Source organism: Agaricicola taiwanensis (assembly GCF_014635245.1).
In the GTDB taxonomy this organism is placed as follows: Bacteria; Pseudomonadota; Alphaproteobacteria; order Rhizobiales; family Methylopilaceae; genus Agaricicola; species Agaricicola taiwanensis.
The window spans coordinates 56,196-108,276 of record NZ_BMCP01000007.1; the positions used below are offsets into that span (position 1 = coordinate 56,196).

Below are 52,081 nucleotides of genomic sequence, written 5' to 3' on the forward strand. Positions count from 1 at the left end.
GCGCTCATAAGCAAGGCGCTTGGCGGCAGGCCAAAGCGCTTGCGAAACAGCGTGGCGAAGTGGGCCTGGGTGTAGCCGGTCTCGGCCGCGACCTGCCCAACGCTCAGGTGGCCTGATGCCAGAAGTTTATAGCCTATCTGCAGCCGGTGTTCCTGCAGGAAGGCGTAAGGCGTCGCGCCATAGAGCATCCGGAAGCCGCGATTGAGCTTGATGGTGTTGAGACCGGTTTGCGAGGCCAGGGTCGCGATGTCGGGCGGAGCGCTCGGTGTGGCGATCAGGATATCCCGCGCCGCTTTGATGCGTTCCGCGTCGCTCGGGGTCAGCCGGCTCGGCTTCATGGCGGGACGATCGACATCGAAGCCATCAAGCACCAGCGAGGTCAGCTCCAGCGCCTTGCCCAAGCGGTAGAAGTCGAAGCTCGGTGTTTCCGGACAGGAGAGGATCTGGGCGGCCACCGCCTCGCTGGCCGGATCGGCGCGACGGGCATTGAGGATAACCGGTCCCGCCTGGTGGCTGCCGGCGGAACGGCGCAGGAGATCGACCGGATCGAGCGCGCTCTCGGCTGCCACCAGGCTGCGGTCGATCTGGATCAGGACGCAGCGGTAGCGCAGCTTCTCCCGGATGCGCTGGTCGCGCGGGGCCAGCCCGTCGCTGAAGATGGCGATGTTGGTGGGGCCGGTGAAGGTCTGCCGCTCCAGGTCGCCTGCCTTCAGTGTCATCTCTCCATTGAGGATGGTGAGGATGCGCAGGCCGTCCCCGATGGGCAGGGTGGAGTGGTAGGGCTCGTCATAGATCATGTCTCCGGCGGCGATGAGAACGCGGCCTTCAAGATGCGTGGAGACGGTGTGCGGCAGGATCTTCATGAGGCGGGACTATAGGCGGGCGCGGCGGCATTGTCCGAACCAAACAGCAGGTTCGTCCGTTGAAGGTGCATCCATACCAAGGAGGCACTCATGCCCGCCACATCGAAAGCACAGCAGAAAGCCGCCGGCGCTGCCCTCGCCGCCAAGCGGGGCGACATGCCAAAGAAGGAGCTGAAGGGCGCGTCGAAGAGCATGGAGAAATCCATGACGGAGAAGGAACTGCACGACATGGCGTCCACCAAACGCAAGGGCAAACCCGAGCACAAGACCAAGCACTGATGGAAGGCACCAAGCTGCATGGCGCGGCTGATGGCCTGGATCAGGCCACGACGGCGGCGCCCGAGACTGGGGAGGAGGCAAGGTTGCAGGCTTCACGCGGGCCCCGGCTGGAAGGCCGGGTGGCGCTGGTGACCGGCTCGGATTCCGGCATCGGCCGCGCCATCGCACTGGCCCTGGCCGAAGGGGGTGCCGATGTGGTGGTCACCTATCATTCCGATGAGGATGGTGGGAAAAACACGGTCGCGGATATCGAAACCATGGGCCGAAGGGCCCTGCTGCGGCAGCTCGACGTCAGCGACGAGACGAGCGTTCGCGCGACCTTCGATGCGGCCGAGGAGGGGCTCGGGCCGGTTGATCTTCTCGTCAACAACGCCGGCCTGCAGTCGCAGGAGGTTCCCCTCATCGACATGAGCACGGAGGAATTCGACCGGATCCTGAAGACGGATCTTTACGGCGCGTTCTTCTGCTGCCGCGAATTCCTGCGGCGCCGGCGGGAGGAGACCTCGTGGCCGGGCAAGATCATCAACATCACCTCGGTGCATGAGCGCATCCCCAGCCCCGGCAATTCCGCTTATGGGGCGGCCAAGGGCGGGCTTCTGACGCTGACCCGCAGCCTTGCGCTGGAACTGGCCCCGAAGCGCATCAATGTGAACGCCATCGCGCCGGGCCAGATCCGTACGCCCATGACGGAGCGAACGGACGATCCGGAGGTCTATGAGGAGGAGATGCGCAACATTCCGTGGCGCCGTCCCGGCGAGCCGTGGGAAGTGGCGCGGCTGGCGGCCTATCTCGCCTCCAGCGATGCCGACTATGTCACCGGCCAGAGCTTCACCATCGATGGCGGGTTGCAAATGAACTGGGGGCAGGGAGCCTGAGCCTCAGGCGGCGAGCGCCTGCTTCTGGCTGAACTTGACGGTGTTCCGGCCCATTGCCTTGGCTTCGTAAAGCGCCGCATCGGCCAGCCTCAGGCCCGTGTCCAGCGAGATGCGGCCGTCAGCCCAAAATCCGCCGACGCTTGTCGTCACCGTCAGTTCCGGCAGGTCGGCGGAGAGGCATGCCGCTTCGATTTCCGCCCGGATGCGATCGGCGGCGCTGCGGGCGGCCTCCCGGCTGGTGTCGGCGAGCACCACGACGAACTCCTCCCCTCCCATGCGGGCCACGAGATCGCCCGACCGGACCGTGCGGCGGAGCACCTGGGCCACCATGCGCAGGATCTCGTCGCCGACGGCATGGCCGAAACTGTCATTGATGGCCTTGAAGTGGTCGAGATCGATGACGAGGAGCGCCTTTCCGGAGGATGCCTCGCCTATGGGGATGAAGCGGTCCTGCAGGCTGCGGCGGTTCAACAGACCGGTCAGCGCATCGGTGCCCGCCTCATTGAAGAGCCGTGTCTCACGCTTGGACAGTTGCCGCTCGCGATCGATGACGGCTCCGAAGATCACGGCGCCGATCGCATTGAAGGCGGCAACGAAGACGGCCGGCTCGCTCAAAAGCGCGTTGCGCGCCGGGCCGGGCAGCAGGAACCAGGCCGAGAGGGAGGCGGAGATCATCACGCCAAGCAGGAGCAGGCGGGGCAGGTCGGCGCGGTCGGTGCGCACGACGCGAGCCCAGAGGAAGCCCATGGCCCAGGCGATGAGGATGGTCCCGATACCGGCGTACATGCCCACGCCGCCTTTCATCACGCGGGCGCCGATGGCGAGAAGCGCGGCAATGCAGGCGCCTATGGGACCCAGGAAAGCGCCGGCCGATCCGACGAAAAGGGTTCGCAGATCCACAAACAGGCCGTCGGCCATCATGATGGGCTGCCACATGGAGAAGACCGCCCCGAACCCGAAGAGGCAGCCGGCGAGAGCGCAGGTGATGCGCGGGCCGAGACCCCGGCGGATGAGGATTCCATAGCCGAGCCCCAACAGGGACATGATGCCCAGACTGTTGAGAAAGGAATGGAAAAGTTCCGCGGAGGTCATGCGCCTGTGCTCGCCCCAAGCCCACCGGGCCCGACACGGCGACATTATACGAAAGGAATGATTTTTCCGATTATCGATTAATTCAAATTTTCAACAATTTAAGGAGGGGGCGGTCACGGCCGCCCCCTCGCGCGGTCAATCCGCCTTGCGCAGTGCGGCCGTCAGCTCGCTCACGGGAATGCGGTCGAGCTCCAGCACCGCGTCGCGGATGCGCTCGGCCTGGCTCTGGGAGACCGCCATGGAGGCCGAGGCGAAGAACTTCTTCTCCACGCCGGCGAGATCGAGCGCCCGTTCGCCCGCGCCGGAGTTGACGCGGATGTGGCGGTGGTGGGTCTCGCCGCTCTTCATGGTGATCTTGACGCCGCCGGAGAAATACTTCGGGAAGGCGCTCTCGGTATCGATGGTGCATTTCACGCGCTTGGTGAGATCGAGCACCTTCTCGTCCTTCAAGGCTTCCGGCTGCAGATCCGGCAGGCCGAAGAAGCCCTTGATGAGGCAGGCGGCGACCACGAACTGGGCGCTGAATTTTGCCTCATAGTCGGTGGTCGGATGTTCCTTCGCCTGGCGCGGCTCGGCCACGATGGGCATGGTGTCCTTTGCCAGGAAGCATTCGACCTCGGCGATGTCGTCGGGATTGATGCGCTCGTAGAGTTCGATGGCCGCATCCGCCGCGCCATGGATGAAGTGGCAGACGGGGTAGGGCTTGATGGCAGTGTCGGCGAGATCCCAATATTCGCCGAGGCCGCCGGAGATGCGGTCGAGGTCGACCACCTCCGCATAGCCCTGAAGATGGGTCTCGAAGAAGCCGAAGCGGCCCTCGTAAGGCCGGGTGGGGCCCTTGAAGCCGCTCTCCACAAGGCGCGCGGCGGTGATGCCGGCAACGGCCGCCCAGCCGGGATGCATGCGCTTGGTCCAGGCGCCTTCCTCCAGGAAGACCTGCACACCCGATGCGGTGGAGGCGGCGACGCCTTGGGCCATAGTGATCTTGTCGGCGTCGAGGCCGAGCAGCTTGGACGCGATGACGGCGGAGGAGAAATGGGCAACCACGCCGGTGGCATGGAAGCCAACGTGATGGAAGCCGCCCTTGACGGCCGCGCCGACACGAATGGCCGTCTCCATGCCCGCCGCGTAGGCGGTCAGCATGGCGCGGCCATCGAGCGCCAGATCCTCGGAGAAGGTGAGGGCGCAGGGCAGGCAGGCGGCGGTGGCGTGGATGATGCTGCCGAGATGGGTGTCGTCGAAGTCGAGCCCGTGCACCAGGATGCCGTTGGCCAGCGCCGCGTCGCGCAGTGGCAGGCGCTCGGAGCGGCCGATGAGGCTGCAGGTGCCGGCGCCGCCGAGCGTTTGGATGCCCTTGATGGAGGTCTCGGCGAAGGGATAGGCGTTGGAGGCAAGGCCCACGCCCAGCGCGTCGAGGATCAGCAGCTTGGCGCGCTCCAGGACGGGCTTCGGAATATCGGTGAAGGAAAGGCCAGCCGCGAAGGTGGCGAGATCCTTTGCAGGTTCAGCCTCACTTGCTGGTATCAATATCTTGTGTGCCCCGGCCATGTCTCATTTATCTCCCATAAGGCATCACGATCCGCGTCAGGTTGTGGGGATCAGTGATCGCACGTATCTCACCCGCGGGCGCGCGTCAGACTTTCGCACGGAGGCGCACCCTTGCGTCTTGTATGTTGACAGTTAACATCGTATCGAGGGCTTGCCAAGCGGCTCGATCAGGCGTAGTGAAAACTGTCTACAGTCAGCGAACGACATTGCATTGAGCGCGATCTCGTGGGAAATGCTTTTTTTGCAGCACCGCCTCGTGTCAAGCCGCCGTGCGCATGTAGCCGAATTTTTTGGATTGGCCCATGGGCGGCCGATTGGGATGAGCAGATCTATTTGGGAGGCTCGAAGTGGAAGAAGTTGATGTGATCGTCGTTGGCGCGGGCAATGCGGCTCTGGCAGCCGCCGTCTCGGCCAAGGAAAATGGCGCCAAGAACGTGGTGGTGCTGGAAAAGGCCCCCCGCGAGATGCGCGGCGGCAACACCCACTGGAGCGGCGCCGTGCTGCGCTTCGCCTTCGATGATCCGCGCGAGATCGCGCCGCTCGTGCCGGAAGCCGAAAAGGAATACGAGAACTTCTACGAGGGCATCAGCCCCTACACTAAGGACGACTATCACGGCGATCTGATGCGCGTGACCTCGGGCCGCACCGATCCTGTTCTCTCCAAGGTGCTGGTCAACAATTCCAAGGACACCGTGTTCTGGATGAACCAGGTCGGCAAAGTGAAGATGGAGCCGGCCGTCACGCTGTCCGCCGTCAAGAAGGACAACGTCATGGTTTGGGCGCGCGGCCTCGTGATCCGCGCCGAGCATGAGGGCGTCGGCCTCTCGCGCTCCTGGTTCGCCACCGCCGAACGCATGGGCATCGACATCCGCTACGGCAGCGCCGCCACCGAGCTCATCGTCGACGACAAAGGCAAGGTCTGCGGCGTCAAGGTTCGTGACGACGACGGCATCCACACGCTCAAGGCAAAGGCCGTGGTCCTCGGCTGCGGCGGCTTTGAGGCCAACGTCCAGATGCGCACGCAGCACATCGGCCCGCTCGTCGGCGCCGCCAAGGTCCGCGGCACGCCGCACAACCAGGGTGACGGGTTGCGTATGGCCATGGCCATCGGCGCCATGCCGTGGGGCCAGTGGTCCGGCTGCCATGCAACACCGATCAGCGCCGACTGGGGCGAATTTGCACCCCGTGAGCTGACCGACCGCTCGAACCGCCTCAGCTACCCCTACGCGGTCATGATCAACCGCAAGGGCAAGCGCTTCGTGGACGAGGGCGAGGACGGCGCGCTCTTCACCTACGCCAAATTCGGCCGCGCGATCCTGGCCGAGCCGGGCGCCAAGGCCTATCAGATCTTCGATTCCAAGGTGGTCCACCTCCTGGAGCCGCGCTACCAGACCTCCGAGCCCATCAAGGCCGACACGCTGGAAGCCCTGATCGAGCAGCTCGACATCGATGACAAGGCGCAGGCCCTGAAGACGCTTCAGGAGTTCAACGCCCACGCCAACGAGGCCGACGGACGCTACGACCCCTCCAAGAAGGACGGTCTTTCCACCAAGGGCCTTGCCCTCGAGAAGACCAACTGGGCCGTCAAGATCGACAAGGCGCCGTTCTATGCCTACAGCGCCACGGGCGGCATCACCTTCACCTTCGGCGGCCTGAAGACCACCGAGAATGCTGAAGTGGTGGGCACCGACTGGCGTCCGATCCCCGGTCTCTTCGTCTGCGGCGAGATGGTCGGCGGCCTGTTCTACGACAACTATCCGGCGGGCACCGGCCTTGTTTCCGGCGCCACCTTCGGCCGCATCGCCGGCCGCAACGCCGCGGCCATGGCCGTAGCATAAGAAAACCGCTTCCCCGCCCTCTCCGTCACGGGAGAGGGCGGGGCCAACACACACGGCTCGAAGCCGCATGAGGGAGTGACGCCATGACCACCGAGGCACAAAGGCCCCTGACGGAACGTCTTGCTGAGAAGATCGTCGGTTTCGACAAGTCGCAGGCAACCAAGCCCGCGCTGAAGGCCGCACGCACCGCCATCATCGACACCGTCGGTGTCACGCTTGCCGGCATGCCCGAGCCCTGCTCGCAGATCCTGCTCAAGACGCCCGGTGTCGCCACCGCGCCCGGCTCCTCCCTGATCTTCGGCACCGACCGCCGCACCAGCGCGCTCGACGCCACCTTCATCAACGGCACCGCCTCGCACGCCCTCGACTATGACGATTTCTCCGGCGCGCTCGGTGGCCATCAGTCGGTGCCGCTGGTGCCGGCACTCTTCGCTCTTGCCGAGGAGCGCAAGCTCGGCGGGCAGAAGCTGCTTCTGGCCTATATCATCGGCGTTGAGGTGGAGATCCGCCTTGCCCGCGCCGTGCACAACCATCATTACGACAAGGGCTGGCACCCCACCGCGACGCTCGGCGTCTTCGGTGCCGCGGCCGCCGTGTCGCATCTCCTCGGCTTCGACAAGGAGAAGACGGCAACCGCGCTGGCCATCGCCGCCTCCCATGCCGCCGGCCTCAAAGCCAACTTCGGCACCATGGTGAAGCCGCTGCACATCGGCACCTGCGGCCGCGCCGGCCTGCTCTCCGCTCTCCTCGCCGAGCAGGGCTTCACCGCCAACCGCGGCGTGTTCGAGCACCACCAGGGCTTCCTGAAGGTCTACAACGGCGATGGCACCTATGATGTGGAGCGCGCCTTCGCCAATTGGGCGGACCCGCTCGAAATCGCCAATGAGACCATCGGCCTGAAGCAGTTCCCCTGCTGCGGCAGCACCCATGCCGCCATCATCATGATGCAGGCGGTCCGCAACGAAGAAGGCGTCAAGGCCGAGGACGTGGCCAAGATCGAGCTCTTGCCGCATGGCCGCCGGTTGCGCCACACCAACACGCCGGATCCGCAGACGAACCTGCAGGCCAAGTTCTCGGTGCAATATGCCTGCGCCCGCATGCTGCTCGATGGCGCGGTGCGGCTGAAGGACTTCGAGGGCGACGCGCATCTGGAGCCGGAAATCCAGCGCCTGCTCAAGATCACCGAAGCCCGCCCGCATCCCGACATGGCCGATGATGCCGAACTGCAATGGGGCGCGGAGGTCATCGTGACACTGAAGGACGGCCGCAAGGTCTCGCGCCGTGTGGAAAACATGGTCGGACGCGGCGGCGCCAACCCTATGAGCACGGATGAGTTGTGGGAGAAGTTCGACGACTGCGCCCGGCGCATCCTGCCGCGCGATCAGATCGCTCCGCTGTTCGAACGTCTTGAAACCATCGATTCCGTCACCGAGATGGGACAGGTCACCCGGCTGCTTTCCGTGAGCCCGCTGCACGACGCAAAACGTTCGGCGGCGCCCATCAAATTCGCTCCTCGCAATGAGCAGGAGCCGGAAGAAACCACCTGGGTACCGTAGCATTTCTGTTGCATTCGATCTCTCTGGCTTCCGCTGAATACTGTTGTGTACAACCGTGACGCTTCTGTTTTCAGCGGAAGTCTGCTAGCAAGATTCGAACAGAACAAAGCGTGGCACGGGCATGGCGCAGGTATTGAACAATCGCATTAGGGCGCAATCTCTGGTTGATGTGGTGACCGAGCGCCTTGAATCGGCAATCATCAGCGGCGAACTCGTGCCCGGCAGCCGTATCAGCGAGTTGGCGCTCGCCAATTCACTCGGTGTCAGCCGCGGCCCGCTTCGGGAGGCCATTCGCCGCCTGGAGGGCCGCAAGCTGGTGGAGCGCACGCCCAATATTGGCGTGCGGATCGCGGAGCTTTCGGCAAAGGACCTCGGCGAGCTTCTCTACATCCGCGAGGCGCTGGAAGGCATGGCCTGCGCCCAGGCGGCGGAAAAGATCACCGATTCGGAGATCGACGCCCTCGAAAAGCTGCTTGATGAGCACGGCAAGCAGAAGGAGCTGCAGTCGGGCAAGGGCTACTACCAGGAATCGAAGGACTTCGACTTCCACTTCCGCATCGCCCGCGCCAGCGGCAACGAGCGGCTGATCAATATGATCACCGGCGACCTCTATCACCTGCTGCGCGTCTATCGCTACAAGTCCTCCACCTTCTCCGGCCGCGCCGCCATCGCGCTGGACGAGCACCGCAACATCATCGCCGCCCTGCGCAAGCGCGATCCGGCCCTGGCGGAAGCCGCCATGCGCGAGCACATTCGCAACGCGCGGCTCCACGTGCAGGCTGCAATGCAGTCCAACCCACCGGGTGCGGCGATCGCCTGACATTCCTCATGCATGTCCGGTATGCGCCGGGCATGCACGCCTTCGTGGCTGGCGATGCCGCGTGAAAGGCCTTAAGCATCGCGTCACGGAATCAAGGTGACGCCACGTGACACTTCTCCCGCGCATTCTTCTGTCGCTCGCCGCCGTAGCCTTCGGCGTTGCCGTCTATGTCGGCATCATGATGGCGGGCATCTTCACCATCACCAAGCCCGAGGATCAGGCGCCGGCCTTCCTCTTCGGCCTGTCCGGTGTGGCGGCTCCCATCTGCCTGATGATCTGGCGCAACCTCGGTTCCTTGAAGGCACGCGTCGAGGCCGTGGCGCTGGCATCAGGCGCGGGCTTCCTCATCCTTGTGCTGCGCATGCATGTGCCGCCGCTGGCGCTGGCCTATTTCGAGCACGCTTCGCTTGCCAGCTACTTCGGCGGCTCGCTGACACTCGCCATCCTGCTGGCGCCCACGACCATCGCCTTCAAGCTGCAAACGCGCTTTGCCGAACGGGCTGCCTTCGCCTGAGAGCTTATTCAGCCGCGCTCTTCACCCGGCGTCATGAAAGGCACGATCAATGGCGGCGGCGATGCGATTCCTGTCGAAGGGTTTGTCCACGTGGATCGCGTCGGGCTCTCGCCTGAGCACCTCCTCGCCGCTGGCCGAGACGTAGACGACGCGCGCCGCCTGCTGCAGGCGGATGCGCTCGACAGCGCTCGCGCCATCTCCCTGGGCCAGCCGATAGTCCACCAGGAGCAGATCCGGCTTTTGTGAGAACGCGCCCGCGACGGCGTCGTTTTCCGTAACGAAGGTGCCGCCCACAGTGAAATCGAGCTCGTGCAGGATATCCTCCAGCTCGAAAGCGATCAGCAGATCGTCCTCGATGATGATGGCGGTTCGTCTCATCGCCGTACTTCGGGAAACTCGATGCTCAACTGCGATCCTTTGTCGTAGGTAACGGCGAGCTCGCCCCCCAACTGATTGGCGAAGACGCGCATCAGGCGCAGGCCGGAAGATCCGGGCCGGGGTTTTCCGAAACCCGATCCATTGTCGCAGACACTAAAGCCGAGAAGGCCGGAAGAGTTCCGCCGAAGCGCAATGCGAATCAAAGGGTTTGGCTGATCGTCAAAGGCATATTTGAAGGCGTTGAGCAGCGCCTCGTTGAGAAGAAGCCCCAGCGGAACCATCTGATCGGCCGACAGGGACACAGGATCGGCGGCGATCTCGAGGCCCACGTGGGCCATGGCATAGGCCGTGCGACTCTCCTCCGCCAAAGCACGCAGGAAAGCCACGGCGTCGATTGGCGTCTCCCCCACGCCATAGAGCAGATTGTGCATGAGGCCGAGATTGAGCACCCGGCCCTTCAGGTCCTCCAGCCGCTGCACCGCCTCCGGATCGGCGAGATCCTTGATGGTGAGCGCGATGAGGCTGGACAGGAACTGGAGGTTGTTCTTCACCCGATGGTGGATTTCCGCGAGCATGGAATCCTTCAGAGCAAGCTCGCGATGCGCCAGATCCACATCGGCCTGGATGCGGGCCTCGCGCTCGGCGGCCTCGGCACGCTGCTGGGCGAGCCGGATCGCCCCTTCCACGCGGGCCACCAGCTCCCGGGAGACGAAGGGTTTGACGAGATAGTCGTCAGCGCCGGCCCTGAGGCCTTCAACCCGCGCCTCCTCGCCCGCCCGTGCCGAGAGCAGGATGACGGGCAGTTGCGCGCCGGAGGGAGCGGAGCGGATGATGGAGAGAACCTCGAAGCCGTTCTTCACCGGCATCATCACATCGAGCAACACGAGATCCGGCCGCCGCTCCTCGATCACGTCAAGGGCAGCGGCGCCATCGGCGACCGCCGTCACCTCAAAGCGGGCGCGCAGCAGGCGCGAGACATAGGCGCGCATATCGACGTTGTCGTCGGCCAGCAGGATATGGGGCCGCATGCCGTCGAGTTCGGCCGGCAGCGGGTCGGCATCGGCCTCCTCGTGCGGACCCCGGTCCGAAGACCAGATCCGTGCCTCCTCCATAAAGGTTTCGGCGCGGGTCGGCGTTGCATCCAGATCCGTGGGCCCGGCCGGAGGGGCCGTCGCCCGCGAGGACATGGGGATGCGGATGGTGAAGCGCGTGCCCTCATCGACCACGCTGTCAACCTCGATGGTACCGCCGTGCAGCTCAACCAGTTCCTTGACGAGCGCCAGGCCTATTCCGGTGCCCTCGTGGCTGCGGCCACGTTGTTTTTCCACGCGGTGGAAGCGCTCGAAGATCCGCGGCAGTTCCTTCCTGGGGATGCCGACACCGGTGTCGCGCACCGTCAGCACCGCATCGTCGCCGTCGCGGTTGAGCGTCAGCGCGATTTCACCGGTGAAGGTGAACTTGTAGGCGTTGGAGAGAAGATTGAGGACGATCTTCTCCCACATGTCGGGATCGACATCGACCGGGGTGCCGAGATCCTGGCAGGCGATGGTCAAGGTGAGGCCGGCCTGTTCGGCCGCCGAGCGGAAGTTGGAGGCAAGATCGACGGTGAGGGTGGTGAGGTTGACGGGCTGCACCGCCGCCCGCGCGCGGCCGGCCTCGATGCGCGAGAAATCCAACAGGGTGTTGACGAGACGGGTCAGGCGCAGGGCGTTGCGCCGCGCCACCGTCAGGCGCTTGCGCTGTTCCGGCTGGCCCTTGGCTGTGGCAAGGGCCTCCTCCAGCGGGCCGATGAGCAGCGTCAGCGGCGTGCGGAACTCGTGGCTGACGTTGGAGAAGAAGGCGGTCTTGGCCTGATCGAGCGCTGCCAGGGCATCGGCCCGCTCGCGCTCCTCCTCATAGGCGCGGGCATTGCGCAGCGCCATTGACACCTGCTGGGCCAGGAGTTCGCAAAAGGAGCGGTAAGCCTCGTCGAAGGCGCAGTTGGGATTGATGCCGAGCACCAGTGCGCCAAGCGCAGTGTCACCGGCGCCCCGGAGCGGCAGCACCAGAGCCCGCGTGACAGGTGCTTGGAAGGGGCCTCCCGCGACCGCAAGCCGCTCCTCGATGCCATCGAGCTCGATGGTTTCACCTTGCAGCGCGCGATCCAGCGGCCAGCGTCCCGGTGCCTCACCGCCCGCCTCGACACCGATGGCGGCGCCGAGCAGGGGAGCATCATCCCTGCTGTCGTTGAGGTAGATCAAAGCGAAGGGCACGTCCCAGGGATAATCGGATATGGCGGCGGCGATGTCTCCGCAGACCTTCTCCTGCGGGCGCACTTCGCCGGCCTTGGCGGCAAGGTCGCGCTGCAGCTTGAGACGTCGCTCGCCCAGCACCTGCTGGGTGACTTCCGAGCAGACGCAAAGCATCCCGCGGATGACTGCTTCGTCATCTTCCACGGCGCTGTAGGAGAGGGAGAAATAGGCCTCTTCGGTGAAACCGGCGCGGTTGAGCGCCAGGCGCTGGGCCGGAACCCAGTTGGGCGTTCCCGTCGAAATCACCTCATGGATCATGGGCCCGATCACTTCCCAGGATTCGGCCTGGGTGTCGCGGATCGAATGGCCGAGCGCATAGGGGTGTTTGTCGCCGATGAGATTGATGTAGGCGTCGTTGTAGATCTGGATCAGATCCTCGCTCCACAGGAGGATCATGGGATAGCGCGAGCCGAGCAGCGTCTTGACGGTGGCCTTCAGCGACTGCGGCCAGCCCTCCACCGGGCCGAGCGGCGTCGCCGACCAGTCGAACCGATGGATCAGGTCGCTCATGACGCCCGGGGCGCTGAACGGAAGACCGGACCTGTCCGTCATGCTGACAGACGAGAGCGGACCAGGCTGTTCGGCATGGCAATCATGTGCGTGCTCCAGCCATGAAACCTCAACTCCTGCGCAAGATGTAACAGTATCGGCGGCGGTGTTGAAGCTTGGGTGTTTCCGACATTACGTCTTCGCTCCCGGTCCCTGCAGGCCTGGCGGCGGTACGCTCGGTGCGTCGGGATCGCGTCCCTCGGCCCGGTCGAGGTGGCGCATGACCGGCGTGACGGTGAGGCCGTGGAGCAGGATCGACAGGAGCACCACGAGGCCGACGACCGCCCAGAGGCGTTCGCCGGCCACGCCCTCCATGTGATTGAGGCCATAGGCGAGATAGTAGAAGGAGCCGACGCCGCGAATGCCGAAGAAGGCGAGTGTCAGCTTTTCCCGAGCGTCGGCGGGAAAGCCGATCAGCCCGATCAATCCCGTCAGCGGCCGCACGATCAACAGGATGATCACGGCCGCGATCACATCGGCCCACTGGATCGCCATCAGGAGACCATCCACCAGCGAACCGCCGAACAGGAGCAGGACCACCATCATGGCGAGGCGCTCGATCTGCTCGGTCACGTCGTGCATCTCGCGTTGGAACTCATGATCGCGATGGGAATGGCGCAGCGTCAGCGCGGTGATGAAAACGGCAAGGAAGCCGTAGCAGTGGATGAGTTCGGTGAGACCGTAGGAGACGAAGGTGGCGGCGAGGGCGATGAGACCATCGCCGGTGGCGGCGAGCTTGGTGTCGGCCGGCACGCGGAAGGTGAGCCAGCCGAAGATGCGGCCGATGAGCCAGCCAAAACCGACGCCGGCGCCGATCTCCCAAATGACATTGAGGGTGAGCCACTCAAAGAACCAGGGCTCGCCCGTGGCCGAGGCGGCGGCGAGCGCGATGGCAAGGTGGACGAAGGGGAACGCAAGGCCGTCGTTGAGGCCGGCTTCCGAGGTCAGGCCGAAGCGGACCTCGTCCTCGTCGCCGGTCTTGGGCGGGCCCACCTGCACATCGGAGGCCAGCACCGGATCGGTCGGGGCGAGACTTGCGCCGAGAAGCAGCGCCACCGCCAGCGGCAGGCCGAGCAATCCCATGCCGAGGGCGGTGATGGCGAGGATGCCGAGCGGCATGGTAACGGCGAGAAGCCGCCATGTGATGGTCCAGCGCCGGATGTCGAACGGCCGGTCGATCTTCAGCCCCGCGCCCATCAGCGCGATGATGACGACAAATTCGGAAAGCCGTTCGGTGATCTGAGGGTAGGTCAGGGGCAGGGGCCGCAATGTCATCTGCGGCGTGGCGAAGATGACGGCGCCCAGCGCGATGCAGACGATGGGCAGCGACAGCGGCAGGCGCTTCAGGGCGAGCGGCAGCCAGGCAACGAGGGCAATGAGGAAACCGAGCCCGGTAAGGGCCAGGATATAGGGATCAGGTGACCAGGACAGCGCATCGGGCATGAGGCCTGAACGTGCGGGGAGGGGTTTTCGATCCTTCCCCTGACGATGCGGTGTTGCCAGCCGGCAGAGCTTTCATGCGCGGCGTGTCTCTTCAGCCTTTGGACGGCCGTTCGCGCGCGGCGCGTGTCTTCGGATCCATGTTCTCGAAGCTCTCGATGACGCCTTCGGTCCTGGTCGATGCCTCCGGCATGGCCGGGCGCTCATTGCGAACGCTCGCCTGATCGTTGCCTTCGAGGCGATTGCTGCCCATGCGGGCATTGGCGAGATCGGTCTCCGTGGTTTCGGCGCCGAAATTGCGGTCGGATGGTTCCGGTTTGTTCGTCGGTTTCTGGGTCATGTCATCCTCCCATGTGCGGGTTTCCATGTGGGGGTTTCATGGGGCAACGTGCCGGACCGAGGGTCGTTCCTCCCTTTTCTTGGAAGATTCATCGTTCGGGGAGCTCTTGCGCCATTCGGAAAAGCCCCCAATATGAGCCCTGTCTTCAACAACGTGAAAGGAGGTGATCCAATGTCGAGTGATTTCCAAGCGCCGGTTGGGTCTCAGTATCTCGGTGTCTCGATGGAGCAGTCTCCTCGTTTCGCGTGAGGTGCCAAGCCCGGAAGGTCTTGTGACCCCCCGGCTGGTTTGAGAATTCACGGGGCCGTCCTCATCCGAGGGCGGCCTTTTGATTTTCATCGCTGGCTACGGCCCGCCCGCCAGCGAGCCCATGACGACCATGACGAGGGCGTCCACATCCACCTGTCCGTCCAGGGTGAGTTTGTCGCCGGCCGTCCCCACCTTCAGCCTGTCCGGCGCGATCTCGGCCTGTCGCTTCAGTTCATCGATCAAAGCCTGGCGGATCTCATTTTCGGCGGTCATGGCGGCTTTCCTCCTGCCTGTTCCCTCGAAAGACCAAACGGGACAGCGCGGAAAAGGTTCGAACCCGCGATTTTCACCGCGCCGCGGGAGCTCAGCAATTTACACGCGGCTCGGCAAGTCCGCAGACGAGGCCGATGTTAGGCGCCTCGGGCGGCGATGGGCCAGATCGCCTCCAGCTTTTCCCCCCGCATGACGTGGAGCGCATCGTAGAGATTGACGGTGGGATCGCAGTGAGGAACTTGAACTTCCACAAGGCTGCCCGCCGGCAATGATGTGCCCTCCGGCAGGAGAATGGTTCCATGCTCATCGCTCGACGGCTGATACGTCGCTCCGTCAGGTGCGCCGCGGCGCAGGACGGGTAAGGTGCCGAGCTTTGCTGCGAAACGCTTTTCCCCGCCATCGGTCGTGACCCGGCCTGGGACGTTGGAGCTGATGACCGCGGTTGAGACAAACAGGGCTGTCGGGAAAGCGGGTGTTCCGGTCCCGTCGGGATCGACCCTGTCGTATTCGGCATCCATGAGGGCGTAGCTTCCGCATTGCAGCTCGGTGTAAAGCTCCAAAGCCAGCTCCTGGCGAAAGGCGCCCGTCGAGCCGCCTGTCACGACCGGGTTCTGCGGAAGGTGTGGCCTCAGGCCTTCAAGCATCTTTTCCAGCACCTGGCCGACGGCTTGCGCCTGATCGGTGCGGCTTGCCAGATCCTCCCAATGCGAGAGGTGGCCGGCATAAGCTTGGATTCCAGCGAGTTCCAGGTTGCCCGTCTTCAGGATCGCGTCCGCCAACTCTCGAGCAGCTTCGACGCTTCGAGCGCCGGACCGATGCCGGCCGGTGTCGATGTCGATCAGAATGCGGGCGTTCGCCTTCCGATGAGCCAGCGCAGCCGCGATCAGGTTCACCGATACCAGACTGTCTGCCACGAGGGACAGGCGGGTCCCCGATGCGGCGATGTCCGCAAGCCGCTCGGCTGCAGCGCGTGTGGCAAAGGTCGAGGTCATCAAGATGTCCGAAATTCCCGCCCGCGCGAACACCTCTGCTTCTCCCGGCGTGGCGGCGCAGATACCCACCGCGCCTGCCGCGATCTGCCGATGCGCCATCTCCGGGCACTTGTGAGCCTTTCCGTGGGGCCGCAGAGTCACTCCAGCCAGATTGGCGATATGCTGCATGGCCTGCAGATTGGCCAGAAACTGGTCATGGTCCAGGATCAGTGCCGGCGTCAGCAGCTGGCTCCTCGCGTTGCCATGCCCGATCAGTCTGGCGTTTGGAAAGCCGGTAGAGACGCTGCACAAGCCGCTCATTCTGTTGTTTCCTCATCACGTGCCGCAGCAAGATTTGCCGCACAGCGGATCAATTCTTATCATGACGAGTGCTTGCCGCGACTTCGCATTGTCATCCTGCTGAGGCGACAACGCATGTCTGAGGCCGACTTTCGGTCATTGCTGGCCTGAACATTATGCGTTCTGGGAATGCCGGGCGCAGGCCTACTCTCGGATTGTCGCGGCACCGGCCCTTGCCGGCCGCGGCGGGAACCCTCAACATCCGGGAGATCATCATGTCCGATCACACTGGGAATGCCGGCTCCGAAAAGCGGCTCATCAATCGACGCAACCTCCTTGCGGGCGCGGCGGCGACCTCCGCCATAATCGCTACGGCGGGCGGCGCCAGCGCGCAGGCCTATCAGACAAGCGATAAGGTCGCGATCGTCACCGGCTCGTCGCGTGGCATCGGAGCGGCGACGGCCAGGCGCCTCGCGCGCGACGGTTTCAAGGTAATGTTGAACTGCGTGGTCAACCGCGACCTGGCCGCGAAGGTCGTTCAAGACATCGAGGCGGCCGGCGGGGAGGCCGTCTGGGAGCAGGCGGACATCAGCGATCCCGCGGCCGTGCGGCGCCTGTTCGACGTTGCCGAACGGGCCTTCGGCGGCATTGACGTGGTGGTCGCCAATGCGGGGATCATGCGGCTTGCGCCGTTCGGCGAAATGGCGGACGAGGATTTCATCCGCATGTCCGACGTCAACGTGAAGGGCAGCTTCAATACCCTGCGGGAGGCGGCGCGCCGCGTGCGGAACGGTGGACGCATCATCAGCACCTCGTCCAGCATCACGCAGCTGCGTTCACCCACCTATGGCCCCTATGCCGCCACCAAGGCCTCCATGGAGATCTTCGCCAATGTTCTGGCAAAGGAACTCAAGGGGCGGAACATCTCGGTGAATGCCATCGCGCCGGGGCTGGTGACGACCTCGCTTTTCCTGGACGGGAAGACCGATGAGCAGGTGGCCGGTTTTGCCGAGCGCACACCGCACGGCCGTATCGGCGAGCCGGAAGATATCGCCGCCACCGTCGCCTTTCTCTGCAGCGAGGATGGCTGGTGGGTCAACGGGCAGACCGTTTTCGCCAACGGCGGCGTGGTTTAGCGGCATGCCGCTTGCCCGATGCATTCCTCACGTGCATAGCTGTTGTTCCACCCATGACGAAGAGTATGCCTTGAGGCCATGGTTTTCGACAGCCGGTTGCTCAGCGGGATAGGCGTCCTGTCCGCCGTGGTCGAGGCGGGCAGTTTCGTCCGCGCGGGTGAAGCGCTGGGATTGACGCAATCGGCCGTCAGCCGGGCTGTTGGCCGGCTGGAGCAGCGGGTCGGCATCCGCATCTTCAATCGCACCGCGCGCTCCATCTCCCTGACCGAGGAGGGGCGGCGGTTCTACGAGGCCGTAGCCCCTCATCTTGCCGGCATGGAAGATGCGGCGATCGACGCCGCCGGGTCTTCCGCGCGGGTGCGCGGCAAGCTGCGGGTGAATGTCGACGGCGCCTTCGGCCACCATGTGCTGACGCCGCGAATGCAGCCCTTCCTCGATCGTTACCCAGAGCTCTCGGTCGAGGTCTTCGTGCGCGACCGCATGGGCGATCTTGTCGCTGAAGGCTTCGATGTCGGCATCCACTTCGGTCCACCGGAGCCTTCGTCGCTGATTTGCCGGCTGTTGCTGGAGACGCCGGTCCTGACCTGCGCCTCGCCCGACTACCTCAAGACGCACGGCACCCCGAAGCATCCGAAGGATCTGGAGGATGGCCATCACTGCATCCTGATGCGCGATCCCTCGACCGGGAAGCATTATGGCTGGGATTTCCTGGGGGCCGACGAGACGGTGTCGGTCACCGTTCAGGGACGGTTGATGGTGACGGATACGGGGGCGCTGCTGGGGGCATGCCTAGGCGGTCTGGGCATCGCCCAGCCGCTCGCCATCTATAGCCGCGATCTCCTGCGTGAAGGCCGGCTCGTGCAGCTCCTCCCCGAATGGGCGCGGGAGACCTTTCCGCTCTATGTCTATCACCACAGCCCGAACATGATGTCGGCCAAGGTGCGGGCCTTTCTCGACTATGTCGCCGAGATCGTGAGCCGGTGAGGCCCAGGCGAGCGGGCACAGCCCGCCAGATCCATCGACCACCCGACCGTGGCGGGTATCTGCCGGAGGTCGCGCCTCAGCTTTCGATCATCGTGCGGATGCGGTTGGCGAGGCCCTCCACGGTGAAGGGCTTTGTCAGAACCTCCATGCCGGGGTCCAGATGGCCGTTGCCGATCACGGCGTTCTCCGCATAGCCGGTGATGAAGAGCACCTTGAGGCTCGCACGATACTGGCGCGCCGCATCGGCAACCTGGCGGCCGTTCATGCCGCCGGGCAGGCCCACATCGGTGATCAGGAGATCGACGCGCGCGTCGGACTGCAGGATGCGCAGGCCGGCGGGGCCGTCGGCGGCCTCGATGGCGCGATAGCCGAGATCCCGGAGCACTTCCGTCACCAGCAGGCGCACGCCCGGCTCGTCATCCACCACCAGCACCGTCTCGCCGTCATCGGAGCGGGGCAGATCGTGCGAGGTCTCGGTTTCGTCCTGCACGGCATCCTCGCCGAAGTGGCGCGGCAGGTAGATGCAGACCATGCTGCCCTGGCCTTCCTCCGAATAGATCCTCACCTGGCCGCCGGACTGGCGGGCAAAGCCGTAGATCATGGACAGGCCAAGGCCGGTGCCCTGGCCCATGGGCTTGGTGGTGAAGAAGGGATCGAAGGCGCGGTTCATGACCTCCGGCGTCATGCCGGTGCCGGTGTCGCTGACGCAGATGGAGATATATTGGCCAGGCTTCAGGTCACGGTCGCCGGCCGACATATGGTCCATCCAGCGGTTGGCGGTCTCGATGGTGAGACGGCCGCCATGGGGCATGGCATCGCGGGCGTTGATGCAGAGATTGAGGATGGCGTTGTCGAGCTGGTTGCGGTCGGTTCGCGTTGTCCAGAGGCCGGCGGCGCCGGCGACTTCCACCTCGATCTGTGGCCCCACGGTGCGGCGGATCAGCTCCTCCAGGTCTCCTATCAGCCGGTTGGCGTCGGTGGGCTTTGGATCCAGCGTCTGCCGCCGCGAGAAGGCGAGCAGCCGGTGAGTGAGCGAGGCTGCCCGCCTGGTCGCGGTCTGGGCGCCTTCGATGTAACGCTCGATGCCCTGCAGCCGCCCCTGGGCGATGCGCTGTTGCAAGAGCTCCAGATTGCCGCCGATGCCGGTGAGGAGATTGTTGAAGTCATGGGCGATGCCCCCGGTGAGCTGGCCCACAGCCTCCATCTTCTGGCTCTGTCGCAGCGCGTCCTCGGCCGACTTCAGGGCCCCGGCGGCTTCCTTCTCGGCCTGGATGTCGCGGCCGGCGGCATGGATGAAATTCTCATCAGGCACGGCGGACCAGGACAGCCAGCGCCAGGAGCCATCCTTGTGCCGATAGCGGTTCTCGAACTTCAGCGTGGTCACGCCGCGCGACAGGCTCTGGACCTCCGCCCGCGTGCCGTCCATATCGTCGGGGTGAACGAAAGACACCAGATCGGCGCCGATCAGCTCCCGCTCAGCCCAGCCGAGTTGGCTGGTCCAGGCGGGATTGACGGCGACGATGCGGCCGGAGAAATCGGCCACCACCATCACGTCGGTGGAGAGACGCCACATGCGGTCGCGCTCGCGGGTGCGCTCTTCCACGCGGCTTTCCAGCGTGGCGTTGAGCTGCGCCAGCGCCCGTTCCGCCCGCACCTTCTCGGTGGTTTCAACCACGATCGCCATGACGCCGATCGGCAATCCGCGCTCGTTCACGACGGGGGAATAATCGAGGTTCATCCACACCGGCTCGGGTATGCCGCGCCTGGTCAATGTGAGTTCCTGGTCACGATAGGCCAGCGTGCGGCCGGAAAGGCCGACACGCATGACGTTGTCGTTGAAATCGGCGATCTCGGCCCAGCCCTCGCGCACCTTGGAGCCGAAGAGCTGCGGGTGGCGGCCGCCGGCGAAGATCGAATAGGCATCATTGTAGATCATGATGCCGTCCTCGCCCCAGAGCGTGACGATGGGGACAGGGGATTGCAGGATGAGGGCAACGGTGGCGCGCAGGACCTCGGGCCAGGTTCCGACCGACCCGATGGAAGTTGCGGCCCAGTTGAAGCCCGCAACCAGTTCAGCGGCTTCACCCGTCGCGGGCAGGAAGGCATGGAGGGGATTCGGCTTCTGCATCAGCACTCAGTTCCGGCGTCGCCTGGCATAGATAACGCGTTTTTCCCGCAGGGGGAGAGAGAAGTCTGCGGTTAAGGTCGGAGTTGGTTCGGGAGGGCTAGCCGGTGACGCTTGTTCGGAGACATTCCTGACACTCAGATGGTGGTGTTTGGCTCTGTTGGAGGTTGCGGCCTTATGCTTCGACCCTTCGAGACGATCGCGTTGCGATCCCTCAGGGTGAGGCCGCTTCGCGGCCCTCAGCATGAGGACAAGGGGCTTGGCCGCTTCAGAAGAGGACCAGCCCAATGACCTCATCCTGAGGTTCGCCGAAGGCGAAGTCTCGAAGGATGGGTGGCGGGCTCCAGAGGCAGTGAGCTTCCTCCCGCCAATCCATTATGTCTCAAGAACGTACAACAAGGACGAGCACTACGTGTGGAGGGCCGTGCTTCAGAATTGTACGGCCACCGCTGCGCGAACTCAGCGCCGGTCGTTGGGCGTGCGCGTGTCGCTTTCCCGTGTCAGCCGCCCCGCCTCGCGCGAGCGCGTATCGCCCACCGACGGATCGCTCTCCGGGCCGCCGGGGATGATGTTGCCCGAGGCCGGACCGTCGCTGTCCCTGGCGCCGCCGAGGTCGAACCCCGGCCGATCCTGAGCCTTGCCCTTCGGCTTGGCGTCAGCCGCCGCGGCATCGGGATATTCCGTCGTCACATGGGGTTTGGTGTCGGACGCCATGTCTCGTTTCCTCTCGCTGGTTGCCTGGTTGGTGAAACAACAGCGCAGGGCGCGAGCAGTTCCTCCGTTCGCGCGGCCGTGAAGACGGCGCGCCGCCGGTCACGCGCTTGTGTCCTTTCCTTTCCCGGAAGCCTTCTTATAACCGTTGAGGAATGAGCCGATGCGGCATGCGGGATCACCGCTCGCCCGCGTCCTTATTCCCGCTGTTCTGATCCATCGATCGCCATTTCGGGAGAGACCGAATGACCAGACTTCCCTCGCTTGTGCTTGCCGGCGCGCTGTCGGCCCTGACACTCCAGGTCGCGCTGGCCCAGCAGGAGCAGCCCGCCGCCACAACGGAAAGCTACAACCCCGTCTCCGGCCAGGCGGGCAAGGATGTGGTCTGGGTGCCGACCCAGCAGAACCTCGTCGACCGCATGCTCGACATGGCGAAGGTGACCAAGGACGACAAGGTGGTGGACCTCGGCTCCGGCGACGGGCGCACGGTGATCACGGCGGCCAAGCGCGGCGCGCGCGCTCATGGCATCGAATACAACCCCGACATGGTGGGGCTGGCGCGCCGCAACGCCGAGCAGGAAGGCGTCAGCGACCGCGCCACCTTCGAACAGGGCGACATCTTCGAGAAGGATTTCTCCGACGCCGACGTGGTGACGCTGTTCCTCCTGACGCAGCTCAACGTGAAGCTGCGCCCGACGCTCCTGGAGATGGAGCCGGGCACGCGCGTGGTCTCCAACACCTTCACCATGGAAGACTGGGTGCCCGACGAGACGGTGGACGCGGGCGCCGACTGCACCAGCTTCTGCCGCGCCTACAAATGGATCATCCCGGCCAAGGTGGAGGGCAGCTGGCGCCTCGACGGCGGCGAGCTGAAGCTGGCGCAGACCTATCAGATGCTGAGCGGAACGCTCAGCCGCGACGGCACCGCCCATGAGATCTCGGACGCCAAGATGAACGGCCGCGAGATCAGCTTCATGGCAAACGGCCAGCGCTATGTGGGCGAGGTGCAGGAGAACCGCATCAGCGGGACGATCGAGGGCGGATCAGCTTGGGAGGCTGAGCGGGCGATTTGAGGGAGTGAGGCGGCCGGCGCTCGCGGTGGTGGGTGCCGGCTGTTTTTGTGAGCGACGTCAGGCGCGCCAGACGAGGTCGATGGCGTCGCGGAAGAAGGTTTCCGCGCGGTCCTGCCTGAGGGAATCAAGCGGCTGCGATTGGGCGGGGAAGGCGGCGGTCGCGGCCTCGAACTCGTCATCGATGAAGCGGGCGATGGGTTTGGGCAGTGGCGCCTTGCCAAGTTCGCGCGTTACCGCCTTCTTGGCGGTCAGTTCCGCGACCACGGCTTGGCCATCCGACGGTGGCTCGCATTGCTCCAGAAGCGTCTGGAAATGCATGGGCGCGACACTTGCCTCAGGGTGATGGCGCAGCCAACGCAGCGCCGCCGCTGGTCTGAGGGCATAGAAGACCTTCTTCAGGGAAACCGCTTTCTGGTCCGCAAAATAGGTGTTCCTCTGGCCTATGCCGAGGTGGAGGTAATGCCGCGCGATCATTTCGCGGTCGGCAATTTCCTGCGCCAGATCGAGAAAAACGTCGCGAAAGGTTTCGTTCACCCCATAGGCGATGGGCGAGGTGAGCCACTCGATGATGACAGCATTGCCCTTGAACAGGAGCTTCACCGCCTTGCCGAGATCCCAGCCGTTGACGTCAAGTTCGCCCTCCAGCGGTGTTTCGATCACATCGCGCCGCGGCCATGGCGTGAGGTATTGCGCCATCGGCCGCACGAAGACGAAGCGGCAGTCATAGTCGCTGTCCGGCGAGGGAAAGCCCCAGGCCCGGCTGCCGCTCTCGATGGCCAGCGGAATGGCAACGCCTTCGGAGGAGCGGATGGCATCGAGCCGCGCGTCGATCTCGGCGACGATGGCGGAGTCCATGGAGGAGGGGATGTTGCGATGGAGCATGGAAAGAGTGTGACTGGCGTCTGAGGTGCCTAATGCACGGTGCGACTGGTTGGAACGGGAGGAGCGAGGTCGGCCGATGGCCAGCCGGCGCCGTGCAACTCGACGTCGAGATAGCGCAACCCATCCTCTTCGTAGAAGTCCAACACCATTTTGTCCCGGGCATCACTGGTCGTCACAACCATTATTCCCTCAGGAAGTGCCTCGAAGGGGAAGCTGAAGTCGATTGCCGTGAGAGAGGGTACTTCAAGGGCTCCGCAGATCCTCGCCTTATCGACCCATAAGATCACCGGTGACGGATTCAGAGTTGCAAGCGTACGGATCAACAAATCGAAGGCACTGGTCGAGAGCCAGTCGAAAGGGACTCTGAAATTTTTCGCATTCGCCGCCGGCTGTTGTTTCGCTCGTTCCTCAGTTTCCGAAAGCGAGAGCAGCTCGACAGCATTCACCTCGCGGCGCAACAAGAGCCTGAGCTTCGCCAGATAGCTCCGCCTGTTGGCAAGCTGCTGAATCCGGTCCGTCATGATCGCTTGGTCCCCTGAGACTTTCTTCGCTGGTAGCGTTATTGATCGGCTTCAGAGACTATCTCCTCCGGCTCAAATGCCGGCACACCATCATTGCCCTCCGTCCGGTCCCGATAAAGCGCGGCCCGTCCCAGCAGCATCAGCGTCACTGGCGTCGTAAGCGTGATGAAGATGAAGATCAGTACTTCATGCACCACCAGGCGCTGCTGCAGCACCGTGAAGCAGAGCATGGAGGCGATGAGGACCAGGAGGACGCCGCCGCTGGTGCCCAGCGTCGGGGCGTGGAGGCGCTCGTAGAAGCTCCTGAGGCGCAACAGGCCGACCGCGCCGAGAAGGGTAAGGGTGGAGCCGGCGACGAGGAGGAGGGCGATGAGGATGGCGGCCCAGAGGGGCAGGGCGCTGAGATCGTTCATTCGATCACCTCGCCGCGCATGAGGAATTTGGCGAGCGCCGCCGTGGAGACGAAGCCCATGAGGGCGATGACGAGGGCCGCCTCGAAATAAAGCACCGATCCGGTGCGGATGCCGAAGGTGACGAGGAAGATCATGGAGGCGACGTAGAGCGCATCCATGGCCAGCACCCGGTCCTGCGCCCGGGGGCCGCGCAGCATGCGCCAGGCGCAGATGAACATGGCGACAACAAGCATGCCCTGCGAGATGGCGATGGCGCCAAGGAGGATGGTGCCGCTCATTCGAAGATCTCCATGAGCAGGGGCTCGTAGCGGTTCTTGATGATCTCGGCCCAGTCCTGATCGTCCTTCAGGTCAAGCACATGGACCAGAAGCCGGCCCGTGGCGGCGCGATATTCCACCCAGGCCGTGCCGGGCGCGTTGTTGATGATCCAGGCGAGAAGCGCGAGCGCCGTCGGGTCCTGCAGATCGAGCGTGACGGCGACGAAGCCGGAGGTGCGGGGCAGGCGCGCCCCGGAGAACATGATGCGGGCAACGGAGATGTTGGAGACGGCGATGTCGTGGATCACCACGCCGGCGAGCCTGGCGATGGCGCGCCAGTTGTGCAGGCGCGGCTTTGCGGGATGGAGCTGGGCCATGGCCAGCGAGGCCGGGACGGCGAGGAGCGTGCCGAGGATGAGGTGGCCCGGCGTGAAGGCGTTGAGCAGCAGCCACATGAGGATGAGGCCGGCCGTCAGCAGCGGATAGGGCAGGACGCGGCTCATGGCACATAACCTCCGCCTGTGGAGGAGGGCACCGGCGGGGTCGACAGCACATCGCGGATGTAGCCGGAGGGCCGGTGCAGCGAGATGGAAGCGGCTTCCGTGTAGCGCATCACCCGCTCGCCGAAGATGGTCATGCCAAGGCACAGCGCCAGGAGGAAGCCGACGGGCAGGATCTCCGTGACCGTGACGCGCGGCACCACGCCCTCGATGGGCGCCCAGAAGGTGCGGATGCCGGCACGCACGATGGAGATCATGGCGGCGAGGCCGGAGATGATGAGAAGGGTGATGATGATCCAGGAGGTGGTGGAGACATCGGTGACGCCGCCCATGTCGCCACGGCCCAGCACGGCGGAGAGCAGGATGAACTTGGCGATGAAGCCGGAGAGCGGCGGCAGGCCTGCGATCAGGAGGCCGCAGGCGGCGAATGAGATGCCGAGAACGGCGAGCGTCGCGGGGATGGCGACGCCCACCTCCTTCACGTCGTCATCCTTCTCGTCGTCGTCCTCGAAGCGCTGGCCATAGGCTTCCATGGTGACGGCGAGAACGTCGGCCACCGGGTCCTGCGAGCGTTCCACCAGCTCCACCAGAAGGAAGAAGGCGCTGAGCGCGAGGGTGGAACTGACCATGTAGAACAGCGCGCCGGAGGTCGCCTCGATGTCCGCGAGGCCGATGACCGCCAGGAGCGTGCCTGTCGAGACGAGGACGCTGTAGGAGGCAAGCCGGCCCATGGCCTGCGAGGCGAGGACGCCGACGGTGCCGAAGATGATGGTGGCGATGCCGCCGGTGACGAGCCAGTTGGTGCCGAAGCCGGCGGAGACCCCTGCCTCGGTGCCGAACAGGAGCAGCGAGAGGCGCAGCAGCACATAGACGCCCACCTTGGAGAGGATGGCGAAGATGGCGGCCACGGGCGCGGCGGCGGCGGCATAGGCATTAGGCAGCCAGAAGCTGAGGGGCCACATGCCGGCCTTGATGAGGAAGGCAATGCCGAGAATGGCGCCGCCGGCGTGCAGGAGCGCCCGGTCCTCGGGCTCAACCGCAGGGATCTTCACGGCCATATCGGCAAGGTTCAGCGTACCCGTGACGTTGAAGACGAGGGCGATGCCGATGAGGAACAGGAAGGAGGCGACGAGATTGATGGCGATGTAATGCAGGCCCGCCTTGACACGGACGGCGCCCGAGCCATGCAGCATGAGCCCATAGGAGGCCGCCAGCAACACTTCGAAGAAGACGAAGAGGTTGAAAAGATCGCCCGTGAGGAAGGCGCCGTTGAGGCCCATCAGCAGCAGCTGGAACAGGGTGTGGAAATGGGGTCCCGCCCGGTCCCAGCGCGCCAGCGAGAAGACCAGCGAGGCAAGCGCCAGGAGCGCGGTCAGCACCAGCATCAGCGCCGAGAGCCGATCGAGCACCAGCACGATGGAGAAGGGCGGCGGCCAGTTGCCGAGGAGATAGGCGCTGGTGATGGCGCCGCCGCCGCTGCCGAGATCGGCGATGTTGAGCAGGGCGAAGGCGGTGAGGGCGACCAGCACCGTGGCGATGATGCTGAGACTTGCCTTCAGCGCGCGGCGGCGCTCGTCGATGAGCAGCAGCACCGCGCCCGCCACCAGCGGCAGGATGATCGGCAGGATGACGAGGTGGCCGGCCGAGCCCATCAGTTGCTCTCCCTGCCGTCGACGTGATCGGAGCCGGTGAGACCGCGCGCCACGAGAAGCACCACGAGGAAGAGCGCGGTGGTGGCGAAGCCGATGACGATGGCGGTGAGCACCAGCGCCTGGGGCGTCGGGTCGGCGTAATCGGCGGGATTGATGGGCCCTTCGGCAAGGACGGGGGCGGCGTTCATCCTGAGACGGCCGATGGAGAAGATGAAGAGGTTGACCCCATAGGCGATGAGGGAAAGCCCGATGATGACCTGATAGGTGCGCGGGCGCAGGATGAGCCAGACGCCGGAGCCGACCAGCGCGCCGATGCCGATGGCGAGGATAAGGTCCATCAGGCGCTCTCCTCGGCGGTCTTGGCGGCGCGCAGCCGCCGGGTGGACTGGTGGGCGAGCGCGATCAGCATCAGCACCATGGCACCGACGACGAGGGCATAGACGCCGAGATCGAACAGGAGCGCGGTGGCGGCCGGCACCTTCCCGATGACGGGCAGCTCCACATATTGGAAATGCGAGGTGAGGAAGGGATAGCCCAGGATCCAGGAGCCGCAGCCGACGGCAGCAGCGGTGAGGAGGCCGAGGCCGATCCAGTTCACCGGCAGCACCTTCAGCCGATCCTCCACATAGCGTGTGCCGGCTGCCAGATATTGCAGCAGGAAGGCGGTTGCCATGGTGATGCCGGCGACGAAGCCGCCGCCCGGCAGATCATGCCCCCGCAGGAAGAGGTAGGCCGCGAACAGGATGAAGAACGGGAACAGCCACTGCATGGTGACCGAGGGCACGAAGAGATAGTCGCTGACGGTGTCGGTCTCGCTGCGGTCGGCCCGCGCCTCGTCGAAGGCGAGCTGGTCGCGCTGCTGCTCCGGCCTTTCGATGGTGTCGGCCGCCGGGCGGAAACGCCTCAGAAGGGCGAAGACCGTGATGCCGACGATGCCGAGCACCGTGATTTCGCCGAAGGTGTCGAAGCCGCGGAAATCCACCAGGATGACATTGACCACATTGCGGCCGCCGCCCTGGCTGTAAGCGTTGGAGAGGAAGAAATCACCGATGCTGCCGGGCGCCTCGCGGACGATCACCGCATAGGCGATGAAGGTGGTGCCGAGGCCGGCAGCGATGGCGATCAGCGCGTCGCGGGCCCGCGACAGGCGCGCGCCGAGGACCGTGCCCTCCTCGAAGTTGACCCGCTTGGGCAGCCAGCGCAGGCCGAGCAGCAGCAGGACCGTGGTGACGATCTCCACCAGAAGCTGGGTGAGGCCGAGATCCGGCGCGGAAAACCAGATGAAGGTGAGGGAGGTGACGAGACCCGCGCCGCCGACCAGGATCAGCGCGACGAGGCGGTGGTATTTGGCCTGCCAGGCGGCGCCCACGGCGCAGAGGATGCCCACCGCCCAGAGCGCGGCGAAGACCGGGTCGATGGCGGCAAGGTCGGGCAGGGGCGAGGCGAGGCCCAGCCGCAGCACCGGCCAGGCCGCCGCCACCAGCGTGATAAGGACCACGAGGCGAAGCTGCGGCTGGAGCTTGCGCGTGCCGAGAAAACGTTCCAGCGCGCGGGCCCAGCGCCAGGACAGCGTGACGAGCACCTGATCGAAGATGCGCTGGCCGTTCAGCCGCCGGAACAGGGGTGGGCCTTCCTCGGAGGTGGCGAGATAGGGCCGCCAGATCATATAGAAGGCGAGGCCCGCCACGATGGCAATGCCGCTCATGAGCAGCGGCAGGGTTAAGCCGTGCCAGATGGCGAGGCTGTATTCAGGTGTGCCCTCGCCCAGCACGGCCTGAACGGCGGTGTGGAGATAGGGGCCGATGGTGGCGCCGGGAAAGATGCCGACGACAAGGCAGATCGCCACCAGGAAGAGGATGGGAAAGCGCATGAGGAACGGTGGTTCATGCGGCTCGTGCGGAAGCTCTTCCGCCGGCTTGCCGAAGAAGACCCCGGCAATGAAGCGTACCGAATAGGACACCGCGAAGGCGCTGCCCAGCACGGCGGCATAGGGCGCGGCGGTGTCGAGCCAGGAGACGGCGTGGGTCTCGATGGCCTCGGCGAAGAACATCTCCTTGGACAGGAAGCCGTTGAGGAGCGGCACGCCGGCCATGGCGGCGCTGGCGACCATGGCGAGCGACGCTGTGATGGGCATGGCGTGGAAGAGGCCGCCGAGCTTCCGGAGGTCACGCGTGCCGGTCTCATGGTCGATGATGCCCGCCGCCATGAAGAGCGAGGCCTTGAAGGTGGCGTGGTTCATCATATGGAAGATGGCGGCTACCGCGCCCAGCGGACTGCCGAGGCTGAGCAGCAGGGTGATGAGCCCGAGATGGCTGATGGTGGAATAGGCCAGCAGCCCCTTGATGTCCTGCTGGTAGATGGCAAAGAAGGCGCCCAGCACCATGGAGGCCATGCCGGCGGATCCCACCAGCCAGAACCATTCCGGCGTGCCCGCGAAAACCGGCCAGAAGCGCGCCAGGAGGAAGACGCCCGCCTTCACCATGGTGGCGGAATGCAAAAAGGCCGACACCGGCGTGGGCGCGGCCATGGCGTTGGGCAGCCAGAAGTGGAAGGGAAACTGCGCGCTCTTGGTGAAGGCGGCCAGAAGGACCAGCACCAGGATGGGCACATAGAGCTCATGGTCGCGGATGATCTCGCCCGCCGCCAGCACGGTGTCGAGATCGTAGGAGCCGACGATATGGCCGATCAGAAGCACGGCCACCACCAGTGCCAGGCCGCCCAGGCCGGTGGTGGTGAGCGCCATGCGCGCGCCGTTGCGCGCCTCTGCGTTGTGATGCCAGTAGCCGATCAGGAGGAAGGAGAAGATGCTGGTTGCTTCCCAGAACACCACCAGGAGGATGAGGTTGCCTGACAGCACCACGCCCATCATGGCGCCCATGAAGGCCAGGAGGAAGGAATAGAAGCGCGGGACCGGATCCTTCGGCGACATGTAATAGCGTGCGTAGACGACCACGAGGAAGCCGATGCCGCTGATGAGCAGGGCGAACATCCAGGCGAAACCGTCCATGCGGAGCTGGAAGTCGAGCCCCAGCGACGGAAGCCATTCGATGTGGCTGCGCAGGGCGCCCGAGGCGACGATCCGCGGATAGGACGCCAGGGTGAGGGCGAGGACGCCGAGAGTGACGAAGGCGGCAAGCCAGGCCTCGGAATTGCGGGCATTGGACGGCAGAAAGGCCGCAATAAAACTGCCGACGAAGGGCAGCGCGATCATCAATGCCAGCAATGTGCCTTCCGGCATGCCTGTTTCCTGTCCCTCATGAGTGATTGGTGACGCGAATGCGTCCACTACCATATGTTCGGCTAAACCGCCGGACCGCAAGGCTTTTCATGCCGATTTCAGACAGGAATCGTCGGCTGAGGGGATTTTTTTGTTCACGTCCTGGTCAGAAGGCGCGCCGCGTGGCGATGGCGCGGCGGCCTCACAGGCGCTCGGGCAGCGTATCGGGATTGATGGGCGCCGTGAGGATGATCCTCAGGCCCGGTTGGTTGTCGCTTTCCTCGAAGGTACCGTGCAGGCGCTCCACCAGGGCATGCATCATCCTGGAGCCAAATCCGGTCTTCTTGCCGGATTTACCCTTTCCGCGATCCGCAACGATCAGTCGCAACTGGTCGCGGTGCTGCTCGAGCCGGATGGCCATGGGGCCGGAGCGGCCATCATAGGCATATTTATGGGCGTTGATGACGAGCTCGGTGGCGATGAGGCCGACGTTCACGGCCCGATCGGTGGAAATCAGGATGGGCGCGAGATCGAGGTCGAGCTGCTCCCACCAGTCGGCATCCATGGTGGTGCGCATCTCCGACAGGAGATCTTCCAGATAGCGCGAGAGATCTATGATCTCGACGCTGTCGTCCTGATAGAGCCGGCGGTGGACGAGCGCGACCGCCGTCAGCCGCTTCTGGGCCTCCTGAAGCTGGATCTTCACCGCCTCGTCATTGGAGCTGCGGGCCTGAAGGTGCAGGAAGCCGGAGACCAGCTGCAGGCTGTTCTGCACCCTGTGGTTCACCTCCTTCAGGAGGTAGTCCTTCTGCAGAAGCAGGCTTTCGTTTTCCTTCAGCGTCGTCGTCAGCTCGCGGTTGAGCTCGCGCAGCCGCTGATTGTTGCGGTGCTCCAGCATCAGCCTGACGATCCGGGCGGCGGCCTCGATCTCCGCATGGCTCCAGGCCCGCGCCCGCCCTCGCACGTTCTCGGTCCAGGCCTCGAAGGACGCCCGGGGTGTCAGGATGGCCTCGGGATCTGCGGGACCGTCCTTATGGGGATTGCCGGCCCATTTGATGACTTCAAGATGCTCGGCCCTGAACCACAGCAGGATCGTGGGCACTTCGGTGGACATGGTGACGGCGAGAAGGCCGCTGGCGAGGTTCTGGAAGGGCTCGGCCGCGGGGTAATGCCGCGCCAGGGAACTGGTGGCCAGCGGGTGCATGGCCGCCGGCTTCTTCGCCCATCCCGCCAGGGCGCGCACATCGATCTTGTCGGGGCATTTGCCGAAGAGAAACGTGTCCTTGCCCTGCACGGCGGCAAAGCCATCGGCGTTGAGAAGTTTTGCCAGTTCCGGGCCGCTGCGCTCGAAGAACTCATTCAGCGTTCTGTCGGAGCCGAGGCGGCTGACCACCGCATCCTCCTGGGTGCGCAGCCGGATGCGCTCCTTGTAGCGTTCCGCATCCTCCTTGGAGCGGATCTGCTGCGACAGCACGCTGGCGAGCGTCTGGCAGGCAAGGCGTACGCTGAGCGGCAGTTCGCGTGGCTCGTGGTGATGGCAGGCAATCAGGCCCCAGAGAAGGCCGTCCTTGATGATCGATATGGAGGCGGAGGCCGCCACCTCCATGTTCTTGAGGTACTGGATGTGGATCGGCGAGACGCTGCGCAGGATGGAATCGCTGAGGTCCAGCTTCGACAGGTCGACACCGCCCGAGCGCAGCGGAGCGGGCTGATAGTGCACATCGGGGATGACGCGGACCTTGTTGCGCACGTAAAGCGCGCGGGCCTGCCTGGGAATGTCGGAGGCGGGAAAGTGGTGCCTGAGGAAGCTGGAGGATGAGGCGTCGCGGCTCTCGGCGATGACGACTCCAGCGTCGTCGTCGAGGAACTGATAGATCATGACGCGGCCGTAGCCGGTGAGATCGCGGAAAACCTCGGCTCCCGTCTGGCACAGGTCCTCAAGGTTCGTGGTCCGCTCGAAAAGCCCGCCCGCCACCTCAAGGCTGGCGAAGAAGGGCGAGCTCAGCACCACATCGTCCTCGGCCTGATCAAGCTCCACCACCAGATGTTCGCCGGAACGGAAGCAGATGGCGTTGAGGTCGTTGATCCGCCCATGCACCCGTTTCAGGACATGGACCTCCCCTGGCTTCTGCGGCCTGGGGGTGATCTCCTGCAGGAGAAGCTCCGGAAGCGGGCGGCCGAGCCAGTCCTTTACCAGTTCACCCTCGATATCGCCCGCGCCGCCGACGACCTGCAGCGTCTCCGCGTCAGCCACCAGCATGATGCCGTGCGGTTGAATGGAGCCTGGAATGTGAATGGGCTCCTGGTCGCAGGATGTGATGATGTTCGGATCACCGAAGATATTGCCCCCCAGCACAGCCCCCTCCTGCAGTGCGTCTCCACCGATCGTCATGGAATTCAATGACGTCGAGCCTCCGTGGCAGGCGTGACCCTAGCGGGCATGAACCACCGATAGCAACGGGCAATAAGCGGAACGGGAACAAAAGGTTGCAATTGCCGGTGCGCCCTGCCGGAACGACTGTCGCGAGCCGGCGTTGACCCGCAGTCCCTGCATATAATCCGAAAGGGAGAGGACATGAGCAGTTCGAACACGACGACCGACCACGACGAGATCCGCAAATGGGCGGAAAAGCGCAAGGGCCGGCCGGCGCGGGTGAAGACCAAGGGCGAGGGCGGCATCCTGCGGTTCGACTTCGGTGAACCGGAGGAGAACCTGGAGAAGATCTCCTGGGAGGACTTCTTCCAGATCTTCGACGAGAACGATCTCGCCTTCCTCTATCAGGACGAGACCAAGGATGGCGGCACCAGCCGTTTCAACAAATTCGTCAGCCGGCACTGACCAGACAGCAGAAAAGCGGCGCGAGAGCCGAGGCCCTCGCGCCGCTTTTCGCTTTTTCGATGGTGGTGAATTGGAGAGTCCCATCAACGGTTTGTCGCTCTCGCCTGCCGCGCCGATTCACCTCCTGTTAAGATTCAGATTCATGTCCCGTTAAGGTTTTGAATGAGGCGGGTCAGGACAGCTTCAGTTCGCCCTCGTCGCGGCCATCCCAATAGTGGATCCGGTTGGCGTGCACCTTGATCATGACGACGCCGGGCGTATCGATGCCGTCCTCGAACCAATAGTCGAGATCGGAGGTCCAGTGCTGCTGGAAGGCGGCCTTGTCGCGGATCAGTTCCGCGTGACCCTCCACCGCGATGAAAATCGGCGGCTTGCCGAGCAGGCCCTTCTTGCCCTGAAAGGTGAGGCCGACCCGCGGATCGCGCTCGATGTCGGAAATGGTGGTGGCATCCTCATAGGAGAAGAAGTAGCTGTCCCCCTTGTATTCGACGTCGCCATTGTTGCTCATGGGCCTGGCGCCGAGCTCGCCGCCCGGAGCCTTGGTGGAGAGCATGCAGAAGTCGATGTCGCTCATCTCCTTCGACAGATCGGACAGGGTCATCTCACTCATCGTTTCCTCCGTGTTGTGCTGTCGGAGGTGCAACGCCTCACCGCGACGTTTGCTCCCGATGATCAGGATTTTCGGCATGGGCCGAGTCATTTGAAGGGTTTAGCGGTGGGCGTGAAGCTGAGGTCAAAGGTTAATGGATCTTCATGTTTTGAATCCGGAAAGCGGCGCTAGCCGAGGCTTGGGAGGGCGCAGATCGATTCCGGAAATTCCGCTATGTGCCTGGCCAGGAATTGGAATTAACGCACTCTTAATGTTCTGAATCCGGCAGAACACGCTCAGCAGGGCTCATGATGCGGGCGCTCATCGGTTGCAACCTGCTGCTTTGGTGCCAATATACGAAGCAAGAATGTTGTTATTTTTGAACACCAGAAAGAATATGAAAAATATGCGTGGAAGGAGTTGACGCGGGGGCTGGGGTCGTTATGTGAAACGCGAGCCAGTTTCACTGCCGTATGCGCGGCGCCTGTACGCGAGTTGCCGATGTCAGCCTTTCTCAATGAGACCGTGACCCATGTCCATCGCTGGACGGACAGCCAGTTCAGCTTCCGCACCACGCGCGATCCCGGCTTCCGCTTCGAGAACGGCCAGTTCACCATGATCGGCCTGCCGATCAACGGGAAGCCGCTGCTCAGGGCCTACAGCATCGTCTCCACCAAGTACGACGAGTACCTGGAGTTCCTTTCCATCATCGTGCCCACGGGCGCGCTGACCTCCACCCTGTCGAAGATCGGCGTGGGGGACAGCATCCTGGTCGGCCGCAAGCCCACGGGCACGCTGCTGCTCGATAATCTGAAGCCCGGCAAGAACCTCTATCTCCTCTCCACGGGCACCGGCCTCGCACCATTCCTTTCGGTGGTGCGGGACTTCGAGACCTATGAGCGCTTCGAGAAAGTGATCCTGGTGCATGGCTGCCGCACGGTGGCGGAGCTTGCCTATCACGACTATCTCACGGGTGAGCTGCTGCAGGACGAGGTGGTGGGCGGGATGGTCAAGAACCAGCTCATCTACTATCCGACCGTCACCCGCGAGGAGTTCCGCACCAAGGGCCGCATCACCGATCTCATGACCTCGGGCAAGATCTATCAGGACATCGGCCTGCCCCCGCTGAACGCGGAGACCGACCGCGTGATGATGTGCGGCAGCCCGGACATGCTGCGCGATTGCCGCACGATCCTGGAAGAGGCCGGCCTGAAGGAGGGAAGCCAGCACGAGGAAGGCGAATATGTGCTGGAGAAGGCTTTCGTCGGCTGACCTGGGCTAGCGGACCCGCGCCGGGTTGCCCACGGCCGTGGCGCCTGATGGCACATCGCGGGTGACAACGGCGCCGGCGCCGATGATGACATCGTCGCCGATGGTGATGCCGGGCATGATCAGCGCGCCGCCGCCGATCCAGCAGTTGGCGCCGATGGAGATGGCGCGGCCGAACTCCAGGCCCTCGCGGCGCGGTGCCGGATCGCGCGGATGGTCCGCCGTCAGGATCTGCACGCCGGGGCCGACCTGGGTGCCATCTCCGATCGATATGGGCATGATGTCCAGCAGCACGCAGTTGAAGTTGAGGAAGGCGCCGCAGCCGATGCTGATGTTGAAGCCGTAGTCGCAGAAGAAGGGCGGGCGCACGACCGCACCTTCGCCGACATGGGCGAAGAGCTCCACCAGCATGGCACGGCGCTCATCGTTGGAGGCGGCCAGCATGGTGTTGTAGCGGCTGATCCAGGCATGGGCCCGGGCAGCATCGGCGGCAAGCTCCGCGTCATTGGCGTTGTAGAGTTCGCCCGCCAGCATCTTCTGCTTCTGGGTACGTTCCGTCACGTTTGCTCCGCCCTGTTGCGCTCCGATCAGGCGCAGGTCCGCAACGTCATCGCAAGGCCTTTAGTTCGCCGCGCAACTCGTCCAGCTGGCGTTGAAGGCTGCCGCGTTCTCGCTCCGCCTCCGCTGCCGTGACTGCGGTTGATCGCAACGCCTTCAGATCCTCTTCCAGGCGTTTGAGGCGCGCGTCATTGTCCTGCCTCAGCAGCATCCGGTCGTTTTCATAGGTCGCGCGAAAATCCTGAAACGTGGCAATGGACACGGCATCCGCGCGTAACCCCGCTATGTCGCGGTCGGAGCGTTCCTGCGCCTGCTTGATGGGGAGCCAGGCCATGCCGCCGATGGTGACGAGGATCGCCAGCAGCACCCCCATGGCGGAGAAGATGGTGGGCCATTGGGTGCGGCCGCGCTCGTCCCATTTGGAGGCGAGGCCGGTGATCTGGGCGGAGATGCCCTGCAGCGTCTGCTCTACGCCGTAGACGCGCTGCTCGAGCGCGGCGTAGCGCGGGTCGGCCGAGGCATTGATAAGGCTGGTGCGCCGGGTCATGGTAGTGGTCCTTGTCATGGTTTGCCGCCGTAAATGTTCTGCATGTCGGTCCAGGCGGCGCGGCAGCCCGACAGGCGCATGTTGAGCATGGCGGCGGTGCTGCGCTGTTCGGCGGCGACCACCAGCGCGCTCATGCCTGATCGCACCGGCGGCAGGGGCCCGGGTGCGCAATCGGCCGGTGGATCCGGCAGACGACGCTCAACGCCGCGGGGGCTGGCCGAACTCGCGCAGGCGGCGAGCGTCGGCATCATCAAGCAGGCAAGCAGCATCCGGGCGCCGGGCAAGATCGTCGGCAAGCTCATTGCTTCTCTCCAGGTCGAGGGCGGCCAGGCTTTCCGCCTCGGCCATGCGTTTAAGGGTTTCGGCGCTGAGGCGGCGTGCGGCCTCAAAATCTGCCCGAGCGGCCGCGAGCTCGGCCTTGAGGCTTTCGGCGGCACAGGCGCCACGTTCATGCAAGGAGCCGAAGCCGAAGGCGGCATAGGCAAACAGCAGAAGGGCGCCGAGTGTTGCCACAAGGCGGAAGGGCGCTGCCAGCGTTCGGCCGTAGATGAAAAGCGCCAGCGCCCCGGCAAGCGCCAGGAGCGATGGCAGCAGCGCGAAGCTGGCGAAGAGGGCGGACAGCATCTAGAGCCCCTTCATGCAAAGGTCGTATTCGGCGGCGCGGCGCCGGACGAGGCCCTTCCAGACCACACCGCCGGCCTTGTTAAAGCGCTGAATGGCGGCGCAGGCGCCCTTGAGGTCGCCGGCATTGGCCAGCCGCGCCGCGGTGGATTTGCAGAAAGCGCCGACGCCGATGTTGTAGGTGAGGGAGAGGAAGGCGCCGTGCACCTCGTCGGGCAGCGGCCGGGTCAGGCAGCGCAGCATCCCTCTCTCGTGTGTCTTCAGGCTGTCGATCAGCCTGGCGTCGCATTCGGCCTTTGAGAAGCGCTGGCCGGGGCGAATGCCATGAGTTTCGCCGTAGCAGGCGGTCCAGACGCCGACGACATCGGGATAGGAGGTGAGCCTGAGACCTTCCCAGGCGCCGACGAAGGACACCATGAGCGCGGCAAAGCCCGCGGCGCCCAGCCTGGAGCGCCGCGTTGCAAGGAGTGGCATGAGCTATTCTCCGGAGAGTGAGGATTGAGCGAGCAGCCGGGCGACGAAAGCCCCGGCGGTGACGAGAAAGAAGAGCAGCGGCAGCGCCCAGGGCGGGCTGAGCTCGATGTCGAGAAGCGGGAGGATGACCTCAAGGCCGGACAGCAGCGCCGCAACGACGATCAGCCGAATGCTCCAGGCGCGCCGAAGCACCGCCTGCCAGTTGGGGATGAGAGGCATGGTTGCGAACGATGATATAAGTATATAATTCATATTTAATTCTAGTAATAACTTATAGTATCCTGTGGATTATTATATCACTGAAAACTTCATTGTCTCCAAAATTTGCAGCCATTCCAAATCCGTAGGTATTCCTTGTAATAGAACATCTGTGATGTATCTCAATAAAGCTTTGCTCTTGCAAGGAAAATACACCTCTCGCTTCGGCTGGATTGCTGTCACCTACGATCTGGCTGTCTGACTCGAATCCTGTTGCATCACTATAATGGGGCGTTCCCGTAATTATATAAATCCCAGAGGTTGCATTATATACTTTTAATCTATGGAGGCGCACCCGGAAGGCGGTGCATCTGGCATCTATTTCATATATACCTGGCGGTAGTGCTATCCTATTGTTAGATAGGTGAGCTTCGTCGATCGTGTTTGTGATTACCGTATTCAATTCTCTTATTCTTTCCCCTCCTTGGATGAAGCTCCCACCGTGAGCACCTGCGGATTTTTGATCTTGTATATGCATTATCTGGAGAGATGTTGTCAGGGCGAGGTCAATAGCATCCACACGATTAGCGACTTCGGATACGTCAACAAATCCAGAGTTCGTCACGCCGTCTCCTGCCTTGATGCAGGGAAGTTGTGAAATATTTTTTGGACGGGTTTCCTCCTCACCGATCAAACTGGTCGCAGTGGGCGTCGTTCCGGTGGGGCCGCTGCTGCTGCTGTCACCAGCGCTTGGATATGTTTTTGATCCGGCAAAGCGATCATAGTTGTGCACGTGGGCTTTAAGCGCATCCGCCTGATAAGATCCAAAAACCCGCGCACCTGCGGCGTCATGCCCGCGGACGAAGCGTCCGCCGTCGCTCACAAAATCCGGCAGGCGGGGATTGCCGTTCCCGTCGGTGCCATAGGGTGAGCCGGCGTCCAGATAAAGCTGCCGTAGCTGCGGGTAGACCGGCGTGACGCCGTTGCCGTTGGCGAGGAGGTAGCCGGCGGGTGGAGTCGGGGCCGAGAACCAGATCAATGTGCCCACCGGCACCGATCCCAGCATGGCGGTGTCGACAACACCCTGGGCGGCGGCAGCGGCTTCGGCGGCCGCTTCGGCCGCGGCGGGGGCGGCCTCGATCTCCGGCAGTTTTGAGGCGGCAAGCGTCACCGCCGGCATGGCGCTCGCTATGGCGGCGAGGTCAGGCAAGGCATCGGCGACTGCTGCCACTTCGGTTCCATTGGCCGCAACGGTCGTGATAGCATTCATGTTAGCGGCCGCCGCCGAGACTTCGCTGACGTGGTCGGCAACAATGGAAACTTCGCCGATGCCACCTGCCACCGCATCAACCTCATCGGCCATGGCCGCGATGGTGCGGACGTTGGCCATGAGTTCATCGACCTCGATGATATCGCCGGAAACCGGCACCTTCACAGAGCGATCTAACTCCTCGCGTAGCTGCTGCACGCCCATGGTGAGGGCGTCGAGGCCGCGCTCCACCGTCTCGGCGTAATATTCGCCCTGGTTCTCCAGATCGATGCCCTGCGTCAACGGCATGTTGCGGATGATGGTCAGCGTCTCGCCTTCGCCGACCGGCGCCACGAGGCTCACGGTGCCGCCTGCATCGTCGCCGACGCCCGAGACGGTATAGTCGGTATCAAGCGTTAGCGTCGTCTCCGTGCCGTCGACGGCGCGGCGCACCACGCGCAGATGCGCGGCATCCAGGATGCGGAATTCGTAAGGGAAATCCGTGGCGACGCCGTTGCCGAGATAGGGGCCGGAACGGCGGATGTTGTTGGACACCGTCATGGGTCACTCCAAAAGAAGAAAGCCACCCGAAGGTGGCCGAAAGGGCGGATCGAAGTCGGCTGGATCAGGAGGCGAGCGTCGCCGCATCCATGATGGTGGCCAGCGGCGGTGGCGTGCCCGGCGCAGCCTCGGACAGGACGGATGCCGTGATCGACTCCATGAGGTCCGGTGGAAGGCCGATCAGCGGGAAGCCGGTCAGTGTGGCTGTGCCGCGTGTGCCATGAACGCTGCCGGCCAAGGCCCGCAGGGCGGCGGGCAGAGCCGGTGTGTCGTCGCGCATGGCGGGCAGCGGCAGCGGCAGCGACGCGGTGGCGTTACAGACCTGCGCTAAGGCGGCGAACAGACCCATGTCGGCAGCCCAGGCGAGGGCGTCATCTTCCTGAAGGCTTTCATACCGGGCGCGAACGAAGGAGGCCAGCGCCACCAGGAGGGCCATGACGTCTTCACGCGGCTTCTCATCGGGCAAAACATTCTTTTGAGCGGCAGTGCCAGCTCCTGCGAGCCAGAGCGGCAGGTCTCTCAGGATGTAGCGCGCGCGATCAATCAGAAGGCGCGCCCGCTCCTCGCTATCGGTGAGAGGCTTGCGCCGCTCGGCCATGGCCGCGCCGGCAGCCTCCGCCTCGGCGGCGATGTCTGCGATGCCTCCCACGCCACGGCTGAGGAGGAGGTGCAGGCCGCGCGCCAGAGCGGCGTCCTGTTGGACACGTGCCTCAGCCAATCCGCTCGCCTTCACCAGCGCGGTGCCGAGACCGGCGATCATGCGTGCGGCCGTGCCGCCGCTCGTCAGCACGGGCGCGAGAGCGATTACGAGTTCATTTGCCCGAAGCTCGCTTCCCCTGAGCTGGTCAAGCCAGCGATGCAGCGCCTTAAGATCATCGGTTCGGCCGGTCTCCGCAAAACTGGCCATCACATCTTGATGGCGAAGGATGCGTCGAGCGTTCACCAGCGGCTCTGACAGGGCCAGATCCTGGATCAGGCCCATGAGGTGGTGGTGGAGCGCGGCGAGGTCGAAGAGGGGCGTCTGCGCCATGGCCGCCGCGGCCTGGGCCATGCCATCGCGGGTGTGGGCGCGGGCGAAAGCGCCGCGCTCGATGGCAGAGACAAACGATGGATCACGTCGCTCCGTGACGGCAGAGACAGGTCGCGCCGGCACGAGCGGGAAGAACCCGCCGCTGACGACACCGTAGGGTGTCACCATCGGTTGCGGTTCCACCGGCGCCGGCGCATGGCCGGTGACGCGCTGCTCCCGCGTTTCGATCGTCGGCCAGAAGCCATCGAACAAGTGCCAGATGCCTTGGACGAAGGCCCAGTCGCGAGGCTCCAGCCGCGCCGCGATGGCCTGGATCTCCGGCTGGGCGGGGCCGCCGCCGCTGGGGTTCGAGAGTCGCGAGAGGCTTTCGCTGTGTCCCAGCGCCAAGGCGTAGGCGATCATCTGCCATTTGGTCATGCTGCGGCCGGTCTCCGGCACCAGCACGGCGATGCTCATGCTCTGTTGTTCCTCCGGCGAATAGAGCGCGTAGAGGCGGTTCAGCTTTTCGGCCGCTTCTCCAAGCATGCGGTCGCGTGCGGCGAGGCCGCGCTCGATGGGCGCCAGGATGTGGCGCTGCGCCGGGCCGTTCTCGGCGCCATCGATCTCGGCAAGGATCGCTGCTGCGGGTGAGTAGGGGTCGCGATGATCGCGCGACGCACCGCTGCCGGGCTGCGCGGCGAGGGCGGCGAGGAGCTCGTCCACCGCCTCCTCCAGATCACGGCTTTCCTCCGCGTCCACCAGCATCTGCGGCTGCGCACCCAGATGGATCACGTTGCCGATGGCACGGATCAGCTCGCGCACATGGGCCACCGGAAGATCGGTATAGGCCCGCTCTTCCCGATCCTGCCGCACGATATCGGAGAAGAGGGCGCGGTTGCTGCGTCCCTGCGCCTCCAGCTGCGCGGCCCAGGCGTTCAGCACCGCGGGCCGCCCGCGCCCTTCGCTGCCCTCAGTCAGCAGCGCGTGGCGCGTGACCAGTTCCTCCAGCACGGTTGCGGCCTCTTCATCAAGCGCGGCTGGCCCATCCTGCAGCGCCGCCGCAGCGCGCCGTTTCACCTCATCCAGCTCGCGAGCGAGGCCGGCGCTTTCGGCGATCAGCAGATGGTTGATGAGGCGGCGCCAGAGGGCATCGGCCAAGGCTTTCTCGTCTGGTGCCTCTTCCGCCAGCAGCTTCTCGGCGTCATCACGTGCGGATCGCGCGGCCGCGAGAAAGCGGGCATGGTCGAGCGCATCATCAAGCTTCAGCTCGGCGAGCTGCGCCGTGGCGGCGCCGTGGGCGCCGGCTAGCAAAAGCGGCGCGGCGGCGATGTCCTCGCCCGTCAGCACCGCCATCTCAGCGGCCAGCAGCAGGGCGCGCGCCGGATTGTGGAAGGCCGCGATAGCCGCCTCGCGCATCCTTCCCTCGACGAGCACGTCGCCATGGCGCCGTGCCAGTTCCTGCTCCGTCATGGCGGAGACGAGCTGCCCGAAGGTGGCGCCTGGACAAGGTCGACCAACATGGCATCGCCCGAGCCATAGCCGAACCAGCCGGCGATGAGATCGGGATCGAGCCCGTCTGCCGCGCTGATGCCGCGGGGCAGACGGCGCAGGATGTCTTTGCCGTAGCGCTCGACTAGCACGCCGCGCGACAGCTTCACGCCGGGCAGCACCCGCGCTTCGCCATCATCACCCAGCCAGCGCCCCTGCCGCAGCGTCTCACGGAGGCGGAAAACCGGGAGAGCACGGATGCGGCCCGCCATCTGCCGGCGCACCTCCGCCTTCTCGGCACGGAAGCCCGCATCATCGCGTTCGCGGCGCAGCGGCGCCATGACCTCGCGCAGCATGGCGGCCCCGGCCGCGGCGCGTGCTTCGGCAAGGAGCGTTTCGAGCCCCCCGTCAGCTTCCGCATCGATCTCGTCTGCCACCAGCAGTTCGTCTGTTTGGGCAACACGAGCGGCATCAAGTTCCGCTTCCGCCGCTGCCATGCGATCGAAGAAGACTGCGATCGCATGTGAAGCATTCCGTGATCTCAGGTATCTCGTCAGCAGCATGCGCCGGAAATGTTCGAATGCGGCCAGCAACTCCGGCTCAGGCACCTCACCGCTGTGCAGGTAATCCTCGAATGCTTTTGTCCAACGGTTTGTCGAGTCGATGCCGGCTTCAAGCCAGGTTTCGGCCTTCCTGGAAGAGCGGGATAGAGGATGATGTTCCCGCTGTATCGCTGTTTCCGCGGCCAGAACGGATTTGAACCTTGGGTAAGTGGCGGCGATCATTTTCCTCAGACCGATGATCGCGAAGAGGTCGTCGGCCGGATCGGCGGCACTGGGCTGAGATCCTGAATCCTCATTCTGCGGCTGATTGGACTTCCGCGCGCCATGTTCTCTCCATTCCTGCAGGTCCACACCAAAAAGCGTTGGAGCTGTCGGCGAGCCAGCTGCGGTATGCGGGTCCGAGGATGTATCGGCCATGAGGAAACCTGTCGGGCAAAGAAAAAGGCCCACGCCTAACGGCGGGGCCTGTCGTGAAGATCTGGCGTCAGTGCATCAGCGCCGTCGCCTATGGCGCGGCTGATGTGGAGGCAGCCTCACCATGGTGAGGCTGCAATAGTTACTTGGTCAGCTGGCTCAGGAAGGCTTCCGTCTCATCGTTCCGCGGATAACGCTCCGACAGAGCATCGACGCTGGCGAGTTGCAGGCGGTGGTTGGTCACGCGGAAGGCTACGTCTCGCTCGAACCGCCCGTTCAGGCGGGAAATGGTGAAGCGGCCGGTCATGGTGCCGCCCTCGATGGAATGCGTGAGAGACTGCGCCTTGCCGTCGTCGCCTGCCGCCTCCTGCGCCAGTTGGTTTGCCGTGGTGGCGTCCGCACGGTAGCCTTCATCGCTCGTGCAGCTCAGGTCGAACGAGTGGCGCCCCTCTTGCGCCCATGTGCTCACGCTTTTGCCGGTTTCCTTGGCCGGACCCGGCGAGATCGGGAAGATCATCGGAACGAGGCAGTTGTCGTGACGGAAGGTCAGGATCTCCGCGCTTGGCTCTGTCGGGCTTGCAAGACCCAGGTAATCCGCCGCACGGTATCGGCCCTCGTCATTTTGATCGTAGAGCACCGAGAGCGCGATCAGGCCGTCATTCACGTGATAGACCCGCGCTTCGAAGCGGAACTTCACGTCGGAAGTTGGTACATAACCCTGGATGTGCAAATCCGCTTTGTCGCCTTTTCCAAGCGACGTGATCGCGGCGTCGTGAACCTCGTATTCCTTGATCAGCTTCTCCGCGAACAACGGCACCCCAGCGCGGCCCCGGGATGGCGGGACCGTCGTGCATAGGAGGGCAAGAAGACCAGTGCGACGTTGCACATGGGCGACGAGGGCCACGCCGTTGCGCTCTATTTCCGGCTTTGAGGGAAAGGCCACAGTGCCAGCGCACAGAGGATCGGACAGTACCCAAGGCCTGGCCTTCTCCCGAAAGGCCTCGGCACGTCCGGTGCTGTCGAGGTCCTCGGTGAAGGTCGTAAGGATCAGGGCCGATCCCTCGTCCACGATCATGCGATATATCACCTGCAGCCGGGGGTTCTCGGCGCCCCGTCCTCCACCGAAGAATTCCAGTCGCCCCGCGCGCGCCTCGTCCACTCTGCCGTAAGCACTTTTTGGCGCGATATCCGCCGCTACATGCGCGGCGAGCCTTTGGGCGCTGGCTTCGTCGGGTTTGATCGCAGCATCACGCAGGCAAGTGGCGCGCATGATGAGCGAGCCGTCGCGCACCTCCGCTTGCACGGCATCAATGCCGCTGATCTTGACCGCTCTAACCTGCGGCGCGGCATCGAAGCCTGTCGGCTGCAGGCAGGCCTCGTGCTGAAATATCGCGGCGGGCCGCAACAGAGGCGATTGCGCCCGGCCGGTCGTGGCGCAGCATATATTGGCAATGAAGGCGGCAAGGGCGGTGAAGAGCGCGCAACTTCTGTTCATGATGGCACCCGCTCAGTCGAACTGGTGGAGGAAATTTTGCAGGACGGGAGTGAGGGGCTTGCCTAGCTGGGTGACCACAGAAAGGCTGATGATCCCACCGTCGCCGACTATTGTCGTAATGTGGGGCGTGAAAGTCTGTTGCTGAAGCCCCGCCATATCTGATCCCCTTTTGTTCCCCTTCAGAATCACTAGCGCCGACGGCGAAGGCTGGCAATGAAATTCTGCCTAAATTCGAAGTTCCTGCCGCCTATGATGAATGGTTGCGGGCGCTTTGCCGACCAAACATTCCGGCGATGCCGCGAGCAAAACCGGTAAGAAGATAGCCGATAGGGACGAGCACGACGGCTGAGGTCGAGATGGCGGACAGCAGCATCACAAGGGTTGCTACGAGCCGCAGCTCACCGGTCGCCTCGTCGAAGAACTCGTCGCGCATGACGTCGTCGCCGGCCAGCAGAATGATGAAGCAGGTGCCAAGAACCACCGCGACGCCGAGTGCCACCAGTTCGGCATGCCACAGATGGGGCTGACGCTTTGCGCGCCAATGCCAGGCCGGCTTCAGCCGGCCGGCGGCTGCCACGGTGGCGCGTATGAGAATATGGAAGACGAGTACCAGAAGGCCCAGGGCCGGAAGGGCTGCAAGGGAGAACTCTGCCATCTCGAGCCGCCACCAGCCAATATCGCTGAGCCGGCCGGCGGCCACTGTCTGGCTCAGGTAGAGCGCTCGCCAGGCATAGAAGCCAAGAGTGACGAGGAGGGCAGCGCTCCAGGCCCATAGGCGCGGGTTGTAGGTTCGGTTGGTTGAAGCGATCACCGCCCTGCCTTTTCAGTCGCTTCCGGCAAGACGCCGGGCCCCTTCGAAAATCCTGCGCGAACGAGGTTGAACAGCAGCGCGAGACCAACCGACAACGTTGGAAACAGCAGGAGCCAGAGGTTTACCACCTCGTCTGTCATCCTCCCTTCGCTGTCACGGAATTCGGTATTTCCTTCGGCGGCGACAGCGAACATGAAGAGGGTTGTGCAGATGAGCGAAATGAGGAGCCCCAGGGCTTCTGGTCTCCAGTCATCATTCGTCGCGATCCTGGCGTACCATGATGAGCGTCGGCCTTTGATGAAGAGAGCCGCCAGCCGGATCACGACATAGCTTACGGGCATGGCGACAGAAGCGATGAGCAGCGTGCTAAACAGGCATGTGAAGAAGGCGCCGAGAAACGAAGAAAAGGGAGCAGGCGTTCCCTCAATGAAGGTTCGAATCATGAAGTATAGAGTTGCGATACCGGAAATCAGGAGTCCGACAAACCAACCCAACATTTTTCCACTTGAGATCCAGTTGTGATTGGAGGTCATAAATCTTCATCCGTTATCTTGGATTTTAGTTTTCGCCAAATTTGCCAGGGTCGACTATGGTAGACATCCCTAACTTGGCGGCCATATACACTCACGGTGTCCAACCCCAGCCCATTATAGAGGGTGGCAACTTTTTCGATAGAGGGGTCTTCCATTCGCTCCATGATGCGAGCTAGCAACTTCACGCTGGCCTCAACGTTCGCGTCTAAATCATGCCTGAGATCGCGGCCGGGGAGGATATCCTGCCAAAGCTCAGGATTTATATTGCTGGGCAATGATGTAGAAGGAGGATTCGTTAACCCGGCCCAATTTGTTATCTTCTTGCCAATTTCATAGTATCCTTGTGAATTTTCGATGTAGAAGACTGATCTTATAAGTTCCTCGTCGACCGAATATTTTTCAGCGTATTTTTTTATGTATTGGTCCGCTTGAAGGATTGCTTGCACACCAAGTGGATCAATCCGGAACACTTGACGATGGATAGGAGGCCTTTCGTCGCCATCTTCTCCGCTCGAAACGACCAACGGATAAGGTTTGTCTTCGAGAATCGCCCTACGCCGGGAAGCTTCTATCCGGCGGCCTTCTTCTCTGGCGATGTATGCCGCATTGGCGTGCCGCAGCCGCGTTTTGGATTCATCATGATCTGGTGGAGAAAATGAACGTAGCGATGCAGCAATATCTAAGGCCTCTTCTGAGAGACGAGACCCAAACTTTTTATTTTCTGCTACGAGTTGGGCATACAGCGCGGTGAAAGCTTCATCCGTCATGGACGGAACGGACGAAACCATATTTGGGGTTAAAGAGAAATCTGTCGGGCTGTCGCGGCACTCGGCTTCATCGCCGCCATCACCACGGGCCCGATCTCCCGCAGCGCCAGCTGGCGCAACTCGCGCGGGTCCGTTGCTTCGCCGCGCGCCTGGCGCTGCTGAATGAGCTCCAGAAAGCGCCCGTTGAGCCGAGCGATCTCGCCGGAACGCGTACGCCCCGCTTCCACGGAGGCCGCATGCTCCGGCATCAAACCCATGCGGCCAAGCTGCTCTTCCGCCGTTTCCGCCATGACGGACCAGCCCGCCAGAAGATCGCGCGCCTCGGGATCATTGGCGATCACCGCCTGCTGCAGGCGCTCCAGCCGCTCGCGGTCGCGGCGGCTGAGATGGGCGAAATGGTCGGGCAGGCTAAGGCCGGAGAAGGCATCGGGCCTGCGGGCGGCGAGGCCGATGAGGCTGGAGAGAAGGAAGGCATCGCTTTCCGCCTCGCGGCGTCCTGCACGGGTGCCGCTGCCGCCAAAGGGGATGCGGCTCGCGGCCCCGCTGCCCTCAAGGGCCAATGCATCGGCCACCTGCCGCGGCGTTGCGCCCTCGTCCAGCCGGCGGAAGCCGTCGCGGGCGGCGGCTTCCTCGCGTTCCTGCGCATTGCGTGTTTCCGCCTCGATGCTCTGCAGCACCAGATCACGCGCGCGGTCGCGCAAGGCAGGGTCATCGATGTCGGCGAGGCGCGCCTCGATCTCGGCGGTGGAGGGAAGAGTGGCGCGCTGCGACAGCCCGGAGCCGCGCGCCACAAGGCGCGTTCCAAACTCGACGGGGCGCAGCGCGCCGGGCCCCGCGGCATCCGGCCATTCACGGCCGGGCGCGGGGAACGAAAGGTTGTATCGGGAAGCGGTAGCGATCACATAGTCACGCACCGGCTGAGGCGCAAGGTCCAGCGGACGGCCGTCCCAGGACAGATCCACGGTTGCCGGCGAGCCGCCGCTGCCGCTGTTGATCGCGAAGATGCCCAAACCGGCCCCTATCTCTTCAGGCACATCCTCGATGAAGGCGGCGATATTGCCGGTGAAGCTGTCGTCCAGCCTTGCCACCAGGTCGCGCCGCCCCGGCCGCGCCACGAGTTGGCGCACAAAATCCTGCGGTGGGCTGGCTGCCGGTGATGGCGTGCCGTCTGCGGGCATGGGCTGACCCTGCAGCATGCTGCGGCGCTGGCTCATGATCTCGCGGCTGCTGGCTTCGGCACGGGCGTTCAGCACCGGGCCGGCAAGCTGCGCCGCCACATGCTCGCGGTCTTCCGGCGTCAGGTGATCGGACAGCGCCTCCACCTGCTGCTGGGCTGCCAGCGGATCGGTCCTGGCCTGAGCCATGACGGCTTGGGTGTTGAGCTGGCTGACGCGCGCCGCCGTCTCCTGCGCGATGTCCGCCTCGCTCCGCCCATTGAGGCGGCCGTTCTCCATGATCTCGCGGCTGATCATTCCGGCAAGGCGCGGCAGAGCGCCCGGGCTGGCGAAAGCCGATGCGCCCTCGGCAACAAGGCTCAAGACCTTGCTGGCGCTGGTTTCGTTGACGAAAGTCTTGATCTGCCGGATCTCGTGCGGGATCAGCTCCTGCAGCGAGTTGGCCATGGTGTCGAGCGCCTGCGGCTCGAAGAACGGCCGGGCTGCGGAACTGAGGTTCTTGGCGATGCGGTCCCGATCCGCCGTGATCTTCTTTTCGTAGGCCGCGCGGCTGCCGATCGCCTTCTCGCCCCTCTGCTTCAGGAGGCCGGTTTCGTTGTCGTACATCGCCTCCTGGTTCGACTGACGGAGCTGGATCATGGCCCGGTCAGCTTCGGCCTTTGCGACGATCCCATCATGCAGGGCCTTGCCGAAGTCCTTCATGCCGCCGGCAAGGGCCGTCATGCCGCGGCCGATCCCGGCGCCCATCTGGTCGGGCGTGGCGGATACGGAAAAGCCCTGCTGGTGGATCGGGCGCAGCTTCTCGCTGCGTTCATAGACGGGAACACGGGGCATCGGCGGACTCTTTCGTGATGGGAGAGGTGCGGCAGCGGGCTTATCGGGCTTTGAAGTAGCCGGCCTTGCGGCCCTCGGTGTAGACACCGCCAAAGCCGCTCAGCAGCGTGCCGGCGGCGCCGAACATGCCTGACGTGCGGGCGGATTTGGCTTCCATCTCATAGAGATTGGCCTGCGCGGTCTGGTTCATGCCGGCAATTCGGGCGTCATAGGCTTCACGCTCGGCATTGGTGCGGATGGTCAGTGCGTCCAGCTCGCCCTGGATCGTGGTGTCCACCAGCATGTCGAGCGCCGAGCCATAGCCGGTGTCCACATTGCCGGCCGCTGCCATGACAAGCTGCTGGCCGCGCAGGGCCGCGGTGTGAAGCCGCTTCTGCTGTTCTTCGTCCATGCCCCGCACGATGGCGTCCTGCGCCCGGCGCTCGGCAAGGATCGCGTTGTTACGGGCGATCTGCGCATTGTATTGCGCCGCCGCCGCGGTCGCCCGCGCCTGCTGGATCTGCCCGGCGCCGCCGATCACAGCGGAGGCGCCCATCAGCGCCAGTCCGAAATCGCACATGGTCAACTCTCAGTTCAAAGGGAGAGAAAAGCGCGCCATCGGCCCCATAGGGCTCCGGCGGAAAAAGCGTGAAGCCGAGCCAGCGCAGCCAGCGCTTCGACACGCTGTTGCGGTCGTCCACCAGGTTGCGCAGCACGGGGTAGGTTTGGAGCATGCGGGCAAGCTCGGCCTGCGCCTCGCGCAGGAAGTGCATCTGGTGCCGCACCACCGCATCGGTGCCCAGCAGCCAGGGCACGCCGTGGCCGGTGGCAAGGCAGAGTGCGCCGACGCCGAACATCATCTCCGGCCGCCCGTCGAGCGTGACCGTGGAGGCATGGGTGGCGTGCTCCAGCGACAGCGCGAGCGCCTCATGCGGCGAGCGCCGGCCGGCGGCCCAGACTTCTGCCACGTCGGCGGCGCGCATGCGCGGGGCGATGATGGCGATGTGAGCCTCATCCGCCGGGATGATCTGGATGCGGTGTGTCATGGTGGCTCGGTGGGTGTGACTTATCCTTCGAGACGGCCCTTCGGGCCTCCTCAGGATGAGGCCGAGGGTGCGGCTCACCCTTGAAAATGAGCATCCAAGACCGCCGGCCTCACCCTGAGGAGCCCTCGCAGAGGGCGTCTCGAAGGGTCCAGCCACACCCTCCACACCCATCACCCGCCCAGCGTCACATCGCTCATCACGCCCAGGATCGTCATGGGCAAGGGGTCGGACTGGCGGATGAAGATCGAGCCCGCCGTGTTCCAGTCGGGCTCCAGCGTCACGCTCATGTCACCGGTGAAGAGCTGGATGGCCTCGCCCCAGGTCTCGCCGGCGCGCTGCTTGTATTCCACGAGGCGGGAGGCGTCCGGCCCCACCCAGAGCCCGCGCGTGCGCTCCACCCTCAGCGTCACCGAAGAGACCGATTTCAGCCGCCCCTGCACCGAGCCAAGCCCCTGCACATTGCCGAGGTCGAGGTTCAGCGTCTCAACGTCGCTTTCATAGGGCAGCCCGATGTGCACGCGTGTCGCGGGGTTTGCCAGCGTCACCATGCCGTCGGTCACGGTCAGCCCGCGCGCCACATGGCCATCGGCCAGCGCCACCACCTCCTTTCCTTCCAGATGGTCGAGCCCGGAGAAGATGGCGGTGGCCTCGCCTGCATAGGAGAGCCCGCTGTCGACGAAGAAGCAGTCCTCGGCACGGGTGAAAAGACGCGTGCTCAACCGCTCGATGTAGCGCTTCTCCTCGCCCATCACCTCGCGGCGCACCACCACATAGACGGCATCCTCCGCGCCTTCGGCGATCACGGCCACATCCTCGAAGGCACCGTCGGTGTCGTGCCGCGTCCAGGCCCAGACCTCCTGCTCGCGCAGATAGGTGAGGCTGATGAGGGAGCCGTCATCAAGCACCACCCAGACCAGCGCCAGCGGCGATTGCGCATAGGCCTGCGCCACCACGCGCCGTCCCTCGAAGAGGTGAGCGGAGAAGATGCCGAGATCGACGCCGATGTAGCCGTCCTGCGCGAACTCATAGGCAAAGTCGCGCAGGCCGCCGCGGTCGACGGCAAAGAGCACCACATTGCCGATGACTAGCGGTGGCACGGTGGAGGAGGTCCAGTAGCTGCGTGGCCGCGCCCGGATGTTGCCGGGGGTCAGCGGCTCGTCGTTGCCGCCGGAGACCTCCCATTCCGCGCCTGACGTGAACAGCATCAGATTGCGCACCGGCACCATGGCGCGGATCTCGTTCACCTGCTTTGCCCGCACGCGGAAGGTGATGGCATCGGAGGCCTTGGCGGGAGAGGAAACGCCGAAGTTCTCGTAGTTGGCGCTCTGCGACAGCCAGACCGCCTGCGGGTCGTTGCGGGTGCCGGCAAAGGCGAGGCGCTGTTCGTAGAAGGTGGCGCAGCGCGGATAATTGCCTTCGCCCTCAAAAGGGTTGCGGGTGGACTGGGTGGTGTCGGAAAGATCGGGCGTGATGTTCTCGTCCTCGAACTGCAGCCCGTCGGTGGAGCCCACATAGCCGAAGACGCCGGCATCATAGCGATAGACCACATAGCGCGCCGCGCCCGTCACCGCCGGCCATTGCACCCGGTTCTTATAGCCCGCCACCAACAGGTTGTTGGTGACCGTCGCCTCGGCAGAGGGCAGGCTTTCCTCGCCTGTGGCTTCGGACACGGCCGAGACCTTGTAGCGATAGGTGACGCTGCCGCTGCCAGCGGCGCGCGCGGCGGTGACGCCGGTCGGCGCGGTCATGATGGGGGTGAAGGTCGGCTGGGTGATCGTCCAGGCGGCATGGCCGGTGCGCGACAGCTTCTGCGGGGCGTGGTTGACCTGCGTAAGGTAGGCCACATCCGCCTCCTGCACATAGCTCACCTCGGCAAGTTCATCCTCGGCATAGGGCGAGGCGATCTCATAGATGGCGCGAATCTCGCCACCGCCTTCCCATGCCGGCAGCGTGCTGCCATCCACCTCCTGGCCGAAGCGGTCCTGCAGCGTGAAGCTGTCGGTCGCGGCATCGGCCACGATGAAGCTGCGGCCGTTCAGCGCCTCCATGCCCTGAAGGCCCGACAGTGCGATTTCATCGCCATCGGTCAGCCCGTGGCTCGGTGCCGTGACCATCACGGGGTCGTCCTGGCTCACGCCGGTGATTGCGATCACGGTGTCAGCTGCCACCTGCGCGCCATCCATCACGACGCGCATATATTCATGGCCGAGTTCGAGGATGTAGGTCTGCTCGGTGTTGAACTGGAAGGGGATGATGCGCACGCGGCGGGCGCTGTCCCTCACCTCGGCAACGAACTGGAGCCCCGCCCGGTTGGTGACGCCGCCGAACTTCTCGACCACGACGTTGCGCGCGGTCTTGAGGCCGGTGGGATATTTCGCCGTGTCCGTGCGGGCCCAGAGCGCGGGCGCCAGCTCGCCGCCGGAAAAGGAGGGCTGGATGGTGCGAAGATCGGCCATTCACATGCTCCGCGCGGTCAGGGCTTCGGCTTCAAGATCAAGGAAGCCCGTATCCTCATTGGCGTCATGGGCCATGGCGGTCGCGGCGCTGCTGGCGGCCATGGTGAGCGCGTTCTGCACGGCCTTGGCCTCGCGCGTCAGCGGCATGGCGAGCCGTGCCGCCAGCGCCCAGGAAAGGGCGTCCACGAACAGCGGCGGGAAGAGTGAGGCATCGTCGGTGCGCGCCACGTAATCCAGCGTGGCCTTGGGCGTGTTGCAGAAGATCACGCGGCCGCGCAGCTGATGCGGGGCGGAAAAATCTTCCGGCAGCGGGTCCACATCGGGCACCAGGCGGATGATCCGCAGGCAATCGGCCGGCCGCTGATAGGCAAAGGCCCAGCGCTGCGCCCAGGCGTTGGGCTTGGGCGCGAGGCTTTCCACCCGGCGGGCGAAGGCCCAGGGGTAGGAGGCGAGCAGCGCATCGCGCGCCACGGGGTAGTGCAACGCGCACTGCCGCGCCTCGGCGCTGTCTTCGGCAAGCGCATTGATGCGCCCCTTGCCCAGATGCGACAGGGCAAGGTTCGAGATCGAGACGTCGGACGCCATGGCGTGTCTCCGGGTGAGGGGATTTTGTCGAAGAGAGGGGCGTGGCTTTGGGAAGGCTTTCGGAGCCTGCGGCCCATCCTTCGAGACGATCGCTGAAGCGATCCCTCAGGATGAGGGTGTCTTGTTTGGCTTCTGCTGAAGGAGGCGCCAGAACCTTCAGCCTCATGCTGAGGTGACGCCGCAGGCGTCAGTCTCGAAGCATGAAGCCAAGACCTCCGTCATGCTCGCCCTTGTGGCGAGCATCCACGAATGCTTTCTGTTCCGTGGCTTAACCTGCTAAGGCGTGGATGCCAGGCACAAGTGTTTGGTCTTGAGACATAGCTGACAGATGTTCGGAGACATCCCTGACACTTTTGATGCGGATTGCATCGGGA

49 protein-coding genes (1 of these 49 running past the window's edge) are annotated in these 52,081 nt (G+C 64.2%); 11 read left to right on the forward strand and 38 right to left on the reverse strand.

Features of this window, described 5'->3' with window-relative positions; genetic code table 11:
• Positions 1 to 863, reverse strand: the 5' portion of a protein-coding gene (locus IEV58_RS16990) for a helix-turn-helix transcriptional regulator (protein ID WP_188411016.1). The gene continues 22 nt to the left of window position 1, outside the view; 863 of the gene's 885 nt are visible here — the first part of the coding sequence; it begins with the start codon at positions 861 to 863; its stop codon lies off the left edge, out of view.
• A 90-nt stretch (positions 864 to 953) separates the two neighbouring features.
• Between IEV58_RS16990 and IEV58_RS16995 the strand changes: the two genes are divergently transcribed.
• A complete protein-coding gene (locus tag IEV58_RS16995; protein ID WP_188411017.1) occupies positions 954 to 1,142 on the forward strand; it encodes a DUF3008 family protein in 189 nt (62 codons plus the stop codon).
• The gene (locus IEV58_RS17000; protein WP_188411018.1) at positions 1,142 to 2,017 is read left to right on the forward strand and encodes an SDR family oxidoreductase; all 876 of its coding nucleotides are present in this window, start codon (positions 1,142 to 1,144) and stop codon (positions 2,015 to 2,017) included. Before IEV58_RS16995 ends, IEV58_RS17000 begins: the two co-directional genes overlap by 1 nt.
• 3 nt (positions 2,018 to 2,020) lie before the next feature.
• Here the strand turns inward: IEV58_RS17000 and IEV58_RS17005 are convergent, their stop codons facing one another.
• Both IEV58_RS17005 and IEV58_RS17010 read right to left on the reverse strand, forming a co-directional pair.
• Positions 2,021 to 3,109 (reverse strand): GGDEF domain-containing protein, encoded by a 1,089-nt coding sequence (locus tag IEV58_RS17005; RefSeq protein WP_188411019.1) that lies wholly within the window; start codon positions 3,107 to 3,109, stop codon positions 2,021 to 2,023.
• 135 nt (positions 3,110 to 3,244) lie between these two features.
• A complete protein-coding gene (locus IEV58_RS17010) occupies positions 3,245 to 4,657 on the reverse strand; it encodes an MmgE/PrpD family protein (protein WP_188411020.1) in 1,413 nt (470 codons plus the stop codon).
• A 347-nt stretch (positions 4,658 to 5,004) separates the two neighbouring features.
• On the opposite strand from IEV58_RS17010, the gene tcuA reads away from it, so the two are divergent.
• The 4 genes from tcuA (at position 5,005) to IEV58_RS17030 (ending at position 9,385) form a co-directional block, all read left to right on the forward strand.
• Positions 5,005 to 6,495, forward strand: coding sequence for an FAD-dependent tricarballylate dehydrogenase TcuA (tcuA, locus tag IEV58_RS17015; protein ID WP_188411021.1), 1,491 nt, complete (start codon positions 5,005 to 5,007; stop codon positions 6,493 to 6,495).
• 83 nt (positions 6,496 to 6,578) lie between these two features.
• Positions 6,579 to 8,051 (forward strand): MmgE/PrpD family protein, encoded by a 1,473-nt coding sequence (locus IEV58_RS17020; RefSeq protein WP_188411022.1) that lies wholly within the window; start codon positions 6,579 to 6,581, stop codon positions 8,049 to 8,051.
• Between the two features lie 121 nt (positions 8,052 to 8,172).
• Complete coding sequence (locus IEV58_RS17025; protein WP_188411023.1) at positions 8,173 to 8,871, forward strand: GntR family transcriptional regulator; 699 nt, start codon at positions 8,173 to 8,175, stop codon at positions 8,869 to 8,871.
• A 106-nt stretch (positions 8,872 to 8,977) separates the two neighbouring features.
• Positions 8,978 to 9,385 (forward strand): hypothetical protein, encoded by a 408-nt coding sequence (locus IEV58_RS17030; protein WP_188411024.1) that lies wholly within the window; start codon positions 8,978 to 8,980, stop codon positions 9,383 to 9,385.
• A gap of 21 nt (positions 9,386 to 9,406) precedes the next feature.
• On the opposite strand, the gene IEV58_RS17035 is transcribed toward IEV58_RS17030, so the two are convergent.
• From IEV58_RS17035 to IEV58_RS17060, 6 genes are all read right to left on the reverse strand, one after another.
• Complete coding sequence (locus tag IEV58_RS17035; RefSeq protein ID WP_188411025.1) at positions 9,407 to 9,763, reverse strand: response regulator; 357 nt, start codon at positions 9,761 to 9,763, stop codon at positions 9,407 to 9,409.
• On the reverse strand, positions 9,760 to 12,564 hold the full coding sequence (locus IEV58_RS17040; protein ID WP_188411026.1) for an ATP-binding protein: 2,805 nt from the start codon (positions 12,562 to 12,564) through the stop codon (positions 9,760 to 9,762). Before IEV58_RS17040 ends, IEV58_RS17035 begins: the two co-directional genes overlap by 4 nt.
• Before the next feature lie 171 nt (positions 12,565 to 12,735).
• The gene (locus IEV58_RS17045; protein ID WP_188411027.1) at positions 12,736 to 14,046 is read right to left on the reverse strand and encodes a cation:proton antiporter; all 1,311 of its coding nucleotides are present in this window, start codon (positions 14,044 to 14,046) and stop codon (positions 12,736 to 12,738) included.
• Between the two features lie 91 nt (positions 14,047 to 14,137).
• A complete protein-coding gene (locus IEV58_RS17050; protein WP_188411028.1) occupies positions 14,138 to 14,383 on the reverse strand; it encodes a hypothetical protein in 246 nt (81 codons plus the stop codon).
• Between the two features lie 345 nt (positions 14,384 to 14,728).
• Entirely contained in the window at positions 14,729 to 14,905 is a 177-nt protein-coding gene (locus tag IEV58_RS17055; protein ID WP_188411029.1) for a hypothetical protein, read from the reverse strand.
• A 137-nt stretch (positions 14,906 to 15,042) separates the two neighbouring features.
• Positions 15,043 to 16,197, reverse strand: coding sequence for an alanine racemase (locus IEV58_RS17060; RefSeq protein WP_188411030.1), 1,155 nt, complete (start codon positions 16,195 to 16,197; stop codon positions 15,043 to 15,045).
• A 254-nt stretch (positions 16,198 to 16,451) separates the two neighbouring features.
• Between IEV58_RS17060 and IEV58_RS17065 the strand changes: the two genes are divergently transcribed.
• Both IEV58_RS17065 and IEV58_RS17070 read left to right on the forward strand, forming a co-directional pair.
• Positions 16,452 to 17,312: an SDR family oxidoreductase gene (locus tag IEV58_RS17065; RefSeq protein ID WP_188411031.1), complete on the forward strand. Its 861-nt coding sequence runs from the start codon at positions 16,452 to 16,454 to the stop codon at positions 17,310 to 17,312.
• Positions 17,313 to 17,390: 78 nt separating this feature from the next.
• Positions 17,391 to 18,296, forward strand: a complete 906-nt coding sequence (locus IEV58_RS17070) for a LysR family transcriptional regulator (RefSeq protein WP_188411032.1) — start codon at positions 17,391 to 17,393, stop codon at positions 18,294 to 18,296.
• Between the two features lie 76 nt (positions 18,297 to 18,372).
• Here the strand turns inward: IEV58_RS17070 and IEV58_RS17075 are convergent, their stop codons facing one another.
• Positions 18,373 to 20,424 carry a hybrid sensor histidine kinase/response regulator gene (locus IEV58_RS17075; RefSeq protein WP_188411033.1) on the reverse strand — a complete coding sequence of 684 codons (2,052 nt, stop codon included), beginning with the start codon at positions 20,422 to 20,424 and terminating at the stop codon, positions 18,373 to 18,375.
• A gap of 456 nt (positions 20,425 to 20,880) precedes the next feature.
• Complete coding sequence (locus tag IEV58_RS17080) at positions 20,881 to 21,135, reverse strand: hypothetical protein (protein WP_188411034.1); 255 nt, start codon at positions 21,133 to 21,135, stop codon at positions 20,881 to 20,883.
• A 242-nt stretch (positions 21,136 to 21,377) separates the two neighbouring features.
• On the opposite strand from IEV58_RS17080, the gene IEV58_RS17085 reads away from it, so the two are divergent.
• Positions 21,378 to 22,205 carry a class I SAM-dependent methyltransferase gene (locus tag IEV58_RS17085; RefSeq protein WP_188411035.1) on the forward strand — a complete coding sequence of 276 codons (828 nt, stop codon included), beginning with the start codon at positions 21,378 to 21,380 and terminating at the stop codon, positions 22,203 to 22,205.
• A gap of 57 nt (positions 22,206 to 22,262) precedes the next feature.
• On the opposite strand, the gene IEV58_RS17090 is transcribed toward IEV58_RS17085, so the two are convergent.
• The 9 genes from IEV58_RS17090 to IEV58_RS17130 all read right to left on the reverse strand — a co-directional run bounded on the left by IEV58_RS17090 (position 22,263) and on the right by IEV58_RS17130 (position 32,039).
• A complete protein-coding gene (locus IEV58_RS17090; protein ID WP_229729562.1) occupies positions 22,263 to 23,087 on the reverse strand; it encodes a nucleotidyltransferase domain-containing protein in 825 nt (274 codons plus the stop codon).
• Positions 23,088 to 23,116: 29 nt separating this feature from the next.
• Complete coding sequence (locus IEV58_RS17095) at positions 23,117 to 23,608, reverse strand: hypothetical protein (RefSeq protein WP_188411036.1); 492 nt, start codon at positions 23,606 to 23,608, stop codon at positions 23,117 to 23,119.
• Between the two features lie 38 nt (positions 23,609 to 23,646).
• Positions 23,647 to 24,021: a monovalent cation/H(+) antiporter subunit G gene (gene mnhG, locus IEV58_RS17100; RefSeq protein ID WP_188411037.1), complete on the reverse strand. Its 375-nt coding sequence runs from the start codon at positions 24,019 to 24,021 to the stop codon at positions 23,647 to 23,649.
• Positions 24,018 to 24,299: a K+/H+ antiporter subunit F gene (locus IEV58_RS17105; RefSeq protein ID WP_188411038.1), complete on the reverse strand. Its 282-nt coding sequence runs from the start codon at positions 24,297 to 24,299 to the stop codon at positions 24,018 to 24,020. Before IEV58_RS17105 ends, mnhG begins: the two co-directional genes overlap by 4 nt.
• Positions 24,296 to 24,781, reverse strand: coding sequence for a Na+/H+ antiporter subunit E (locus IEV58_RS17110; protein WP_188411039.1), 486 nt, complete (start codon positions 24,779 to 24,781; stop codon positions 24,296 to 24,298). The genes IEV58_RS17105 and IEV58_RS17110 overlap by 4 nt, the downstream gene beginning before the upstream one ends.
• Positions 24,778 to 26,430: a monovalent cation/H+ antiporter subunit D gene (locus IEV58_RS17115; protein ID WP_188411040.1), complete on the reverse strand. Its 1,653-nt coding sequence runs from the start codon at positions 26,428 to 26,430 to the stop codon at positions 24,778 to 24,780. The genes IEV58_RS17110 and IEV58_RS17115 overlap by 4 nt, the downstream gene beginning before the upstream one ends.
• Entirely contained in the window at positions 26,430 to 26,768 is a 339-nt protein-coding gene (locus tag IEV58_RS17120) for a Na+/H+ antiporter subunit C (RefSeq protein WP_188411041.1), read from the reverse strand. Before IEV58_RS17120 ends, IEV58_RS17115 begins: the two co-directional genes overlap by 1 nt.
• Positions 26,768 to 29,668, reverse strand: a complete 2,901-nt coding sequence (locus IEV58_RS17125) for a monovalent cation/H+ antiporter subunit A (RefSeq protein WP_188411042.1) — start codon at positions 29,666 to 29,668, stop codon at positions 26,768 to 26,770. The genes IEV58_RS17120 and IEV58_RS17125 overlap by 1 nt, the downstream gene beginning before the upstream one ends.
• A gap of 181 nt (positions 29,669 to 29,849) precedes the next feature.
• Complete coding sequence (locus IEV58_RS17130) at positions 29,850 to 32,039, reverse strand: histidine kinase dimerization/phosphoacceptor domain -containing protein (protein ID WP_188411043.1); 2,190 nt, start codon at positions 32,037 to 32,039, stop codon at positions 29,850 to 29,852.
• Positions 32,040 to 32,222: 183 nt separating this feature from the next.
• Between IEV58_RS17130 and IEV58_RS17135 the strand changes: the two genes are divergently transcribed.
• Positions 32,223 to 32,486: a hypothetical protein gene (locus IEV58_RS17135; protein ID WP_188411044.1), complete on the forward strand. Its 264-nt coding sequence runs from the start codon at positions 32,223 to 32,225 to the stop codon at positions 32,484 to 32,486.
• A gap of 172 nt (positions 32,487 to 32,658) precedes the next feature.
• Here IEV58_RS17135 and IEV58_RS17140 read toward each other — a convergent pair whose 3' ends face one another.
• On the reverse strand, positions 32,659 to 33,096 hold the full coding sequence (locus tag IEV58_RS17140; RefSeq protein WP_188411045.1) for a pyridoxamine 5'-phosphate oxidase family protein: 438 nt from the start codon (positions 33,094 to 33,096) through the stop codon (positions 32,659 to 32,661).
• 480 nt (positions 33,097 to 33,576) lie between these two features.
• On the opposite strand from IEV58_RS17140, the gene IEV58_RS17145 reads away from it, so the two are divergent.
• On the forward strand, positions 33,577 to 34,347 hold the full coding sequence (locus IEV58_RS17145; RefSeq protein WP_188411046.1) for a ferredoxin--NADP reductase: 771 nt from the start codon (positions 33,577 to 33,579) through the stop codon (positions 34,345 to 34,347).
• 6 nt (positions 34,348 to 34,353) lie between these two features.
• Here IEV58_RS17145 and IEV58_RS17150 read toward each other — a convergent pair whose 3' ends face one another.
• The 17 genes from IEV58_RS17150 to IEV58_RS17230 all read right to left on the reverse strand — a co-directional run bounded on the left by IEV58_RS17150 (position 34,354) and on the right by IEV58_RS17230 (position 51,707).
• Complete coding sequence (locus tag IEV58_RS17150; RefSeq protein ID WP_308791264.1) at positions 34,354 to 34,905, reverse strand: maltose acetyltransferase domain-containing protein; 552 nt, start codon at positions 34,903 to 34,905, stop codon at positions 34,354 to 34,356.
• Between the two features lie 46 nt (positions 34,906 to 34,951).
• Positions 34,952 to 35,449, reverse strand: coding sequence for a BREX-1 system adenine-specific DNA-methyltransferase PglX (locus tag IEV58_RS17155; RefSeq protein WP_229729563.1), 498 nt, complete (start codon positions 35,447 to 35,449; stop codon positions 34,952 to 34,954).
• Between the two features lie 198 nt (positions 35,450 to 35,647).
• Positions 35,648 to 36,073 (reverse strand): hypothetical protein, encoded by a 426-nt coding sequence (locus tag IEV58_RS17160; protein WP_188411048.1) that lies wholly within the window; start codon positions 36,071 to 36,073, stop codon positions 35,648 to 35,650.
• The gene (locus IEV58_RS17165) at positions 36,074 to 36,544 is read right to left on the reverse strand and encodes a lysozyme (RefSeq protein WP_188411049.1); all 471 of its coding nucleotides are present in this window, start codon (positions 36,542 to 36,544) and stop codon (positions 36,074 to 36,076) included.
• A 3-nt stretch (positions 36,545 to 36,547) separates the two neighbouring features.
• A complete protein-coding gene (locus IEV58_RS17170) occupies positions 36,548 to 36,796 on the reverse strand; it encodes a DUF7940 domain-containing protein (protein WP_229729564.1) in 249 nt (82 codons plus the stop codon).
• A gap of 19 nt (positions 36,797 to 36,815) precedes the next feature.
• A complete protein-coding gene (locus tag IEV58_RS17175; protein WP_188411051.1) occupies positions 36,816 to 38,552 on the reverse strand; it encodes a tail fiber protein in 1,737 nt (578 codons plus the stop codon).
• A 64-nt stretch (positions 38,553 to 38,616) separates the two neighbouring features.
• Positions 38,617 to 41,031 (reverse strand): hypothetical protein, encoded by a 2,415-nt coding sequence (locus IEV58_RS17180; RefSeq protein ID WP_188411052.1) that lies wholly within the window; start codon positions 41,029 to 41,031, stop codon positions 38,617 to 38,619.
• Complete coding sequence (locus IEV58_RS17185) at positions 41,028 to 42,029, reverse strand: hypothetical protein (RefSeq protein WP_188411053.1); 1,002 nt, start codon at positions 42,027 to 42,029, stop codon at positions 41,028 to 41,030. The genes IEV58_RS17180 and IEV58_RS17185 overlap by 4 nt, the downstream gene beginning before the upstream one ends.
• Before the next feature lie 139 nt (positions 42,030 to 42,168).
• Complete coding sequence (locus IEV58_RS17190) at positions 42,169 to 43,521, reverse strand: hypothetical protein (protein WP_188411054.1); 1,353 nt, start codon at positions 43,519 to 43,521, stop codon at positions 42,169 to 42,171.
• A gap of 247 nt (positions 43,522 to 43,768) precedes the next feature.
• Entirely contained in the window at positions 43,769 to 44,332 is a 564-nt protein-coding gene (locus IEV58_RS17195; protein WP_188411055.1) for a hypothetical protein, read from the reverse strand.
• Positions 44,329 to 44,865, reverse strand: coding sequence for a hypothetical protein (locus IEV58_RS17200; protein ID WP_188411056.1), 537 nt, complete (start codon positions 44,863 to 44,865; stop codon positions 44,329 to 44,331). Before IEV58_RS17200 ends, IEV58_RS17195 begins: the two co-directional genes overlap by 4 nt.
• Positions 44,862 to 45,632 (reverse strand): lysozyme family protein, encoded by a 771-nt coding sequence (locus IEV58_RS17205; protein ID WP_188411057.1) that lies wholly within the window; start codon positions 45,630 to 45,632, stop codon positions 44,862 to 44,864. The genes IEV58_RS17200 and IEV58_RS17205 overlap by 4 nt, the downstream gene beginning before the upstream one ends.
• Before the next feature lie 29 nt (positions 45,633 to 45,661).
• Complete coding sequence (locus IEV58_RS17210; protein ID WP_188411058.1) at positions 45,662 to 47,641, reverse strand: hypothetical protein; 1,980 nt, start codon at positions 47,639 to 47,641, stop codon at positions 45,662 to 45,664.
• 40 nt (positions 47,642 to 47,681) lie between these two features.
• The gene (locus IEV58_RS17215) at positions 47,682 to 48,176 is read right to left on the reverse strand and encodes a virion core protein, T7 gp14 family (protein ID WP_229729565.1); all 495 of its coding nucleotides are present in this window, start codon (positions 48,174 to 48,176) and stop codon (positions 47,682 to 47,684) included.
• Positions 48,082 to 48,666 carry a hypothetical protein gene (locus tag IEV58_RS17220; protein WP_188411060.1) on the reverse strand — a complete coding sequence of 195 codons (585 nt, stop codon included), beginning with the start codon at positions 48,664 to 48,666 and terminating at the stop codon, positions 48,082 to 48,084. The genes IEV58_RS17215 and IEV58_RS17220 overlap by 95 nt, the downstream gene beginning before the upstream one ends.
• A gap of 170 nt (positions 48,667 to 48,836) precedes the next feature.
• Complete coding sequence (locus tag IEV58_RS17225; RefSeq protein WP_188411061.1) at positions 48,837 to 51,122, reverse strand: phage nozzle protein; 2,286 nt, start codon at positions 51,120 to 51,122, stop codon at positions 48,837 to 48,839.
• Positions 51,123 to 51,707, reverse strand: coding sequence for a phage connector family protein (locus IEV58_RS17230; RefSeq protein ID WP_188411062.1), 585 nt, complete (start codon positions 51,705 to 51,707; stop codon positions 51,123 to 51,125).
• Between the last annotated feature and the right edge of the window lie 374 nt (positions 51,708 to 52,081).

What these genes read in the sequence shown, in the direction of transcription:
- IEV58_RS17035 (WP_188411025.1), bottom strand. Translation starts at nt 9,763, where the DNA reads ATGAGACGAACCGCCATCATCATCGAGGACGATCTGCTGATCGCTTTC.
- IEV58_RS17040 (WP_188411026.1), bottom strand. Translation starts at nt 12,564, where the DNA reads ATGAGCGACCTGATCCATCGGTTCGACTGGTCGGCGACGCCGCTCGGC.
- IEV58_RS17190 (WP_188411054.1), bottom strand. Translation starts at nt 43,521, where the DNA reads ATGAACAGAAGTTGCGCGCTCTTCACCGCCCTTGCCGCCTTCATTGCC.
- IEV58_RS17060 (WP_188411030.1), bottom strand. Translation starts at nt 16,197, where the DNA reads ATGAGCGGCTTGTGCAGCGTCTCTACCGGCTTTCCAAACGCCAGACTG.
- IEV58_RS17200 (WP_188411056.1), bottom strand. Translation starts at nt 44,865, where the DNA reads ATGACCTCCAATCACAACTGGATCTCAAGTGGAAAAATGTTGGGTTGG.
- IEV58_RS17105 (WP_188411038.1), bottom strand. Translation starts at nt 24,299, where the DNA reads ATGAGCGGCACCATCCTCCTTGGCGCCATCGCCATCTCGCAGGGCATG.
- IEV58_RS17135 (WP_188411044.1), top strand. Translation starts at nt 32,223, where the DNA reads ATGAGCAGTTCGAACACGACGACCGACCACGACGAGATCCGCAAATGG.
- IEV58_RS17140 (WP_188411045.1), bottom strand. Translation starts at nt 33,096, where the DNA reads ATGAGTGAGATGACCCTGTCCGATCTGTCGAAGGAGATGAGCGACATC.
- IEV58_RS17075 (WP_188411033.1), bottom strand. Translation starts at nt 20,424, where the DNA reads ATGCAGAAGCCGAATCCCCTCCATGCCTTCCTGCCCGCGACGGGTGAA.
- IEV58_RS17125 (WP_188411042.1), bottom strand. Translation starts at nt 29,668, where the DNA reads ATGCCGGAAGGCACATTGCTGGCATTGATGATCGCGCTGCCCTTCGTC.
- IEV58_RS17085 (WP_188411035.1), top strand. Translation starts at nt 21,378, where the DNA reads ATGACCAGACTTCCCTCGCTTGTGCTTGCCGGCGCGCTGTCGGCCCTG.
- IEV58_RS17210 (WP_188411058.1), bottom strand. Translation starts at nt 47,641, where the DNA reads ATGCCCCGTGTTCCCGTCTATGAACGCAGCGAGAAGCTGCGCCCGATC.
- IEV58_RS17115 (WP_188411040.1), bottom strand. Translation starts at nt 26,430, where the DNA reads ATGGGCTCGGCCGGCCACCTCGTCATCCTGCCGATCATCCTGCCGCTG.
- IEV58_RS17110 (WP_188411039.1), bottom strand. Translation starts at nt 24,781, where the DNA reads ATGAGCCGCGTCCTGCCCTATCCGCTGCTGACGGCCGGCCTCATCCTC.
- IEV58_RS17120 (WP_188411041.1), bottom strand. Translation starts at nt 26,768, where the DNA reads ATGGACCTTATCCTCGCCATCGGCATCGGCGCGCTGGTCGGCTCCGGC.
- IEV58_RS17225 (WP_188411061.1), bottom strand. Translation starts at nt 51,122, where the DNA reads ATGGCCGATCTTCGCACCATCCAGCCCTCCTTTTCCGGCGGCGAGCTG.
- IEV58_RS17220 (WP_188411060.1), bottom strand. Translation starts at nt 48,666, where the DNA reads ATGACACACCGCATCCAGATCATCCCGGCGGATGAGGCTCACATCGCC.
- IEV58_RS17185 (WP_188411053.1), bottom strand. Translation starts at nt 42,029, where the DNA reads ATGGCCGATACATCCTCGGACCCGCATACCGCAGCTGGCTCGCCGACA.
- IEV58_RS17055 (WP_188411029.1), bottom strand. Translation starts at nt 14,905, where the DNA reads ATGACCGCCGAAAATGAGATCCGCCAGGCTTTGATCGATGAACTGAAG.
- IEV58_RS17065 (WP_188411031.1), top strand. Translation starts at nt 16,452, where the DNA reads ATGTCCGATCACACTGGGAATGCCGGCTCCGAAAAGCGGCTCATCAAT.
- IEV58_RS17180 (WP_188411052.1), bottom strand. Translation starts at nt 41,031, where the DNA reads ATGACGGAGCAGGAACTGGCACGGCGCCATGGCGACGTGCTCGTCGAG.
- IEV58_RS17000 (WP_188411018.1), top strand. Translation starts at nt 1,142, where the DNA reads ATGGAAGGCACCAAGCTGCATGGCGCGGCTGATGGCCTGGATCAGGCC.
- IEV58_RS17005 (WP_188411019.1), bottom strand. Translation starts at nt 3,109, where the DNA reads ATGACCTCCGCGGAACTTTTCCATTCCTTTCTCAACAGTCTGGGCATC.
- IEV58_RS17020 (WP_188411022.1), top strand. Translation starts at nt 6,579, where the DNA reads ATGACCACCGAGGCACAAAGGCCCCTGACGGAACGTCTTGCTGAGAAG.
- IEV58_RS17145 (WP_188411046.1), top strand. Translation starts at nt 33,577, where the DNA reads ATGTCAGCCTTTCTCAATGAGACCGTGACCCATGTCCATCGCTGGACG.
- IEV58_RS16995 (WP_188411017.1), top strand. Translation starts at nt 954, where the DNA reads ATGCCCGCCACATCGAAAGCACAGCAGAAAGCCGCCGGCGCTGCCCTC.
- IEV58_RS17205 (WP_188411057.1), bottom strand. Translation starts at nt 45,632, where the DNA reads ATGACGGATGAAGCTTTCACCGCGCTGTATGCCCAACTCGTAGCAGAA.
- IEV58_RS17175 (WP_188411051.1), bottom strand. Translation starts at nt 38,552, where the DNA reads ATGACGGTGTCCAACAACATCCGCCGTTCCGGCCCCTATCTCGGCAAC.
- IEV58_RS17165 (WP_188411049.1), bottom strand. Translation starts at nt 36,544, where the DNA reads ATGCCACTCCTTGCAACGCGGCGCTCCAGGCTGGGCGCCGCGGGCTTT.
- IEV58_RS17025 (WP_188411023.1), top strand. Translation starts at nt 8,173, where the DNA reads ATGGCGCAGGTATTGAACAATCGCATTAGGGCGCAATCTCTGGTTGAT.
- IEV58_RS17010 (WP_188411020.1), bottom strand. Translation starts at nt 4,657, where the DNA reads ATGGCCGGGGCACACAAGATATTGATACCAGCAAGTGAGGCTGAACCT.
- mnhG (WP_188411037.1), bottom strand. Translation starts at nt 24,021, where the DNA reads ATGAACGATCTCAGCGCCCTGCCCCTCTGGGCCGCCATCCTCATCGCC.
- IEV58_RS17095 (WP_188411036.1), bottom strand. Translation starts at nt 23,608, where the DNA reads ATGACGGACCGGATTCAGCAGCTTGCCAACAGGCGGAGCTATCTGGCG.
- IEV58_RS17090 (WP_229729562.1), bottom strand. Translation starts at nt 23,087, where the DNA reads ATGCTCCATCGCAACATCCCCTCCTCCATGGACTCCGCCATCGTCGCC.
- IEV58_RS17170 (WP_229729564.1), bottom strand. Translation starts at nt 36,796, where the DNA reads ATGAATTATATACTTATATCATCGTTCGCAACCATGCCTCTCATCCCC.
- IEV58_RS17230 (WP_188411062.1), bottom strand. Translation starts at nt 51,707, where the DNA reads ATGGCGTCCGACGTCTCGATCTCGAACCTTGCCCTGTCGCATCTGGGC.
- IEV58_RS17070 (WP_188411032.1), top strand. Translation starts at nt 17,391, where the DNA reads ATGGTTTTCGACAGCCGGTTGCTCAGCGGGATAGGCGTCCTGTCCGCC.
- IEV58_RS17045 (WP_188411027.1), bottom strand. Translation starts at nt 14,046, where the DNA reads ATGCCCGATGCGCTGTCCTGGTCACCTGATCCCTATATCCTGGCCCTT.
- IEV58_RS17080 (WP_188411034.1), bottom strand. Translation starts at nt 21,135, where the DNA reads ATGGCGTCCGACACCAAACCCCATGTGACGACGGAATATCCCGATGCC.
- IEV58_RS17155 (WP_229729563.1), bottom strand. Translation starts at nt 35,449, where the DNA reads ATGACCCGGCGCACCAGCCTTATCAATGCCTCGGCCGACCCGCGCTAC.
- IEV58_RS17160 (WP_188411048.1), bottom strand. Translation starts at nt 36,073, where the DNA reads ATGCTGTCCGCCCTCTTCGCCAGCTTCGCGCTGCTGCCATCGCTCCTG.
- IEV58_RS17215 (WP_229729565.1), bottom strand. Translation starts at nt 48,176, where the DNA reads ATGGGCGCCTCCGCTGTGATCGGCGGCGCCGGGCAGATCCAGCAGGCG.
- IEV58_RS17130 (WP_188411043.1), bottom strand. Translation starts at nt 32,039, where the DNA reads ATGACGATCGGTGGAGACGCACTGCAGGAGGGGGCTGTGCTGGGGGGC.
- IEV58_RS17050 (WP_188411028.1), bottom strand. Translation starts at nt 14,383, where the DNA reads ATGACCCAGAAACCGACGAACAAACCGGAACCATCCGACCGCAATTTC.